The organism is Bacteroidota bacterium, assembly GCA_035506275.1.
Lineage (GTDB): Bacteria > Bacteroidota > Ignavibacteria > UBA10030 > UBA8401 > JAGVPT01.
This window is the reverse complement of record DATJPT010000006.1, coordinates 1-57,671: the sequence shown is the minus strand read 5'-3', so window position 1 is coordinate 57,671 and position 57,671 is coordinate 1. Positions and strand designations below refer to the sequence as shown.

Below are 57,671 nucleotides of genomic sequence, written 5' to 3'. Positions count from 1 at the left end.
CATTCTATTGTTCGGCCTGGTGACGGTGTGCGCGGAAATTCTTGGCGGCGCCGTCGTGTTGATGCGGCGCGGCTGGCCGCAAAGGATACAAGAATATTTCCTGGCGTTGGGGGCGGGATTTATTCTTGCCCTTGTTATTTTGGACCTGATTCCCGTTAGCATCACGAGCATCGGTCAGGCAGCGCCGCTGCTCATTCTTGCGGGGTTCAGCGTCATGCATTTTGCCGAGCACACGATTGTCGGCCACCTGCATTTTGGCGAAGAAGTGCATGCCGATGTCATGCTCTCGAAGGTTGCAAGCTATTCTGCATTTTGGGGGTTGTTTACACATGCCTTCTTTGATGGAGTATCGATTTCTGCCGGGATGCAGTACAATGTTTCGCTGGGAATCATGATCTTCGTCGCGATCCTGCTTCACAAATTTCCCGAAGGGTTGACGATCGCTTCCGTCATGCTGGCAGCAGACCATCCGCGCAAAAATGCATTCTGGGCATCGGCGGGAGCCGGGGCGGGAACGATGCTTGGGATTATCGCGATGTTCTTTTTGAAGGATATCGGCAGCGGAGTCGTTGGCTATGCATTCGCCTTTTCCGCAGGAGCCGGGATGTATGTGGGTGCGAGCGACCTGATCCCTGAGATCAATCGGTCGGAGAACCGCTCCGTGCCGATCGCCGTGTTTGGGGGGATGATATTATTTTATTGCAGTTCCAGAATTGTTTCGAGCATTCTCGGGGGATGAGCACGCATCGCCCCCGGACGCTCAGAGATTCATGCCGACAGTAATGCTGTTCAAACTGCCGATCTTGCCGAGGGACGTGAACGCATAATCGAAATGAAGCTTTTCCAGCGCGATCCCGCCGCCGAATGAAAATCCCGCCAGGCCCGGCGACGCCCCGAGCGATAGATCCCTCCGCCGTTCGTTATCAAACCCGAAACGGAAGCGAAGTTCTTTGCTCAGGGTGAATTCTCCCCCGATCGAATACATGCTGAAATGGGATGCAAGATTGTTTTGCGTTTCTGTGAGCCGGTGAAAATCGAGATTCAGGAGAAGAGGAAGATGCTGCGGCTTGATCGTCCCGCCGATCGTCAGATCAAGCGGAAGATTCTCGCGCGTCGTGAGATACGGATTGAGCTGAGTCCCGACATTTTGAAGACTCGCTCCGAGCGATACCGGATTCGCCCCGGGAATATAGTAGAGAATTCCGAAATCGGCTGCGATCGCCGACGATGCCGCATCGGCAATTGAGGAATAGATAAATTTACCGGCGACGCCGTAATAAAAGTTCTCCTCGAACTCTCCGGCATATCCGACTGAGACGGCGAGATCGCCGGCGCTGAACGTTCCTATTTTGTTCGCCAATTCGTCCGTTTCGTCGAACGTTCCATAATTGACATAATTGACGCCGAAGCCGATCTTTCCGATGCCTGAAAAATCCTGCGCATATGAGGCATACCCTGAATTGATGTCAAGCAGGTTTTTGAGGTAACCGAAAGAAGCTTCTGCCTGTGTGACCGTAGCAAGTCCTGCCGGGTTGTAGAATATCGTATTGACGTCGTTCTGCATCGAAACAAAACTGCCTGCCATTCCCGCCGACCGGGCGCTGACGTCGCTGAGGAGGAATGAATATGTCGCATCCTGGGGATAGACCGATCCCTGCGCAAGCAGGAACAAGCCCAGCGCGAGGAACAGCCGCAGACTGTTTCGCTTTGAAAGCAACCGAATATTCATAGGATTCTCACGATGACGTGAACGAATTGACGGAGAGCTGAAATTACACTGCGGTAAACGAACGTTCAAACTTGATTCTTCACGTTGTTGGTGATGGCAGGGTTGTGCATGCAAAGTAAGAAAACTGCAATGTAAAGGCAAGTGTTATGCCGACCCGCTCTTTCTGCCTTTCATCTGAGGTAAAAAATTTCTATTTTTCCCCATCCAAGCGATGACGACATTCTTCTCCGCGGCTATCTGCCGTAACGTATTTGCGACCAAGAGCATCTTGGGATCTGTCCTCGTTGCAGCTCTTGTGGCGGTGGCCGGGTGCGCGGGGGAGCGTCCCCCCGGTGGAGGTCCGATCGACACAACGCCTCCTGAGATCATCGCGGTGGACCCGCCCCCGAACACCACGGAATATTCTTCCAAACATATTTCAATGGAATTCAGTAAGTATGTCGAGCGCCGCTCCGTTGAAGAGTCGATCTTCATTTCGCCGTACATCAAGGATATTGAGTTCGATTGGAGCGGAAGGGAGGTCGAGCTGGATTTCAAAGACTCGCTGAAAAAGAATACCACCTACGTCGTGACGATCGGCACCGATGTCGTCGACGTGAACAACCGGAACAGGATGGCGCATGCGTTTACATTTGCGTTCTCCACAGGCCAACAGATCGATCGGGGTGAAATTCGCGGAAGAGTCGTTGATGATAAACCGGTCGGTGTGATGATTTTCGCTTACCGGCTCGACGGCCTGAAGCCCGATACCCTCAACCCGATGACGACGAAGCCGGATTACATATCGCAAACGGGGAACAACGGTGACTATGCATTGATGCATCTTTCGTTCGGCAATTTTAGAGTCCTGGCGGTCCGGGATGAGTTCCGCAATCTGCTGTACGACCCTGAGACCGATGCGATGAGCACTGCCCCGGAAGACATTCGGTTGACCGAAGACGATTCCCTCCGTACCGAAATGAACTTCCAGCTCTCGTTGGAAGATACGACACCGCCCCGCCTCGTATCGGCGACGGCGAAGGATTCCCGCCATGTTGAGCTCGAGTTCAGCGAGAATATCGATTTGTCATCCCTGAATAGAAGTGCGTTTTCAATATCGGATACGACGCAGACGCGGAGCGTCAGCATTGTCGATTTCTTTTCCCCCGCTCAGAACCCTTCGCGTGTGATGTTGATCGTTGAGCCGAGGCGTGAAGACAGTCTCTATAGAGTCGCTGTCACTGGAGTGAAAGATCTGGCCGGCCATTTGATCAATCCGCTGGCGTCGTCCAAACAGTTTACCCCCTCGGCTGGAGCAGATACGACCCCGCCCGGACTTATCTTTGCAACGGTGATGGATTCCACAACGCGCGTTTCGGTCGGCCAGCGATTTCAGTTTGATTTTGACGACGCCCTTCAGCGGCCGTCCGCGGAGCACGCCATAACGCTGCGGAGAAAGGATTCCACCGATGTCCCCGTCTCGTTCGCATGGAATTCTCCGGCGAGCTTCACGGTGATACCGCGCGAAGCGCTGCGCGAGGACACCCCTTACTTTTTTTTGCTCCGTTTTGATTCGCTCCGCGATGGATCAGGAAATCACTGGAAAGACAGCACCCGGAAGATCACCATTCGCACGATCGACCCGGAACAGTTGAGCAGCATCGAGGGAGTTCTGCTCGACCCCGATTCTTCCCATATCGACAACTATGTTGTCGTCGCTGAGAATACCGCAAAAAAAATGAAGAAGGTGATTCGCGCGCGAGCGGAACGCGGAAAGAAATTCCTGTTTCCGCAGCTTGACCCGGGGGAGTATCGATTGAAAGCTTTTCAGGATGACGACCGCAGCGGTGTATACTTCTCGGGGAAACCGTACCCATTTATTCCCGCCGAACGATTTGCCCTCTATCCGGATTCAATAAAGGTTCGCGCACGCTGGCCTGTCGACGGTGTGAAAATAAAATTCAGATAGCGTCCGTCGTTTGATGAACATGCTCTGGTGCGGTATGACTGTTGATCGGTCAGCGGTTAGTTTTTATCCGTCGATGTGCTGTCGGCTTGGGATGGCGGTTTTGCACGGGGGTTTGCGAGTACGCGGTCGGGAACAACCCAGGCTCCTTTGTACCCTTTCTCGATAAAACCGTCCACGGCAAGGTTGGCGTCTGCGCGGTTCGTATAGTCTCCGACGCGCACTTTGTACGTCGGCGCATCGTAGACCATATAGACCCATTGGGCAGGAAGGTCGATATTGAGCGCGTTGCGGACCGAAACGGCCTCGTCGTAATTGTTCGATGCGAATACCTGGATCCGGTAACCCTGGACGGTCTCCGGTTCCGCGACGGTGAACGTCTCGACGGGAACATCGACGATCGGCCGGGGCTGATTTTCTTTTTTGTGCACAAGCACGATGTCGGAATCGTATTCGGACGGCTTGAACGATCTTTCGAACGTGCTCAGCTTTTCTTTACGGGGAGGCGCTGCCGTGTCGGGGCCCGATTGAGCGAAAGCGACCCCCGGACTAAAAGCGGCGACGATCGTGGCTGCGCAGAACAGAAAAACTCCCCGGGTCATCGCCTCATCTCCGCAACCCACGCGTCCTTGTATTCTTTCGGGCGGTCCTTTTGAATGGATTTCAAGAATTTCAGCGCTTCGTTGAGTCTCGCAAAATTTCCGATCGTGACCCGGTACATTTTTATCGGCTTGTCAAAGAACTGATAGACGGGCTTTTTGTACCGCTGCTGAGCGGATTTTTTTGATCTGTCGGCATTGCTTAAGACCTTGAACGCGCCGACCTGCACACTGTAGTATTTCTTTTTCGTCGAACCGCGCGACGGCGGCTTCGTATGATTCGCGCTCTGCCCGTGGGTAACGACTTCTGCTTCGATCGTATCTTCCTGAGTGACAAACCCTTGCTGGTTTCCCGCCGAGGATGACCTTTGATTGCGCCCTGATTTCTGCGATGGAGTCAGCTGGCTTTGATAAGAAGTGCTATCGGGGAGAGCAGTCGCGCCGCCTTGCGATGAGCTGGACGAGGAACATCCCTCCGTGCCCCAGAATACGACCATTCCTGCAAGCACCGACGCGAGGAGAAATTTGAGCGGCAATTGAGCGACCTTATTCAATAGCCCCCTCCCGCGGTCGTAGCTCCGCCGGCAATTGCAACGCTGGCGCTTGCTCCGATTCTATCCGCGCCGCTGGCAACGAGCTTCAAAGCATCCTCCCGGCTTCTGACTCCCCCCGAAGCTTTCACCCCCATCGCACTTCCGACAACAAAACGCATTAACGCGATATCCCCCGTCGTGGCGCCTCCTTTTGAAAAGCCGGTCGATGTTTTCACGAAATCGGCTCCCGCTCGCTTCGCCAGCATGCATGCTTTAATTTTTTCCTCGTCCGTCAATAACCCTGTTTCGATGATCACCTTCGTCAGCACCCGGTACCGCCGTGCGGTGCTCACCACCGCGAAAATGTCGCTTTCTACATATTCATAATCGCCGGATTTTAGTCTTCCGACATTGATCACCATATCAACTTCATTCGCTCCGTCCCGGATCGCGCGTTCTGTCTCGAACGCCTTGCTTTCTGACGACGTCGCCCCAAGGGGGAATCCGATGACGGTGCACACCTTAACATCGGTGTCTTTCAGGAGCTTGGCACAAAGCGGGACGTATGACGGATTGATGCAGACGCTTGCAAAATGAAATTTTTTCGCCTCGGCGGTCAATTTTTCGATCTGCTCGACCGTTGCTTCCGGCTTGAGCAACGTGTGATCGATCATCCGCGCGAGATCGGACTCTACACCTCCCGCAGCATCCACACCGACGCCGGCGGTCACACGCGTTGCGCCGCTTGAGACGATGTTCTTTACGCCATCCTTGTTATGGACAACGCATAAACCGTCGGTGCATATGCCGTCCTTACAGCACATATGCGCAAGGCCTTTGTCCTTCAAAACGTCTTCAACGATCTGAGAGATAAGTTGTTGCCGATTCATGGAATGAGTGGCTTCGTTTCTGGAGATTTCAACGTAGGGCGCGTTGCTTCGAATTCATAGATGCCTAACGTTGCGTCCGACATCCGGAAAGGAATGTCTCTGACTACTGTGCATAGTTCAGGATGAGAACATCGTTGTTAATATAGGAGAAATTGGGAAATTAACAACACCGGAGTGAGACGAAGATCACGGAGAAGATCCGCGGTCATTCGCTCGTGAAAACAGCCTATTTTGCGCGCCCAAAAATAACTCGACCGGAAAGTTCATTGTTGAAGATTGTCCGGAACGGCATGAGGATAGAACGTTTTCAAAAGTATGTCGAGATGGGCACGCCAATTCCCCCAGCTGTGTCCTTGGTGATATTCCGCATATGAAACAGCATACCCCTTCTGGAGAAGCAGGCGATGGAAATCGCGATTCAGTTCCAGAAGTCGAAATTCAGGAGTCGCGATGTCGTATGTACCGACGTCGAGGTAAAATTTGGTCGAAATTCTTTTGCGGTTTTGGATCGGCGAACGAATGAGGTCGGTAATGGTCCCGGATTGACTTCCGGACAGGCCGAAGATTTTTGGATAATTCGTCCCGAGATACAGGGCGATATGCCCTCCATCTGATGCTCCCATCGTTCCTCGTTCGGACGGGCGGGGATCCGTGCTATACACGGAATCGATGTATGGGACCAATTCCTTCACCATCAAGTTTGCAAATTGCGATATTTTTCCCAGCCGGTATTCGCCTTCCCGGTCTTTTCCCGACGGAACGAAGACCGCGATTATCGGCCGGATCTGTTGAGCGGCGATCAGATTGTCGAGGACGTTTGCCATTGACGCGCGGGATAGATAATCAGGGCCGTCGTGGACATAGAGCGTTGGATATCGTCGAGGGGATGCATTGTAACCGGCCGGTAGGTATACGGTGATCTTCCGGGTATCCCCAGTGGATCTGCTTGCGAAGGAAGTCGTTGAGAGCATCCCGTGGGGGATCGCGGCGTTATAAATGATCGATGCGGGCTGATGGAAGGAAGGCATCGCCAGCTCTGAATTCTCCCCGAATCCGCTGCCGACGATGTTCGAATTCAATGGGTCAAGAATCCACATTCCATCTTTGATGAACTTGTAATCGATGCGGGCGTCGGGTTCAAATTTCTTTCCGAGATAGTACAGATCCGTTGAGGGGATATGGATCATTGGCTCGCCGTGTGCCGACCACTGCAGATGATCTCCCGTTACGGTGATCGCCGAATCCACCGTCCCATAGTACACAAAGTACGCCATTGAATCGGCGGTGACGGGGAAGCCTTTCGATTTTTGAGCGATCACAAAGCTGTCGACAATGGAAGTGCGGTTGGGAGGGACTTCAGTCTCGATACGACGAATGAGCGCAGCAAACTCACCGGCTGGCCGTGAGTTCACGCTGGAAACTAAGGCCAAGTGAAAGCAAAAAACCAATGCTGCTGTTGTAATGAGACGCACGCAGCCGTCCTTGTCAATTCTTTAATTGATCCAGGTTCGCTTTGAGTTTTACAAGTGTCCGCTCGAAATTTTCCTGCTTGTCTTTTTCCTTTTGAATGACATCGCCGGGAGCCTTGCCGGCAAAATTTGGGTTGTCTAATTTTGCCAGAACGGTTTTTAGCTGCCCCTCCAATCGGGCAATTTCCTTTTCTAACCGGGACCGTTCGACGGCAATGTCGATCAGTCCTTCCAGGGGAACGAAGACGTCCTGTCCCTGAACGACGGAACTCGCGGAATAACCGGGCTTTGAGAGGTTGGTGCCGAGAGTCAGCGATCTGACCTTTGCCATCCGTTCGAGCGACGGGCGGTTCGATTCCAAGACGCCGAGCTTGGCCGTATCGCCGCAATTCACGACAAGGGGAACTTCCTTCGTGGGGGGCAGGTTCATCTCGCTTCGAATTGTTCGAACGGCGCTGATGACATTCTGGAGGAATTCCATTTCACCATCGATGCCCGGATTGATAAGGGCTTCGTCCGCCGCCGGCCATGCTGCTTGCATAATACTCTCGCCGCCTTTGCGTTCGGCGAGATGTTGCCAGATCTCCTCCGTCACGAAGGGCATGAAGGGGTGAAGGAGCTTCAGCGTTTCTTCGTACAAGCGGATGGCGCGGTTGACGATCGCCCGTTTCATGTTGACGTCGCTCGTCTCGGCGATCCTGTTTTTCGCGAACTCGACGTACCAGTCGCAGAAGTCATGCCACATAAAGTCGTAGAGCAATTTTGCCGCTTCGTTCACGCGAAGATTTTCCAGCGCAGCCGTCGTCTCTTTGACTGTCGCATTGAATCGCGAGACGATCCACGCATCCGACAAATCGCTGGAAGGCGTTGCGCCGACGATCGGAATCTCGGCGGCCGCTTCCGCGGCGACGGCGTCCCGGTTCATGAGCAGAAATCTTCCCGCATTCCAGATCTTGTTGGCAAAATTTCTCCCCATCTCGCACTTCTCGTTCGAATAGAGAACATCCTGTCCGATCGGCGCAAGATAGAGGACGGTAAACCGGAGTGCGTCGGCTCCGTAGGTCGCGATCACGTCGAGCGGATCGGGGGAATTGCCGAGGGACTTGCTCATCTTCCGTCCCTGCATGTCCCTGATGATGCTCGTGAAGTAAACATGCTTGAACGGAATTGTTCCCCTGAATTCCAACCCCGCCATGATCATCCTGGCGACCCAGAAGAAGATGATATCTGGAGCCGTGACGAGGGTGTCGGTCGGATAGAAATATTTTACATCCTCGTTCTCATTCGGCCAGTCAAAAACAGAGAAGGGCCAGAGCCACGACGAAAACCACGTGTCGAGAACATCATCGTCCTGCTTTAAGTGCTCGATTCCATACGGTGAATTTTCGGCCTTAAGTTTTTGTCCCGCCTCTTCAGCATTCCGCGCCACGATCATCGTTCCGTCGGGAAGATAATAAACGGGAATTCTATGGCCCCACCAGAGCTGGCGTGAGATGCACCAATCGCGGATGTTCGTCATCCAGTGCTCGTAGACCTTTGTCCAGCGATCCGGATAGAATTTTATTTCTCCGTTCATGACCACCTCTAGCGCTTTTTGGGCTAACGGCGCCATGCGCACAAACCACTGGTCGGAGAGGTACGGTTCAATGACCGTATCGCAGCGGTAGCAGTGTCCGACACTGTGGGTGTGGTTCTCAATTTTTTCCAACAACCCCCTCTTTTCCAGCTCGCGGACGAGTTCTTTCCGGCATTCGTACCGGTCCAGTCCGCGGTACTTGTTCGGGACGCGTTCGTTCATCTTCCCCGACGTATCCATGACGATCAATTTTTCGAGCCCGTGCCGTTCGCCGATCTGGTAATCATTCGGGTCGTGTGCCGGAGTCACTTTCACGGCTCCCGTGCCGAACGCCGCATCGACAAAATCGTCGGCGATGATCGGGATCAAACGCTCTGCGATCGGCAGCAGGACTTTTTTCCCGATAAGAATTTTGTAGCGGTCGTCTTTTGGGTTGACGGCCACGGCGGTGTCGCCGAGCATCGTTTCGGGGCGCGTGGTCGCCACCGTGATGAATTCCTTTGAGCCCTCGATCGGGTATTTAATGTGCCAAAGATGTCCGTTGCTTTCGGAGAAGTTCACCTCGTCGTCGCTCAGTGCGGTATGGTCTTTTGGACACCAATTGACGATATATTTTCCTTTATAGATCAATCCTTTTTCGTACAACCTGACAAAGACCTCCTGGACGGCGTTCGACAGGCCCGGATCCATAGTGAAGCGCTCTCGTTCCCAGTCACAGGATGTCCCGAGCTTTCGGAGCTGTTTAATGATCATGCCGCCGTAGAGCTCTTTCCATTGCCAGACACGCTGGACAAATTGTTCGCGGCCCAATTCACGGCGGGAGATTCCTTCTTTCAGAAGAGATCGTTCCACGACGTGCTGTGTTGCGATGCCGGCATGGTCGGTGCCCGGAACCCAGCATGCCTCATATCCTTCCATGCGCCGCCATCGGATGAAGACATCCTGCAGCGCATTGTTGAGCACATGTCCCATGGTCAGCATGCCCGTGACGTTGGGCGGCGGAATGACGATCGTGTACGGCTTCTTGCCGCTCTTGGGAACGGCATGGAAAAAGCCGTTCGATTCCCAGTACTGATACCATTTGTCTTCGACTTCTTGCGGAGTATACGATTTCGGAAGTTCTTGCATTGTCGCTCTGGTCGTGAGAAAAATTATTGAATGACAGACGCGGGAACCAAGGGCGGTACGCGCGGATAAGGAAGTTATCGTTCCAGGGCCAGGCTCAAAGCCGTCGTCAGTTTGAGGACATCTTTCGTCGTTTTATCGAGCCTGTTGCTGATGATTGTCACGATGTTCTTGAGGACGTAATATCCGATTTCATGGTCGGATTCCGTGAGCCTGAAAAAATCGGCCTGGGCAATTTCAGCAATGGTGCATTTTGTCCTTGCGATGACGCTCGCCGAGCGCTCGGCTGTCGTGTCGAAAAGCGTCATCTCGCCGAAAAAGGCATGATCGTCGCCGGTCAGTTTGATGAGCGATTTGTCCCGCTGGTCCATGCCGCGGCCGGCCACCTTCAACAGGAGCGATTTGGAAACCTCCACTTCGCCCTCCAGAAGGATGAACATTTCGGTCCCTTGCGTTCCTTCCTTGATGATGATGGTCCCGGCCTCGACGGTTTTCTCTTTAATGACCTGCTTCACCCGCTCCAGCTTGTCGTCGGAAAGGCCGACAAAAATCGGAATTTTCTTCAGGTAGCCAATGTCGATCTTTTTCATTCGGTCGTCGTTTCTACGTCTTGTCGATGTCGAGGGTGCCGATGATGACGGCCAGGTCCTTCCGCTGGATCTGATAATCGAGCGGAGGGTTCACTTCGACTTTCATTCCCATCCGTTCGGCAACGCTGATTCCCGCCTCCTTGAATTTCCGTTCGATGAACGTATCCACGGCGGACATGTCGTGCGAAAGGATGTCGCGGAGGCTGACGGTTTCTTCCTCGGTGACAATGCCGATGAGCGTCCAATTTTTTGTCCGTTTGAAGTGGAGGAGCAGCTCCTCAAATGTTTTCTCGACAAAGGCCTCCGGGATTCTCACCCGATGAATATCGTTGCCGTGCTCATAATCGAGGAGCTCCGCGGCGACCTGGGACGCGCCGGGAGAGAGGATCTGATTCGCCAGGAAGAATCCGACATGCTGGTCGCTGACGATCACATCGTCGGCGTTCGCCCGCTTGATGTGCTGGTAATTCTCGCGGTTGGCGATATGGGCGAATACTTTCAACTTTGGATTGATCGATTTCATCGTCAGGAGCGAAAGGAGCGTTTTCTCGTCGGACATCTGTCCCGACTGCGACGTCACGTCCGGCACGATGATCGCCGACTCGGCTCCTTTGATATTTGCCCTGTGCAGGACAGGCTCGCGCGAATAATCTCCGCGCACGAATTTGATGTCGAGGTTCGGGTATGCTTCACCGACGACCTCCATCAGCTCGGGCTGCGCTTCGTTCGCCAGAACGATTTTCATTGCCGCAGCAGTTTTGCTGTAGCGGTTGAGAATGCGGAGGATTTCCTCGACGTGAGGGTTCCACCCGCAGATCAACGTGTGGCCGGAAAAATCAATGTCCTGCAATCCTTGGCTCTCCTTAATCTTTCGCGCGACGAACACGGACGACACCGTCGCGGTGAATAGTGAAATGAGTATCAGACCGCTTACGATGGTGATGGCCCCGATAATCCTGCCGGCCGTCGTGACCGGTACTTTATCGCCGTAGCCGACCGTGGAGATCGTAACGATCGACCACCAGAGAGCATCGCCGTAGGTCTGGAATTGGCGGGCGTTCGCAGCGCGCTCCGCCAGCAGAACAAAGAGCGATGTCGAGAGAACCGCGGCAACGATCACGACGATCAGCTGGGCAAGCTGATTTTTTCTCAATAGCTTGACGGCTTGAGCGGCCGCCAGCGAAAGCTCCCTTGTCATCGGTATACGGTCAGCGTTTTTGCAAGATGAGCAGCGTTGCCGGCGCGGTCTTTGACTTCGATGTCCACCGTGTACTGTCCCCGCGGAAGCGGATCGAAGGGAATATAGTACACGATTCTTTTTTCCGGGTCATACTCCGGAATGATCCGGTCGCCGTTCAGGAATGCATTGATTCCACCGTCGTCAATTCCTGAAAGATTGTCCCGCACGTGGAACGAAAAGATCGGCCGCCCCTTGGCGTTGAAGGAAGATGTCCGCCACCGGCTGATCACAGGCGGCCGGTCGTCCCGCAGCACCGCGAAGGTCCCGAGCGTATGCGCCTCGTGCAGCTCCAGCGTGTGCGCGAGACGGTTCCGTTCCGCAGTCAAGAACCTCCAGCCTCCGCCGTCGCTGACATAGAGGCCGGCCTTTTCGTCTGATTCGTACTCCTCCGGATATTTCATTGTCGCTTTGATCGAACCGTGCAGCATAACGTCGCCGGGCTGGACGTCGTACTGCGTCTCGCTCAGTTTTTCAATCGTGGGATGAAGAGGAGCGAAGACAGCCCCTTTTTCAAAGGTTACGCTAAAATTGCCGTCGCCCGACCGTATGGTCCCTTCGCGGTCTGACGAGATCGTGTTCAGCACAAAAGAATCAAACGCTTCGGCCCGTTTTCCGGCAGATTCGTAGAACGCTTTCAGGTAGACGATCCCCTGCAGTGTCGACGAAAGTCTATAGACCCCGGTGTATTCATTACAGTCCACGGCACGGAGGGGAATTGATGAGACGGAGTTCTCCTGCTGCACCTGCAGCGAGGGCGTTTCGCTGAACGGCCCCTGAGATTGAAGATCGACCTTCAGGAATGACCCGTCGACGTCAGCGGAAATCTCAGCGGATTCCGAAACGGACGGTCGTGTAAGAAAGAAGTAAGCGGGGAACGATCGCGTCCCCCAAATATTTTTCGCAACCATCCTGACAATATCCGCCCCTTGAAGGCGGGCGGGGAGCGTTAAGGAATCGTTCTTCCAATCCAGACCGTAAGCATCGTAATCCTCGACGGTCCATCGCCTCGATGAAAATGTTTTGGTGCCTATCTCAACCGTCGAGACATTTCTTCTGTTCGGAATCAACGCTGTCACCGCCGTCGCCGTCGCTCTGAAGTTCTCCACGTCGGGGGGATGATTCAGAACAAACGTGCCGGTAAGTTCGGAGGAATTCCCGGAGTAATCTGAAGCGATCACTTTGAAGTCGTGCCGCCCCTCGGAGAAGTTTTTTAACGCAACGACGCCGTCGAACTTATTCCTGCGGTTATAGAACGGAAGCGTGTTCCCTTCATCGACGTATAATTTTTGGAATCGTCCTCTTCCTTCTTTTAAAAGAGCCCAGTCAAAATCGATTCCTATTTGGCGGGTTTCGTCCTCGGGAAAACGATTCCTCTGCGACGTGAAGATCGTCGTCCCGTCGACCTGGAATTCAAACTCGTACACGCTCGAATGGTACCGCGTATTGTTGACCCTGTCCACGGCATCGATGGAAAAGCCGAGCGAACCGGTTCCCCGGATGACTTCGGGAACTGAGAACGAGGACCTTCCGTGAGCTCGGGCGCGGTACACTTTCGGAGAAAATTCATAATCGACGAAAGAATGCTCGTCCATCGGAGTGACGGCGAGCCGGCGTATGATCGGCGGCTCCGTATCGGTGAACCTCCTGATGTTCGGGAAAAGAAGGGGATTGACCGGATTGAAGTCCTCGTCGCGGATCTCGAAGTGCAGATGGGCATCCCCCGTTCCGCTTTCGCCGCTGTATGCGATGACCTCGCCTTTCCGGACCGGATAATCTCCGGGCTGGAATTTCATCTCGACAGAGAATTTCTCCTTTTTCAATTGTTCGTCCCGGACCGCCCGCTCGAGGTCATGCTGAAATGCGCTGAGATGGGCATAGGCCGTGTAAAATCCGTCAGGATGGCGCACGACAAGATACCGTCCGTACCCGTAGGGAGAAACTTCAACACGCGAAACGTATCCGTCCCTCGAAGCGTAGACTTCCAGCCCGATTCTGTTGCCCGTGCCGATGTCGATTCCGGCGTGAAAATGCGAGGAACGAAATTCTGCAAATGACGAAGTAATTTTAGGCCGCGCATCGATCGGCCAGGCGTAATCTTCGATGTCCGTTCTGATGGAATCGAACGGCGCATAGAACGATTCCACCGACGACGCGTTCAATGCTTCGCTGTCAGCCGCCGGCCGGTATGAGAAACTCAGCAGCGACAACGTCACAGCCGTACCAGTGACAGCAAGTGAATATTTTTTGGGCAAATGAATCAACTCACAGGCTCCGTCGAATTCCTAACCTGAAATAACCGCATGCTGAAGCTTTCCAACTCCCGGGATTTCAGCTTCGATGAGATCTCCGGCCACGACCTTTCCCACGCCTTCCGGAGTCCCGGTATAAATAACATCCCCTTCTTCAAGGGTGAAGATCGTCGACAGAAAAGCAATGACGAAATCTATTTTGTAGATCATGTTCGACGTGTTGGAATGCTGCCGCTCTTTCCCGTTGACGCTCAATCTTATCTCCAGATCATCCGGGTTTTCCACGCTTTCCTTCGGGACGAACGGAGAAAGCGCAGCAGATGTGTCAAACCCTTTGGCGACTGACCATGGATTCCCTTCCGCTTTGGCTTCTTTCTGCCGGTCGCGCATCGTCATGTCCAAACCGACGCCGTATCCTGCGACACAGTCAAAAGCTTTTGACTGTGGTATATTTTTCCCCCGGGCACCGAGCAGAATCGTCAGCTCGACTTCATGCTGGACATCGTTCGACATTTTGGGCAAAACGATAGATTCGCCGTTTTCGATGATCGCCGTTGACGGCTTCAGAAAAATAATCGGCGAGGCAGGGGAAGATGAACCCATCTCCTTAGCATGTTTTGCGTAATTCTGGCCGAGGCAAAGAATTTTTCCCACCGCAAGCCTTTTTTGGGCGGGAAGCAATACTACTGATTTCATCAACGGTTGATGGTAATGGTAAGCACCTAAAAATATAGTCAAGAGGTGAGACTTTATCAAGCGAGTGTTGAAGTAAAGCACCATAAGGCGGTGCAAAGACGACAGAGAATTCTTGAAAAATCTGTTTTAATTTTCGGAAAAATTTTCTACATTAGTGTGCTGGAAATACTAAAGGGTACCATTGGCGCAAACGTATAAAAAAGCTGGCGTTAATATCGCGGCGGGTGAAGAGGTTGTTGAGAGGATCAAGCGTAACCTTAGGTCTACATTTAACAAGAATGTCTTGGCCGACATTGGATCATTCGGAGCTTTCTACAGAGCATCTTTTCCAGGCCTAAAGGACCCAGTGCTCGTATCGAGCGTTGACGGCGTTGGGACGAAACTGAAGATCGCGATCGAGATGAAGCGGTTCGACACGGTCGGTCAGGATTTGGTGAATCATTGCGTCAACGACATTGCGGTGTGCGGAGCACGCCCCCTTTATTTCATGGATTATTTTGCCGCCGGGAGACTTTCACCGATCGTCGCTGAAAAAGTGATTTCCGGGTTTGTCAAAGCGTGCAAAGAAAACTCCTGCTCGATCATCGGGGGAGAAACAGCCGAGATGCCGGGAATCTATAAGGAAGCGGATTTTGACATTGCCGGAACGATCGTCGGCGTCGCAGAGAAAAAACGGATAGTCGACGGAAAAAAAATAAAGGCGGGAGACGTATTGATCGGACTTCCATCGACGGGGCTTCACACGAACGGCTTTTCGCTTGCCCGCAAGGTCCTTACGCCAAAGCATTCGCTATATCAATTTCATAAAGAACTGAACGGCTCTCTCGGCGATGCGCTGCTTGCCGTTCACCGCTCATATCTTTCACCGATCAGGTTGCTGCTGGCGAAAGGGGTGGTCAAAGGCATGTCCCATATCACAGGAGGCGGGATTGTCGGTAACACGATGCGGGTGATACCGAAGGGTCTCCAGCTTGCGGTCGATTGGGAGGCATGGAAGCGTCCTGCGATATTCTCGATGATTCAAGCAAGCGGAAACGTGCCCGAAGGCGATATGCGGCGAACGTTCAATCTCGGCATAGGATTGATATTCATCGTAGCACGGCGGAATGCGGAAGAAGCGCTTCACGCGCTGACGGCGCAAAAAGAAAAGCCGGTGTTGATGGGTCAAGTGGTTAAAAAATAAATAACACGGAACAGAAGGGAAGATTGAAGTAAGCGCGATAACTGGGGGCGAAGACGAAGAATGTGAAAGGATAAATGGTTAAAGAAATGGCCTCCGATTGGCAGTCTTCAAATAATTTAGAATTGCCAAAAGAAGAGTTGCGAATCAGGCTTCTTGAAGCCCAAAGTTTCTCGAAGAAGATCAGCACCCTCAATGAAATTTCGTTAAAGATCGATGAGACGACTTCCCGGGAGGGAATTATCGAGGTCCTTCGCGCTGAGCTTTCATGGCTCATCGAAGGCGAATGCATATTTATGTGTCTCCTCAATCGGGCAAAATCGCATTACAGCGTCAACACATTGAGCCGCGTTGCCGATGCGCTCGATATCAATCACGAATTGTTTGCTGTGGATGCGGGGATGCCGGGCTGGACGATCCAGAACAAGGCAGGAATATTTGTTGACATTGAATCGGCCCCCGCCTTCACCCCCGCGCTTGAAGGAAAGTTCGTCGAGGTTGGGATCAAATCACTGCTTATTGTCCCCCTGCGCACAAGCACAGAAGTGATCGGTTCGATCGGATTCGGGTGTGCTAAAGCAGGTGCGTATAACCAGCCCGATATGTGGCTCGCCCAATTGCTCAGCTTCCACGTTGCAATGGCGTTGCGTCATACGGCGATGTTTGACAACGCCCAGAAGCGGCTCGCTCAAATTGAGCTCGTCAACCGCATTGCAGGGCGCCTGACGTCGACGCTCGACCTCGACCGGATGCTGGAATTCGCCGCCGATGCAATACAAAAGAACTTTTCCTACTTCGACGTCACGATCTTTCTGACAGATCAGGAAACGAAGGATCAGGTCCTCGTCGCCCATTCGGGGAATTATGTCGATTTTCTCCCCCATGGCTACCGCCAAAAATCCGGGTACGGCATTGTCGGCTGGGTTGGAATGTACGGCGAAAAGATCCTGGCCAACGACGTCTCCACCGACAACCGGTACCTTTCCTTCGCCTACCATAATACGAATTCGGAGCTCGCGATCCCGATCAAAGTCGGGACGGAAGTGGTCGGCGTCCTGAACATCGAAGATACCAAGCTTCACGCGTTCGATGAAACGGACGTGATGGTCCTGGGGACATTGTGCGACCAGCTGGGAAGCGCGATTCACAACGCAACGCTCTATAATGAGATCAAGGAGTCGAACAGGAAATTGCTGGAGCTCGACAAACTAAAATCGGATTTCGTCGGCATCGTCTCGCACGATTTTCGGACGCCTCTCTCGAGCATCATGCTTGCGGCGAAATCCCTCATCAAAAAAGATTTCGTTGCGGCCAACCAGCACTTCAAGGAGTACCTCGGCATCATCATCGACCAGGCGACGAAGCTGAGCCAGCTCGCCGAAGACACGCTCACCATTACAAAGATGGAATCCGGGCAGCTCAGTTACTATTTCAAGCTGGTGAATATTGAGGCGCTCGTCAAAGAGGCCGTTTCAATGGTGAAGTTTTCAAACAGGCATCAGCTTCAGTACAATATTGAACTCGATGCATCGTTCGTGAAAGGGGATCAAAGCAAACTACGGCAGGTGCTGTTGAATCTGGTGTCGAACGCGGTGAAATATTCTCCCCGAGGCGGCATGATTGAAATTTCGGTGGTGAACCACGGCAGCGAAGAAATCTTGCTGACCGTCAGAGACACCGGCATCGGCATTCCCGAAAATCAAATGGAGCGCCTCTTCCAGAAGTTCTCCCGCGTCGATTCCGCCGAGGTGAGCAACATCAAAGGTTCCGGCTTAGGGCTGTGGATCAGCAGGGAAATTATCAAGGCTCACGGAGGAAAAATCTGGGTTGAAAGCGAGGTCGGGGTGGGGAGCTCGTTCATGTTCACCCTGAAGAAAGGGAACTAAGCGGCAATGCCGACGGTCAATGCTGCTGCACCCGCGCGGCTTTGATGCTGTCGAGAAGGATGAGGGACTTTGTAAGAAATTCTTTCCACGCCAGATCGTCGTGTGAAATGTCGGCGATCTCCTTCTGAAAATCTTCTTCGTGTATTTTTCTCGCTGAAAAGAAATCCGCAACGTCACGCCGGTAGAGCGAATCGGGTGTTGAACCGACGATTTTTTCCTTTTCGTGCAATGCGAGCAGCTCCGCATAGGTGCGCGCCGTCTCGGGAGAAAATTTTTTTGATGCAGGTGTGCCGCATCCGGCGAGGATGATAAGAACGAAGGGAAAAATGGAAAGCAGTCGATCGATTGTGGTACGCACGCCGGGGGTTCCTTCTTGACTTTCGATGCCAATCTGACTATATTTTTGCCGCTAAAATACGGAAACCGCGTCCATTTTACAAATTTTTCAGCTAATTTTCATTTCTTGTTTGAGAAGCTAGGGTAAAGTATGGCAACAACTTCTGATTTGAAGGTAGGCACTTTTTTACGGTTCAACGGCGAGCTTCATGTTCTTGAGGAATATCAGCACCGGACGCCCGGTAATCTGCGGGCATTCTACCAGGCGAAAATGCGCAATGTTCGTAACGGCAGGATCATGGAAAATCGCTTCCGCTCGGGCGAGGAAGTGGAGATTGTCCGCGTCGAACACAAGCAGTACCAATATCTGTTCAACGACGGGCAGAGCTATCACTTTATGGACCAGGAAACCTACGAGCAGATTCCGATCGACGAAAAAATTCTCGGCGGAGGAGCGCGGTTCTTGAAGGAAGGGGTCACGGTTGAAGTGATGTTTGATGGCGCCGATCCTGTAGGAGCGGAGCTCCCGTTCAACGTTGAATTGAAAGTGATTGAAACGGTCCCCGGCGTCCGCGGCGATACCGCCAACCCTGGTACAAAGCCGGCCAAAGTCGAGACCGGGGCGACAGTCAATGTTCCTCTTTTTATCAGCGAAGGTGAAGTGATACGCGTCGACACCCGCACGGGACAGTATCTGGACCGTGTGAAGCAGTAGGTTGCTGTCAACCCATCCATCACGATCACGACGGAGCCATAATGGATCTGGCATTTGTTAAGGAAGTTCTCAAGCTGGTTGAGGAGAGCAGCGTCAACGAAATAGAGCTGGAAGAAGAGGGCATTCGGGTGAGGATCACGAAGAGCGCCGGCAATGTGGGCGTTCTTCAGCAGATGCCTCAGCCGGTTGTTCCACAACAATTTCCGGCACCGGCCGCTCCGCCGCCGCCCCCTGAGCCTGCTCCGGCAGCAGACAAGAAATATCACGAAGTCAAATCTCCGATCGTCGGGACGTTCTACCGCGCGCCGGCTCCCGACGCCTCCAATTACGTCGAAGTGGGGCAGCAAGTACAGGAGGGAACAGTGCTCTGCATCGTCGAGGCTATGAAGCTGATGAACGAGATCGAATCCGACGGCACAGGAAGAATTGCGAAGATTTGCGTCGAGAACGGCAAACCGGTCGAATATAACCAGGTGCTTTTCCTCATCGAAACCGCCTGACGTGTATCCCGCTTGATCCTATTCACGGTGTACAGCTACTTTCTTTCAAAAGCCCTTTGGTGATTTCCGAACATGCGATTGTTTAAAAAAATTCTCATCGCGAACAGGGGCGAAATTGCGCTCCGCGTCATTCGCGCTTGCCGTGAGATGGGCATCTCAACGGTCGCGGTGTTCTCCGAAGCGGATCGGGAATCACTTCACGTGAGATTTGCCGACGAAGCCATCTGCATCGGTCCTCCTCCGAGCAGAGAAAGCTATCTCAACATCCCGCGCATCCTTGCCGCAGCGGAAGTGACCAACGCGGACGCCATCCACCCGGGATACGGGTTCCTCGCGGAGAACGCGCAGTTCTCGGAGATCTGTTTGACCTCGGGTCTGCAGTTCATCGGGCCGAAGCCGGAAATGATCACTGCGATGGGGGATAAATCGCTTGCCAAAGATACAATGAAAAAAGCAGGGGTCCCCGTCGTTCCCGGAAGCGACGGAGTGGTGAAGGACATTGAACAGGCAAAAAAGCTTGCGCATGAGATCGGTATGCCGGTCATTATCAAGGCATCGGCTGGCGGCGGCGGAAGAGGGATGCGTATTGTGCGCACGGAGGCCGACGTTGAAAACGCGTTTCAGACGGCACGCCACGAAGCGGAATCCGCCTTCGGCAACCCCGACGTCTACATGGAAAAATATCTTGAGGAGCCGCGTCATGTCGAAATTCAGGTGCTGGGGGATTCGCACGGCAACGTCATGCATCTCGGCGAACGCGACTGTTCCGTCCAGCGCCGCCACCAAAAGCTCATCGAAGAATCTCCCTCCCCCGCGGTCAATGCCGAGCTGCGCGAGAAAATGGGGGCCGCCGCCGTTAAGGGGGCCAAGAGTGTGAAGTACCTCGGCGCGGGAACGATCGAGTTCCTTCTCGACAAGACGGGAAATTTTTATTTTATGGAAATGAACACGAGGATCCAGGTCGAGCATCCGGTCACGGAATATGTTACGGGAATCGACCTGATCAAAGCCCAGATCGAGGTCGCCGCCGGGAAGAAGCTGAGCAGCAAAAAAGTCAAGTTCCAGGGGCATGCGATCGAATGCCGCATCAACGCTGAGGACCCCGATCATGATTTCCGTCCGTCTCCCGGCAGGATCACCAGCCTCCATTTTGGGGGCGGGCCTGGGATTCGGATCGATTCGCATATTTATGCCGGCTATCAGATCCCCCCTTATTATGATTCGCTCGTTGCCAAGTTGATTGTGCATGCCAATACGCGCGACGAAGCGATTACAAAAATGGAATACGCTCTTGAGGAATGTATCATCGAGGGGATCCATACGACGATACCATTCCAGCAGAAAGTTATGAAGAACGATAAATTCCGCAGCGGCATCTTCGATACAAAATTTATAGAAACGTTCGCAGCATAGGTCGTTCAGCGGAAGTGAGAAAGAAAGGCCGATATGAATTTTCCTGAAAAGCTAAAGTATACGAAAGACCACGAATGGATCCGCGTAGAAGGGGATGCCGGATTCATCGGTATCACCGAATATGCCCAGGGAGAATTGGGCGACATCGTTTTTGTCGAGCTCCCCGCCGTAGGGAAGAAAGTAGAGCACAGCCAGGCATTTGGGACCGTCGAGGCGGTGAAGGCAGTTTCGGATCTTTTCTCACCCGTTACCGGCGAGGTGCTCGAAGTGAACAAGAAGATTCACGATTCTCCCGAATTAGTGAATAAAGACCCGTACGAACAGGGATGGATGATCAAAGTGAAGATTGAGAAACCTGCCGAACTCGACCAATTGCTGGATGTCGAGGCCTACAAGAAATTGATAGCGAAATAATTTTTCGGCAACAACCCGTTGGAAATTTTGCTCGGCAGAGCATGATGTTCCCGGCGTCCCTCTTCTGTCTTCAATCATCTCCAACCCCTGATTCCCCCCGTCGCCGTGAGACTCCTTTCCGTTGAAACTCCCCCCGGTTTTGAGTACATTGTCTTACTGAATGGAATCGACGAAGTACAAAGCAGGATACGTCGCCTTGGTCGGCGAACCGAACGTCGGCAAGTCGACGCTGATGAACTCTCTGCTGGGGCAAAAGATCTCCATTGTCACCAATAAACCCCAGACGACGCGGCATAAGATCCTTGGGATTTTATCCGGCGATCATTATCAGATCGTTTTTCTCGATACGCCGGGGATCATCGCCCCGAAATATCGGCTCCAGGAAGTGATGATGGACTATTCGACCTCGGCGCTCGTGGAGGCCGACGTGGTTCTTCTGCTTGTGGACGCCGAGAAGATCAGAAAAGAGGCATTTTCGAGCGATGAGATTGCGTTCGAGAAGATTCGCGGCGCGAAAAAGAGGACCCTCCTGGCGATCAATAAGATCGACCGCATCGAAAAAGCGGAGCTCCTTCCGATGATCGCCGGTTTGAGCAAGGCGTTTCCGTTTGAAGAAATTCTCCTGATCTCCGCTCTTCGCAATGAAGGGACGGAAGAATTAACAACATCGCTCCTCCGGTACTTGCCCGATCACCCTCCGTTCTATCCGCCGGAGATGGTCAGCGCGGCTCCGGAGAGATTCTTCGTTGCAGAAATCATCCGGGAGAAGATTTTCGAGCTGTTTTCTCAGGAGATCCCGTATTCCACGACCGTTGATATCGTGGCATTCAACGAGCGGGAGAAGAAGAAAGACTTCATCAGCGCGGAAATATTTGTTGAGCGCCAGTCACAGAAGGGCATTCTTATCGGCAAGGGAGGGTCGGCGTTGAAGGCGGTCGGCGAGAAAGCCCGAAAGGATATCGAGGGGTTTTTGGGGCGCCCGGTCTTTCTCGAGCTTCATGTAAAGGTGCGGGAAAATTGGCGGGGAGAAGACGTGTGGCTGAAGCGGCTGGGGTATGAAGGAAAATGAAAAATGAAAAATTAAATATTGAAACAGTATCTCTATTCTAAAAACAAAAGCGTATGCCGATCATTAGACCATTCCGGGGAATCAGATACAATCAATCCGCAGTCAATATCAATACCGTCGTCGCGCCGCCGTACGATGTTATTTCGCCCGAGCAGCAGGATCAATTCTATGACATCGACCCGCATAACGTCGTGCGGTTGATCCTCGGCCGGGAAGAGGACAGGTATTCCTCCTCTGCGAAAGCGTTCGACGAGTGGCAGAGGAATGGCGTCCTCATGCGCGAGCCAGCGCCGGCCCTTTATCCTCTTGTCCAGACTTTTAGGACGGCCGCAGGGGCGGTGATCCAGCGAAAAGGATTTATTGCGCTATGCCATCTGGAAGAATTTGAAAAGGGGATCGTCCTCCCTCATGAAAAAACGCTCTCCAAGGCGAAGGAAGACAGGTTCAAGCTTTTTAAGGCGACGAACTCGAATTTCAGCCAAATCTTCAGCCTGTATTCCGATGCAGCGAAAAAAGTCGACGGCATTCTTGGTCGATCGCAGTCGACGCCGGCCGCTGTCGATGTGACGTTTGAAAATGTCCGGAACCAACTGTGGGTGATCAGCGACGCTGCGGCGATCGAAAACATCGCACGGGAAATGGAACCGAAGCAGGTACTCATCGCCGACGGCCATCATCGTTATGAAACGGCGCTCGCCTACCGCGACCTGATGAAATCCAATAATCCGAGACATAACGGGACAGAATTGTACAATTATGTGATGATGTTCTTCACCAACCTCGATGACGAAGGGCTCGTCATTTACCCGACACACCGGGTGATCCACAGCCTTCCCAAGTTCGATTGGAATGAATTTTCCTCCACGATCCAAGAATATTTTACGATGACTGAGTTTCCTTCCCGCGAGGCGATGGTCAGAACGCTGGGAGATCAGGCAAAATATGCCTACGGAATTATCGCGAAGGGACCGGCAAAGTTCTGGATCGCAACCGTAAAGAATGTTTCGGCTTTGAAGACGTTGATGCCGCCGAACTTGCCCGCTGAAGTGAAAGACCTCGACGTCGTTCTCCTCCATTCGTATTTCCTCGGCGGCGTCCTCGGCATTTCCGTCGAAGCACAGGAAAAGAAACTGAACATCCACTATCTCCAGAACGTTGAGGACTGCGAAAGCGAAGTGATGAAGGGAGTTGCGCAGGTTGCCTTCATCGTGAATCCGACGAAAATCGGACAGGTGCGCGCCGTCGCAAAAGCGGGACACACGATGCCGCAAAAATCGACGTTCTTTTATCCCAAGCTCCTTTCAGGGTTGGTGCTCAATAAGATGGCGGAGTAAATGAGCGAACGGTTCCGCGTTTATCTTGCGTACTTTTTAGTGTGCACCATCTGGGGTTCGACGTGGCTCGTCATTAAGATCGGACTCGAAACGATGACGCCGCTGCTGGCGGCGGGATGCCGTTTTTCCGTTGCTAGCGCACTCCTGTTTACCCTGATCAAAGTTCAAGGCGTCAAAATTCCGTTCGACAGGAGTGAGCAGATTTTTTACGTTGTCGTCGCGCTCACATCGTTCAGCGTGCCGTTTGCTCTGGTCTATTGGGGGGAACAATTCATACCCTCCGGTTTGACATCGATCGTTTTTTCGATCTACCCTTTCATGGTGGCGTTGTTTGCCTATCTCTTCCTTCCGAATGAGAAAATTACGGGGTGGAAGATCTCCGGAATAGTCCTTGGTTTCTTGGGCATCCTCACCATCTTCTCGAACGACGTTCACGTTTCGAATCCGAACGCCTCTTGGGGGATGGCAGCGATCCTTCTGAGCGCAATTCTGCAGGCGTATTCGGTCATCGTCATCAAGAAACACGGCCACGCCATTCACCCGTTCGTGATCACGTTCGTTCCGATGCTCATCGGGGCAGTGCTGCTCCTCGCGGCGAGCGCGGCGCTCGAGGAGTACTCAAAAGTTGCGTTCACGCCGAGTGCCATCCTTACAATTTTTTACCTTGGAATTTTCGGATCGGTGGCGACGTTCGTCAGCTATTTTTGGCTCCTCAAAAGAGTCGAAGCCGTCATCCTTTCGCTCACCTCGTTCATCACCCCTATCATTGCCGTGATCCTTGGCGTTGTGATCCTGGGGGAACCGTTCTCTGGCCGGACGTTTCTCGGCGCATCGTTTGTTCTCGGCGGGCTCGCGGTTTCTAACTACGCCGAGTTCGTGAAATATTTCATCCGGAACCGACAGTCCGCGGCGTGACGGCCGTTACCCGCCTGGTTGACATTCCCTCCATAAATAGCTATAATTTTTCATCGTCCCGTTGCCGGAAGAGGTCGATTCATTCTCCGCTTCTCATTTTGTTCTCAGATTGATAGGAGTTATTCTACGAAAAAGAACATCGCAATTGTTTCCATTCTTGCGGCCGTAGCGGCCTTTCTTTTTATACAGCGAACGGCGACGCATAAAATGTCTCGTGATAACGACGAGCCATTGGAATCTGCCGCCGGCGACCGGGACAATCCTGATGCGGCGTATCAATGGCGGTATGCGATCCTTGCAGGGAACCAGCGGAACGTCGACTTCCAGCAGAAGCGGCGCGAAGCCGTGACGTACACCGCCCAAAAAATGAAGAAGTCCGGCGCATTGCGAAAAACTTCAGCCGCTTCGTGGTCGGCTCTCGGCCCCGGCAATATCGGCGGAAGGGTCCGTTCGATCGTCATCAATCCGCAGAACAGCGCGGAAATCCTTATCGGCTCGGTTTCAGGGGGGATCTGGAAGACCACCGACGACGGAGCGACATGGACGCCCAGGTCGGATTCGCTCGACGTGATGGCGATCGGTTCGATGGTTGTCGATCCAACAAACGGCAATGTGGTCTACGCGGGTACGGGCGAAGGGTGGCTGAACGAAGATGCGGTGTACGGCGGCGGAATTTACAAAACGACCGACTTCGGCGACACATGGACGCTTCTCCCGAGTACGACCGGCGCCTCGGTCGAAGATTTTAGGGACGTCATGAAGATCACCGCAGATCCCGCCGGGAATATTTATGCCGCGACGAAGGATTATACCTATAAATACGGCGGAGGAGAATATACGCTCTCGGGAGGGCTGTTTATGTCGACCGACGGCGGAACTTCATGGGCAAAAATCAGTTCAACCGACCAGTCGACGAATTATTTCACGCCGGATGATGTCGTAGCGGTTTCTTCTTCGACCATTGTCTTTTCCGTGGAGTCCAACGGATTGACGCGGGGAGGCATTTATCGAACGACGAACGGCGGTGCGACCTGGTCGAAGGATACTCTCCATATGCCGTCGTCGAACTACGGAAGAATTGCAATGACGCAGGACCCGACTACCCCGAACACGCTGTATGCCGTATTCGAATCGCTCGACCTGTCCGCTTCCGGCGACGGCGGTCTGAAGGGAATATTCAAATCGACCGATGCCGGCGCAAGCTGGTCTCAGCTCACCTCTCCGCCGAAACTTCAATCAACCGGAGGCCTGTCGTACCTGAAAGACCAGGGGTGGTATGACAATGTCATCGCCGTCGACCCGAACAACTCCGACAATATTTACGTTGGCGGAATCGACCTCATGAAATCGACCAACGGAGGTTCGTCGTGGGCGCAAATCTCATACTGGGATCTATTTTACGGAGCCCCGTATGTTCATTGCGACCATCATGCCATTGTGTTCGATAAGAATAACCCTAACACGATCATAGAAGGGAACGACGGAGGAGTGTACCGAACGACGAACGGAGGTTCGACCTGGACGAACCTGAACAACGGACTCGCCATCACGCAATTTTACAGCGGTGCGGTCTTCGCCAGCGGGCCGACATATTATGGGGGGACGCAGGACAACGGTCATTTGAAATACAGCGGCAATGGGTCTGTCTGGATAGAAGCGGCAAGCGGCGACGGGGGTTACTCTGCACAGGATCAGACCAATAACTCCATCGCGTATGAAGAATACGTCAATCTTGCGATGGCAAAAACCACCGATGGAGGCGTTACATGGAACAACTGCACAACCGGGTTGAGTGATGCCAACGACCAGAATAAATCGCTCTTCATCGCTCCGTTCACCATGAATCCGGAAAATTCCGCCGTCCTTCTCGCCGGTTCCAACCGCGTATGGTTTACGAATAATTCGGCCGGGACGTGGACTGCCGCCAGCGGTGTGCTCTCATCTAACTATCACGTTAGCGCAGTGACGATCGTCAATGGAACCACAAACTATCTGGCCTTTGCCGGAACTACCAGCGGAAAGATCTTTCGATGCACCGATCTTAACCCTGCTGCTGGAGATTCATCGTGGCAGGAGATCACTCCTCCCGGAAACAACGGAGGGTGGGTACGACGGATCACCATCGACCCTGGAAACAAAAGCCGGCTGTTCGCCTGCTATGGCGGCTACAACACCAGCGGAACGCTCGCATCACGTCACATCTGGTATTCAACCGATCAGGGAGGAACTTGGTCGGACGTATCGCTGACGCTTCCCAACGTTCCCGTCCATTCTCTCGTGCTCGACCCGGATAATCCTTCAACCGTCTATTGTGGTACCGAAACGGGTGTCTATACGTCGATGGATAACGGGACCACATGGTCACCGTTCAATTCTGGAATGCCGTTGTATGTACCTACCGACGAGCTGGTCATTCAAAGCGGCACTAAAGCAATTTTTGCGTTTACACACGGACGCGGAGCTTTTTCGACCGCGCCATCATTGAACGTATCGCCCGGTTGGACGGGTCAAAATTCAGGCGTCAACACTGAGCTCTACACGGTGAAAGCCGTGAGCCAGTCGGTTGCCTGGGCAGCCGGGAGCGAGGGACAGGTTCTGGCGACGACCGACGGCGGAACGAACTGGAAACCGGCAGGTGGAGGACCGATCGGCAGCGCCGACATTTACACAGTGAGTGCCCTCGACGCGAACACTGCATTCGTTTCGTCGACACCGGACTCGATCACCTATATCTATAGAACGACAAACGGCGGTTCAACGTGGACGCAGGTCTACAGCCTTGTCGACGGATTTATCGACGGCATCAAAATGATCGATGCGAACAACGGCATCGCTGTCGGCGACCCGGTCGGTGGGAAATGGACGATCCTAAGAACCACGGATGGCGGCGCGACGTGGGGGCGCATCGCAACAGAGCCCGCCCAGGCGGGAGAAGAGGCCGGCTGGAATAACGCAGTGGCGGTCTTTGGAACATCGGATATCTGGTTTGGTACCAACGCGTCGAGTATCTATCATTCTACGGACGGCGGAGCATCGTGGTCGTCGGCTCAGGTCCCGTTCGGAAATTGCGTGAGCGTCAGCTTCAACAGTGCAGCGTATGGAGTTGCCGGTTCTGATTCAAACACCGCCGTCCGGACGACCGATGGGGGAAACACGTGGACGCCTATCTCCATTGGGGGAAGCGGATTTGTCGGGGGTGTGTCGGGGGCTGGAGTCGATTTCTATGCGGCAGAAGGGGGCTCCGTGTATCACAGTTCCGATCGCGGCGCAACATGGACCGCTTCCTTTACCGGATCGATCGGCAGTTTGAATCACTTGGATTTTGCGTCGAACGGTTCAAGCGCGTTCGGCTGGATCGTAAGCTCGAGCGGCGATATCGCGGCGTTCTCGGGGGCTCTCTCCGGAGTTGAAAGGACGGTGAGCACGGTTCCGTCGGAGTTTGTGCTGGGACAGAATTACCCCAATCCGTTCAACCCCTCTACAAAGATTGATTTTCAGATTCCGGCCCAGTCCCGCGTTCTTCTTGTTGTCTATAATTCATTGGGGGAGGAGGTAGCGACTCTGGTGGACAACTTCATGACGGCAGGAACCCATTCCGTCGAATGGAACGGCATGAACCGCTTCAACGCCTCAGCGGCAAGCGGCGTCTATTTCTACCGCCTGACTGCCGGGAAATTTGTCCAGACAAAAAAAATGCTGCTGGTAAAATAACTGTGTTTCACCCCACGGGTCGTCGGAGAAAGCTCCTTATGGACTTATCTTTTTAACCTCGGGTCGGGAACATCTGGAGAAGGCTTCGATCGAACAGCGCAGACGGCGGTTGTTTCATAGTCTGCGCTTTGTTATTTTTCCTGCAGTACCGTCGTCGCCGTCATTTCCCAAAATATGAACCGCTATGATCAAACGAATTGCTCATGTCGCAATAGCCGTGAAAGATCTGGGGCTGTCAAAAGAGCTTTTTTCAAGACTGCTGCAGAACGATCTTCCCCGCACGGAAAGAGTTGAACAGCAGCATGCGACGGTGTCATTTTATCCGATCGGAGAAAGTTCGGTCGAACTGGTCGAGGCCCGTAGTTCATCGGGAGCCGGTTCCGCGATCACTGACTTTATCGAAAAGCGGGGTGAGGGAGTCCATCATATTTGTCTCGAGGTTGACGATATCCAACAGGAGATGGATCGGCTGCAGAAGCTCGGATTTCAGTTTACGAGCACGGCCCCGTTTGCCGGGGGTGCCGGCTGCAGGGTCGCGTTCATGCACCCGAAATCGACCAACGGTGTGCTCATCGAACTGAGTGAACCGGAAAACTCCAAAAAGGAACGAGTTGACCGATAATGTCAGGCGAAGAAAAAATAGTTTCGTTCACGCGGGATGAGATCTCGCTCGACGAGAAATTGAACAATCTCCCGACGTCGCCGGGGGTCTATCAGTTTAAGGACGGCGAGGGGACGGTCCTGTACGTCGGCAAGGCCAAAATACTTCGCAACAGGGTCCGCCAGTATTTTCACAAATCGCGAGCGCTCGACCCGCGCATCGCCCTCATGGTCGAAAAGGTCTCTGACGTTGAAATTATCACGACCGATTCTGAGGTTGAGGCGCTTATCCTCGAGGCCAACCTCATTAAGTCGAAAAAGCCCCGCTACAACGTCAGCCTCAAAGACGACAAGAGTTATCCGTACATTGTCATTACCAACGAGCCGTATCCCCGCGTTTTTGTAACGCGGCGGGTGTCCCGCGACGGGTCGCACTATTTCGGGCCGTACACCGACGTTCACACGATGCGGTCCGCGCTCAAGACCGTGCGCGATATTTTTATGATCAGAAGCTGCAACTACCATATCGACCAGGACTTCATCGCGAAGAAGAAGACCCGCGTCTGTCTCGATTACCATATTAAAAAATGCGAAGGACCCTGCGAAGGGCTGGTGTCGGAAGAACGCTATAATCAGATGATCGACCAGGTTGCTCGGGTGCTGCTCGGCAAAAGCAACAGTGTCATTGAATCGCTCGGCGCGCAGATGAGGTCGGCGGCGGCGGAGTTGAAGTTCGAGGACGCGGCAATACTCCGGAACCGGTTGCGGGAACTGGAGGTCTATTCCTCGACTCAGAAGATCGTCGACATCGAACTGCATGACCGGGATATCATTGCGGTCGCCGCCGAAGGAGATGACGCATGCGGGGTGGTATTCAAGATCCGCGAAGGAAAAATTCTTGGCCGGCAGCACTACTACATTAATAGGGTGGAAGGGAAAAACGAGGCGGAAATCATCGAGGCGCTGGTCCAGCGGTATTACCTCGAGTCAAACGACATTCCCTCGGAAGTTGTTCTCTCCTCTCCGATCGAATCTGCCGGCGCGGCAAAGGAATGGCTGAGCGGCCAGCGAAGGAAACCGGTGGAGGTGACTTCGCCGGCCGAAGGAGAGCTTGCAAAGCTCGTCTCCATGTGCCGCAAGAATGCGCAGTATCTCCTGGACGAGCTGAAACTCCAAAAAATGAAGCGCGATGATTTCATTCCTTACGCCGTTCAATCGTTGCAAAAGGACCTTCGCTTGAAGAATCCCCCGCGGCGCATCGAATGCTTCGACATCTCTCATCTTCAGGGGACTGAGACGGTCGCGTCGATGGTCGTGTTCGAAGACGGCAAGCCGAAGAAAAGTGAATACCGCAAGTTCAAAATCCGGACCGCGGCCGAGACCAATATGGTCGACGATTTTGCCAGCATGAAGGAGGTCGTCCGCCGCCGGTATTCGCGCGTGCTGGAAGAGCAGCAAGCGCTTCCGGATTTGATCATGGTGGACGGAGGCAAGGGGCAGCTCTCGAGCGCATGTGAAGTGCTGGACGAACTGCAGCTTCAGGAACAGCCGATCATCAGTCTCGCAAAGCGCTTGGAAGAAGTGTTTGTGCCCGAACAAAGCGACCCGGTACCGATCCCGAAATCATCGTCCGCCCTCCGACTGCTGCAGCAAGTTCGCGATGAAGCGCACAGATTTGCGATCACGTTCCACCGGTCGTTGCGGGACAAGCGGACCCTTCAGACCGAGCTCGACCTGATCGAAGGGATCGGCAAGAAGCGGGCAAAAGAACTGCTGGAGGCGTTCGGTTCGGTGCAGGGAGTCAAATTCGCAACGGAGGCCCAGTTGTCGGAAATTGTCGGAGACAAAGTCGCGGCGAAAATACGGGAATATTTTGAGGAGCCCGCTAAGGCAGAAGGGTGATCAGCGGTCCTATTTGATTTCATCGCGGGAAGTTCATGATACCACATTTCAGCTTTCTTCTCCCCGTGTGTTTGCTCCTCGTAGGATTCTCGATCCTGCTCTGGAGTTCGCTTCTCCGTCAGCGTCGTCAGGACATGGAGTTGCGCCAGAGCGAAGCGCGGTATCACAGCTTTTTTGAGAACTCCCCCCTTTCATTATGGGAAGAGGATTTTTCGGAAGTCAAAGCCTACGTTGAGCGGCTTCGAAAATCGGGGGTTCAGGATTTTAAGCGGTACTTTTTGAATCACCCCGGCGAGGTCACGGCCTGTGCCGGCATGGTCAAGATCCTCGACGTCAACAAAGCGACGATGAAGATGTACAACGTCGATGGCAAAAAGGACTTCTTTGCCGGGTTGAGCGCTGTGTTGGGCGAGGAAGTTCATGAAGCGTTCGTCGACGAGATGGTGGCGATCGCTTCCAACAAGTCCACGTTTGAAGCGGAAGATTTCAACCGGACGCTGACAGGCGAACGGAAAGACATTCTGTTGCAATGGTCCGTCGTGCCGGGACATGAGCTGGACTATTCGAAAGTCCTTGTGTCGATCATCGACATCACCGAACGAAAGCAAGCCGACCAGGCGCTGAGAGAAAGCGAAAAACGATACCGTGATCTTGTCGAGAACATCAGCGAGGTCTATTTTCTCTGCGACCAGAACGGCAGCATTACCTACAGCAGTCCCAATTTCTTCTCGGAAACCGGCTACCTGCCCGAAGAAATCCTCGGCAGAACCTTCTTAAATCTCATCGTACCGCAGGACCGGCCGCGCGTGCTGAGATTTTACCGGGAGAGGACGGCCGACGGCACCGTCGATACGACGTGCGAATTCAGGGGGAAACGAAAAGACGGAAGCTCCGCATGGGTGGAACAGTCGACGAGGATTATTCGCGGTCCCGCGGGCAACGTCGTCGAGTACCGGAATGTTGTACGGGACATCAGCGAGCGTGTTCACGTCCGCGATGAACTCGCATCGAGAGAGAAGCGGTTCCGCGCGCTCATCGAAGAGAGTTCGGATGTGATCGCTCTTGTCGACAGCGAAGGAGCTTTTTCATACGTGAGCTCGTCGATCACGAGAGTGCTGGGATATGCGCCGGATGAACTCATCGGGCGGAGCGCCCTTATGCTGATTCATCCCGGCGACCTCGAGGCCACAGAACGGCTTCTTGGCGAAGTTCTTCGGGAGCCCTCAAAGATCATGTCGGCGGAAATCCGCTACAAAGAGAAGAACGGTTCATGGCGGTGGATCGAGGGAGTGGGGAAGAACATGCTCGACGACCCGGCGATCGGCGCGATCGTTGTCAATTTCCGCGATATTACGGACCGCAAAATTGCGGATGAAATGCTTCGCGAGCTCCCCATCCGCATCATTAACGCCCAGGAGTCGGAACGCCGCCGTGTTGCGCGCGAGCTCCACGACAGCGTGAATCAGATCCTCTCTTCGGTCAAATTCAGGATCGAAGGAGTTGAAGAACGGACGCCGCGCAAAAATAAGGCGCTGCTGAACGTCGTCGCAAGCGCCAAAAGTTCTCTCGAGAAGGCGATGCAGGAAGTCCGTCGCATATCTCAGAATCTGCGACCGAGCGAGCTGGACGACCTCGGCGTGATCCCCGCCGTGCGGAGCATGTGCGAGGAGTTTGAAGAGGTGACGAAGGTGGACGTGGACCTGAAGTTCCTCCGTTTTCCCAAAAAGCTCTCGCCTGAAATTGAGGTGACAATGTACCGCATCATCCAGGAAGCCCTTAGCAACGTGGCCAAGCATTCTGAGGCTACACACCTCGCCGTACGGTGCGAAAAGAAACGTTCGCGTTTGCAGCTGACCATTAAGGACGACGGAAAAGGAGCTGATGAGCGCGACCTCGTTGTTCATCCGTCGAAGAAATCAGGGATGGGGTTATTGAATATGAAAGAGCGCGCCGCATACGTCGGGGGAACAGTGCTTGTTCACTCTTCTCAAAGAGGGGGGATTGAAATTGAAGTCCAACTCCCTCTTTAAATCGGACAAAGGAACTCGAACAATGAAAAAATCAAAAATCACGCTGCTTCTTGTGGACGACCATCCCCTTGTCCGCGAGGGGTTGCGCTCGTACCTTGCTCAGGAAAAGGCGTTCGAGATCGTCGGTGAAGCGGTCGACGGTGCGGAAGCTCTCCGGATCGCGAAAGATCTCCTTCCCCAGATCATTCTGCTCGACATAAATATGCCCGGCATGAACGGCTTAGAGACCGCCCGCCTTCTGAAGAAGACGGTCCCCAAGAGTAAAATTCTCATCCTCACAATGCACGACACGAAGGAATATGTGAGCAGAATGATCTCCACCGGCGTGCAGGGCTACGTCCTCAAGGACTCGTCGCCGTCGGAACTCATCGCTGCAATCGAGACGGTCCAGCGGGGGGAGACGTACTTCAGCCCGAAAGTCTCTCAAACGGTGTTGAACGATTTGGTAAAGAGCACGCGGACGAAGGGGAAGAAAGGGGGAGCCGAACTCTCGCGGCGCGAATCGGAGGTTCTGACGTTGATCGCGGAAGGTTTCGGAAACAAAGAAATTGCCGCGAAACTTTTTGTCAGTGTGCGCACGGTCGAGACCCACAGGGAGCGGATTATTCGGAAACTCGACATCCATACCGTTGCCGGCCTGACGCGGTATGCGTTGACGAAAGGGATTGTCAAACTCGGATAATATCCGTACATTACCCGACAGAAAATATCCGTAGTTTCACTGATAACCCAGATTTGATTGTTTTCGTATTTTAAGACGAACTTTATCAGGTCCGATTCCCAAACGTGGAAGCGCTTTTCGCAACGCGCGTGTCGATGATCATCCGGCGCGGTGATGCCGTGCCGGGGTAAACACTCACAACATTCTTGAGCGAATAGGTCTTGGCTGAAACGTCATCATATCAGATTGTCGCACGGGATGCCGCGGGCAAACCGGTTCAGGGTTTTGTCACAGCGAGTTCTCCTTCCGACGCAAAACGGCGGGCGAAACTTCACCCTCGTTTTCGCGACACGATAGTCGTCTCTGCACGGCGGAAAAAGAATTTTGCGTATCGAGTGCGGCACGGGTCGAAAACGATCGACGGTTTTCAAAGCGCATATACACGACAGGAAGTTGTCGCAGCGCTGGAGCGGATAGGGTTCGACGTCCGCTGGGTACGCCGGCATTACGATTTTCGCTTCAAAGCGGCCTCGAATGAGATCGTATCGTTCGTCGGGACGAGCGCGCGCCTGCTGGAACAGAAGCTGCCGTATACCGAGGTCCTCCAGGTGATGGTGAACAGCGTCAAGGACAAGAATATGAAGGTCGCGCTGCGCGATATTATTCTTGACCTGAAGAACGGACTCGATTCCCGCGAAGCGTTTTTGAAGCAGGGGAAGGTGTTTGGAGAGCATACCGCGCTGATGCTCGGCATTGCATCGAAAAGCGGGGACATGACGACGATCTTTAAGAGCGTTGCGGCGCTGGTGGAACGTCAGGCGGAGTTCAAGAAGGGGCTGACCAGCGCCCTGATCCTTCCGGCGGTGACGTCCTTGACACTTGTCGGGGCGATCGCATTCTACGTTCTTTTTCTTCTCCCAAAAATGATGAAATTGATGGGACCGCTCATCGACGAGGTACCGCCGTTGACGCAGTTCACGCTGAGTTTCAGTGATGGGGTGCAGAACCACCTCGCACTTATCATCGTGCTTTTTGTCCTGATCATCGGCGGATTCTATTCTTACATCATCACGCCGAAAGGCCGCTTGATGATGCATAAGTATATCGTGAAAGTTCCGTACGTCGGAAACATTCTTCGCAACACGAGCACGGAGATCTTCTGCCGTGTTCTCGGGATCATGTATACGTCGGCCGGCGAAAACATCGAAGCGATCCAGCTGGCCGGAGAGTCGAGCGGGAACCGCTGGCTTTCTCTTCAGATAAAAACAGTGGCGATTCCGACGATGTTGAAATACGGAACCGAATTGGCAAAAGCGCTCGAATCGGTGAATTTTTTCCCCGAGATGTTCGTTTCGAGGTTCAAGACCGCGACCGAAACAGGCGCCGTGAAAGACACGGCGAACCAGCTCGCCGATTTTTACCAGATGGAAAATCATTACGCCATGAAGAACCTTGTGAACTTCATCGAAGTGATGATTTCGGTGATCATCATGGGGGCGATGATCTTTCTGACGCTGCTCTCCTCGGAGACGGCGTCGATGAACATTAGAACGATGTAAGCCGTCCAGCGATTTGGGCGGTGAGGTTATTTCCCACAGCAACGGCATGAGCTGACTGCACAATGCAGACACGCAGCGCAAAAAAAGAGCTTGGCGACATCCTGATCGACAAGGGCATCATCCAACCCGATGTCCTTGAGCGGGCGGTGGCCGTCCTGAATAAGGAGGAGAACAAGGGACGCCGCAAGCTTCCGCAGATTCTCGTCGAACAATTCAAGATGGACAGGGATCTTGTCTATCGCGAGGTTGCCGATTACTATGCCTTCCGTACGCTCGATATTTCGATGGAGACGATCGACGACGGCGTGCTCGGGTTCATCCGCAAGGAGTTAAGCTCGCTTCCGGATTCGATCAGAGAGATGGTACAGGAGAATAACGTCCTCCCGTACTCGATCGACCCTGAACGCCCCGGAAGGCTTCTCGTGATCACGCCCGATCCCACGAAGCCCGAAGTCTACAAGATCGCAAGAACGTTCCACTACCAAAAATTCGAGATTTGTTACGTTCCCTTCAGCCAGTGGGACAGCTTGTGGAAGCGGGTGAGCATCGACAAGGCGATGTATAAAGACAAGGAAACGATGCTGCGGGGAGAATCGTTCGTCGATGAAGGGGAAGAGGATTCTGCGAATTATGAGCAGGCGCTTGAAGAGGAGATCAGCAAGAGCGGACTCGTCGACCTCGTCGAAAGTATTTTTGTCGACGCTGTCCGCGTTGGCGCAAGCGACATCCACGTGATCCCCCGCGGGGATAAGGTGACCGAATTCCATTTCCGTGTCGACGGCAAGCTGTCGCGGTGGTACACCAACAGCGAGACGCGCGCCGAGGCGGTCGCTGCCGTCGTCAAAGACCGCGCGAAGAATCTCGACCGGTTCGAACGGAACACTGCGCAGGACGGTTTTGCACAGCTGATGATCGACAAGAGAACCGTCCGTTTCCGCGTCTCGGTCATTCCGTTGATCGGGAAAGAGCTGAAGAACAAATTTGAATCGATCGTCATCCGCGTGCTCATGGAACCGGTGATCGGGGGGAGTATCGAGGACCTTGGGTTTGATCCGTACAGCGAGAGCATGATGCGTAAAGCCATTGCCAAGCCGTTCGGCATCATCATCGTTACCGGCCCGACCGGAAGCGGGAAGAGCACGACGCTGGTTGCGGCGCTCCGGACGGTGATGGATTCTTCCCTCAATATCATCACGGTCGAAGACCCGGTTGAGTACTTTATTGAAGGGGCGCGCCAGGTGAAACTGAATTCCAAGCTTGATTTTGAGGGAGCCCTCCGCGCCATACTTCGTCATGACCCCGACATCGTCATGGTCGGCGAAATTCGCGACAAACTGACGGCTGAAATCGCGGTGAAGCTTGCAAATACCGGTCACCTTACCCTGTCGACGCTTCATACGAACGATGCGCCGAGCGCTGTCTCGCGGTTGTACAAAATGGGCATTGAACCGTTCCTTATTGCCTACAGCATCAACATTATAGTTGCGCAGCGGCTTGTCAGGAAATTATGCGAACGCTGCAAGAGCCCCGTCAGTGACCCCGATGTGCCGCTGCTCAAAAAGCTGGGTCTGTCGGATGAAGAGATCACCTCCACGAAATTTTATCAGCCGATCGGGTGCAGCGAATGCATCAAGGGGTATAAGGGGCGCACGGCGATCCACGAAGCCCTCTATTTTACCAAAGAGATCCGCCAGATGATCCTCGATGCCGGCTCGTCCGTGAATGAGGAAGCTGTCAGGCAGGCCGCCCTCAAGAACGGGATGCGGACGTTGCGCATGAATGCCACCGATCTTCTGAAGAGAGGCATCACTACTATCGAGGAAGTTGCCGGTGTCACTGCGGACGATGATTAAAAGTCTTTCGTGTTTTTGACGGCAAGGCTGTGCCCAGCTGCAACAATCCCCAGCGATGGATCTTTGTGTTCAAGCGCTTCCTGTGCCGGGGGCGCCTTGTGGCGGAGAAGAGGGGAGATCAAATCACCACGTATCAAACTCTGGATGAAATGGTTTCACGGACGCCGAGACAGTCCCAGCTTTCTGTGACAAATCTCACTGCATATTTTGACGGCTGCGCTATATTATTACATTACGAGATAGTGTTTTCCGGCTCTTCTTTTGAAAAGGCTATGGTATGAGCCTGGGGCAGACCATGATATCGGCGGCGTTCTTCGTACTGCTGACCTTTGCAGTGCTGAGTGCCAATACAATGATCCTCGAGAATACGAAATACTATCTTCAGGAAGAAGCGGTTGAGCAGGCATCGAATTTCGCCAACGCCCTGATCGGTGAAATCCTGACAAAGAAGTTCGATTCAAAGGTAACAACTGACGCCTCCGGGAATATTACAGGGCCGTATAATAGCTCCAACTTGCCGTGGCCGACGCGTCCCACCCTTTTCGATGCGCCGGCAAATATGGGTACCTCGGCAGCAACTGAAGACAACGTGATGCCGGGGGGAAATCCTGACGTAGCTCCGTACCGGTCGGTGAGGGGAGACAGCCCCAGCTGGTTTGACGACGTGGATGATTATAAAGGATATGTCAGAACCGCCAATTCTGCCGACATTTCGGGCTACCAATTGACGGTAAGTGTTTATTATGTAAATAAAGTGACGGTGAATGGCACTGTTTCTATTGTCACGTCAGGTTCTCAAACGTATTACAAGAAGATCGACGTTAGTGTCACCCATCCGATCTATCTGACAAAGCCCCTTATTTTTAGCGCGATTGCGACTTACTGATGAGCGTCATGCTGGATATAATCGGTTCGATGGTGATCCGCGGCGCCATCGTTCTTATGACCCTCTACCTGAGTGTCAGCTTGCAAAGTGCCTACACCTACAAGAATACGCTTTATACTGTCAAACAAAAGACCGTTATTCCTGCCGAGGTGCTGACGGACGATATTCGGCTTGCGGGATACGGTCCGACCACTTCAAAGGTGTTTACGACAGCAGCGTCTCAAGAGATGCAATTTTCAGCGGACATCAACAACGACAGTGTTGCTGAGAATGTGCATTATTATTTAGGACCGACGTATACCGGTTCGTCCCATCGTAGCCTTTATAGAGTCGTCAGCTCTATTAATGGCGGCGCGCCGTATGAGTTGGCACGGGATGTCGATTCGCTCTGCTTTACGTATTACGACGTTTACGGGAACAGTCTGAGCGGAACGAATGTTTCAGGGATCAAGTCGATCAAAGTGAGCCTGGTGATGGAGTCGAACGCGCAGGTAGCGGATGAGATTACGACTGCTCCGTCTGGGTCCGGGTTATATTCAAAACAGGTCTCCACTGATACGGTGACAGCCAATTTCGGGACCAAATACGTAAGGGCATTCTGGGAGCGCACTGTTTTTCCGCAAAACCTCTGATATCCCAGGAAGCGGGTATCCTCTGGATACCGTATTTGTCAATATACGTATCTTCCCGTATTGTAATTCCCGGCCGGGATATTATTTTGAATGTAGTTGTACAGCCGCTGTTAGGTTCACAAGAAGCTTATTCACGTCGGAAAGCCACTTTAGCGAGGAACGTATGGGAACATCAAAGGTGATCATTGGTCTCGGCGCTTATGTCATGATTGGCGCCTTTGCGCTGTTGTTCACATCGACAGACCAGAACCTCTATAATGTCGCCCAATCTCAGTCATTTCATGACCAGGCGCGGCAGATTTCAAACGCTGGCGTGAAATTTGCGATCGGCGATGTGGGAGGCAACTCTGCGGCCAACTTTCCTTCGAGCACGGTAAGCGTCAGCGGCGGTACCACTTCCTACGTCGGGGACCGGCCGGCTGGACTAAGCGCGACCCAGATGCGAATCACCTCAACGGGGACCTACAACGGATTCCAGGTGACAATGGTGGCGATTCTGCAATATAACGGAGTAAAGTGGACCCTGCAGCGCGTCTACCAGCAGCCCGATGCCTCCGAATATTCAAGGTTGAGTTGAAAGTTTGGAATTAGAGATTTTTCAAAAAAATGCGATGAATCGCGGTGATGCATCGCATTTTTTATGTACACGCTGAACGCAAGAGCCTCATTTCTCGTTCGTTAGGTCGAGACATGACAGCTCTTCGTTACATTTCTCATTGAGAATGAAACCTGCGGTCAATGCTGCCGTAAAAGGTTTTTATACCCCCGGATATTTTTTCAATAATTCAAGAAAGGCGTTCCTATGCATCCTTTGACCATTGTGGCTGTTTCTCTTTTCGGTTTTTTGGCGGCGGAATCCCAGGCAGCCGTTGCTCAGGAACGGGACAGGGCTAAAATTCCGGACCGGGATAAATGGAATCTCACCGATATTTATCCTTCCGATGACGCATGGAGAGCGGCCAAGGAGAAGCTTGTAAAAGAAATCCCGGGGATAAAAAAATTTCAGGGGACACTCGGTTCGTCCGCAGAGAGCCTGCTCGGGTGTTTGGAGTTCGGAAGCACGCTGACGAAAGAATATTCGCGGCTTGCTTCCTATGCCTCGATGAGCTCGGACCAGGATACCCGGGATTCCAAATACTTGGCGATGAAACAGGAAATGAGCCAGGTTGGTTCGACCATCGGAGCGGCTGCCGCGTTCATCGAGCCTGAGATCCTCAAGATCAGCCGGGCGACCGTTGAGGGATTCATGAAGAAGGAAAAGAAGCTTGGTGTCTATCGTCACTATCTCGACGATATTCTGCGGCGTCAGGCGCACACGGGAAGCGAGGGGGAAGAAAAGATCATCGCCGATGCCGGACTGATGGCCGACGGTCCCGAAAGCATTTTCAATGTTTTTTCGAACGCCGATTTTCCGTATCCGGAATTGGTATTGAGCAACGGCACCACGGTGAAGCTCGACCAGGCCGGGTTCAGCCTTTACAGAACCTCGGCGAACCGTGACGACCGTAAAAAAGTCTTCGCCTCCTTTTTCGGGGCGATGAAAAAATTCCAGACGACGTACGGGGCCGAGCTCGCCGCGAACGTGAACAAGGACATGTTCTACATGAAAGCGCGCGGGTATAGCTCATCCCTGGAAAGCGCGCTGGATGCCAATAATATTCCCGTGCAGGTTTATCACAGCCTGGTCGACAACGTCAACGCCAACCTCGCGACATTCCATCGCTACCTGAAACTGCGCAAGAGAATTCTCGGTGTCGATACCCTTCACTACTACGATCTGTATGCCCCGCTGCTCAAGGGGGTCGAGCTGAAGTATTCACTCGATGAGTCGAAACAGAACGTCCTTGCTTCACTCGCTCCACTCGGCGATGAATATCTTTCGGTGACGAAGAAGGCATTTTCGGAACGATGGATCGACGTGTATCCGACTGACGGGAAGCGGAGCGGGGCATACTCCAACGGCTCGGCATACGACGTCCACCCGTTCATGCTTCTCAACTATAACGGCAAGTACGACGACATGAGCACGCTTGCCCATGAGCTCGGCCATACGATGCAGAGCTACTTTTCGAACAAGACACAACCCTATCCCACGGCCGACTATCCGATCTTCGTGGCAGAAGTGGCGTCGACCTTCAATGAAGCATTGCTCATCGATCATATGTTGAAGACAATTCAGAACGACACGGTGAAGCTGTCGCTGCTTGGGAAGTACCTGGAGGGGATCAAGGGGACGGTCTTCCGGCAGACGCAGTTCGCAGAATTCGAGCTTCGCATTCACGACCTTGCAGAACACGGCACGGCGCTGACGGGCGACAAGCTCAACGAAGTTTATATGGAGATCACAAAAAAATATTACGGGCACGACAAAGGCATCTGCATCGTGGACGACGAAGTTCAGTCCGAGTGGAGCTATATCCCGCACTTTTACTATAACTTCTACGTCTATCAATACGCCACGGCATTCACGGCGTCATGCGCGCTTTCGGAGCAAGTGCTGGCGGGAGATAAAGCGGAGACCAAACGCTATCTTGATTTTCTTTCCGCCGGCGGGTCCGCTTACCCGATAGAGCTGCTGAAAAATGCGGGGGTGGACATGACCACTTCGGTTCCATTCCAGCTGACAATGAAGAAGATGAATCGCGTGATGGACGAAATGGAAGAAATACTTGCCCGTATGGGAAAATAGTCGGATGATAGAAGGCGTACGATAAAGCCCCGCAGTCGGGGCTTTATCGTTAGTGGGGAAGGACCCAAATGTCCTAGACTGCCATCTTCTATTTCGAGTCAATAGCGATCGACGATTCCGTAAGGCCGTCGGATGTTGCTCTTACAGTAATGGTCCCCGCTTTATCTGTCGACTGAAGTACCGCAAGGCAGAGGCCGTTGTACGCTTTTCTCTCGTGAGCCTTGAAGGATTCGTGGCTTGTCTCGAGTCCGTTGTCAACGCCGGCAATTCTCCCTTCCCCCGAGACTGTAAAATGAACAAGGTTGTCCGCGTTTGGGACGAGCACCCCTGCCTGGTCGACAATCTTCACCGTGATGAATGAAAGGTCTTTGCCGTCCGCGGCGATCATCCGGTGATCGGCCTCCAAAACGACCATTGCAGGCGCACCCGCGGTCCTGATCTCCTGCGTGAGCATCTCTTTTCCGCCGGTGCGGCTTACGGCTTTCAACGTCCCGGGCACGAAGGGTACTCTCCATACCAGATGGAGTTCGTCGCCGGCTTTCCGTTTCGCGCCGAGCGACTTCCCGTTCAGGAATAATTCGACCTCATCGCAGTTGCTGTATGCCCACACGTCGACTGTATCCCCCTTTTTCCAATTCCAATGCGGAAAAATATGGAGCATCGGTTTGTTCGTCCATTCGCTCTGATACATATAATAGACGTCTTTCGGAAAACCAGCGAGGTCGATGATGCCGAAATATGAGCTGCGCGACGGCCACCCGTACGGCGTCGGCTCTCCGATATAGTCGAATCCCGTCCAGATAAACTGGCCGGAGAGGAAATCGTACTTTTTGATGACCTTCCACGTCTCTTCCTGGGTCGAGCCCCAGGGAGCGCTGCAGTTGTCGTACGCGGAACAGGTGTTGTCGACGTTTCCGCCGTTGAAAGGAACATCCCACCTGGTCGGCCATCGTCTGATGCTGTCGGACGGCATGTCATAATGGCCGCGCGTTGCCAACGCGGAGACTGTTTCGGTGGCAATGAATTTCTTTCCCGGAAAATTTTTCGGAAAGTCGGGGTACTTGTCGATATTGTAGTTGTTGCCGACCAGATCGAGCGCCCCCGAGCGGTAAAGCGGGTTGGAAGGAACAGGGTTGTTGAGCGCCGAAGTGATAGGCCGGGTCGTGTCGAGCGATCGTACGATCCCTCCGAGTTCGCGCGCGATCGCTATCCCGCTGCTGTCCTGCCTGTCCCATTGCTCCACAATTTCATTTCCGATGCTCCAGATGAAGACGCTCGGATGGTTGCGGTCGCGGAGGATCATATCGGTGAGGTCCTGCTTATGCCACGTATCCCAATCCAGCGAATAATCGAACTCCGTCTTCTTTTCCTTCCACATGTCGAATGCTTCATCCATGACGATGAATCCCATCCTGTCGCAGAGATCGAGGAGCTCAGGCGCCGGGGGATTGTGGGACGTCCTGATGGCGTTGCATCCCATCCCTTTCAAGATCTCAAGCTGGCGTTCGAGCGCTCGTTTGTTGACCGCCGATCCGAGACATCCCAGGTCATGATGGTCGCAGACGCCGTTGATCTTCATCGATTTTCCGTTAAGCGAGAACCCTTTGTCAACGTCGAAGTTGAAGGTCCGGATGCCGAACGGCGTTTCATATTCGTCGCAGATTTTTCCGTTGCATTCGATCGTTGTGACTGCAGTATACATCCGCGGACTGTCGAGCGTCCATACGACGGGATTGGCAACGGTGAGTTCCTCGGAAACTTCAGAAACAGACATCTTTCTGCTCGTCGTCTTCGATTCCGCTTCGCCGGCCTTCTTTCCATCCCCGTCAATGATGACAGTCCTGACCGTCAACGCCTGATCTTGCTCCGAGCTGTTCCGAGTGCGAATCTTGATCGAAACTTTTGCCGATCGGGGCGTCACCTCCGGCGTCGTCACGTATGTCCCCCAATGGTCCACATGCACCGGATCGACGGTCACGAGCCTCACATTCCTGTAAATTCCGGAACCGGAATACCAGCGCGAATTCGGCTGCTGCGAATTATCCACTTTCACCGCAACGACGTTGTGTTCGCCGCCGAATTTTAAGAACGGAGTCATCTCATACTGAAACGTGATGTATCCGTACGGCCGTTTGCCGAGGTAATGCCCGTTGATCCAAACCTCGCTGTTCCGATAAACGCCGTCGAACTCAATGAAAACCAACTTGTCTTTGTCTGCCGCCGGCACTGAAAAAGACTTACGGTACCACCCGATACCCCCCGGGAGCGCCCCTCCTCCCACGGTAGCAGGATTGTCTTTATTGAACTCCCCCTCAATGCTCCAGTCGTGCGGCACATCAAGCGCACGCCATTGCGCATCGTCGAAGAGGATAGCTTGGCCGTTGACAACATCGCCAAGATGAAATTTCCAGTTTTTAGAGAAGTCGTCGGCCCTTCGCGTGTCCGACGCACACGCGGTGCCGGAGATTACGAATGAGGCAAGACCGGTGAAGAGAACGGCCGCAATAAGGCATGAGGCGATCTTGATTAGAATTGTCTTCATAGTAGGGTATCCTTATGGGAAGTGTGTGCTGTTTCCCCCTCGCGATGATGAAAAATCACTGCAAATATAGTATATTGAATTGAATCAAGAAACAAGAAAGAGGAACCTGTTGAAATTTTTGACGGCGTATTTTCCTTTTGTGAGCGGACCTGCAATGCCAATGGAGTAGGCTGGTTAAACCGCTCTGGAACAAGCATTGTCTAAGATGTTCTTGCAATGTATAACTATCGCATGGAAATGAACTAGTGAAATTCAGAACAGGGAAGAAAACGTACCTGAGGCCGGGTTGTGTAAATAAGAGTTATCGATGGGCAAATGAAATTTCTGTCATAAAAGAGCCAAAGAAGAAAGACAGACTCGCAGGGTGGTTTCTCTTATTCGCAGTCATTGTTACCTTCCCGGTCACTTCCTATCCTCAAATCAAAGCCAGAACTGATTCATCCCAGGTATTCACGCTCGACCAGTGCATTCGTTACGCATTGCAGCATCAGCCGCGCCTGAATCAGTCCATCGTCAATACGGCAATAACGAAGGCGACGAACGCTATCAACCTGTCAGGCTGGCTTCCTCAGCTCGACCTTGCGGGGAGCATGGTTCACTATACCCAGCTGCTGACGACACTGGTGCCGAATCCGGTACCCGGCGGGGCACCGATCCCGACACACACGGGGGTTGCCAATACGGCGATTCCGCAACTCACTGCTTCGCAGACAATTTTCGAACCTCAGCTGTACTATGCAGCTGCATCAGCGCCGTTGCTGACGAAAGAATCGGAACAGGTCACCGACAGCGAGAAAATTTTCGTTGTCTCGACCGTCAGCAAATCATTCTACAATCTCTTGCTGACACTCGAGGAGATCAACGTGCTGAAGGAAGATACTGCTCGCCTGGCGCGGACGATTGTCGATACCCACAGCCAATTTGTAGGAGGGATCGTCGATGAAACGGATTACCAGCAGGCCGTCATCACGCTCAACAACTCCAAGGCGCAGTTAAGGCAGGAGGTTGAGAATGTCGTTCCGGAATATGCCGCGCTGAAACAGCTCATGGGATTTCCGCCCGAGAAGAATTTTCACGTGACGTTCGATACGGCGCAAATGATGCGCGAGATCTATTCCGACACGACAAAGCCGTTGGTGTATGAAAACAGGATCGAGTACCAGCAGCTTCAAACGGAGCGGCAGCTTCAGCATCAACAGACCGTGGCAAGCGAGCTTGCGTACCTGCCGACGGTGTCCGTGTTCTACGATTACTACTATGAATACGAAAGCCCGGCAGCGTCGACCCTTTTCAAGGGGGCATACCCGTATTCGTATTTTGGATTGTCGTTCAATTTTCCGATCTTTACGGGACTCTCCCGGATAGAATCTGTGCAGCGGTCGCAATTGGAGGAGGAGAATGTCAACTGGGAAGAGATGAATCTGAAGTCGCAGATCTACTCCGAGTACACTTCTGCCCTGGCAAGCTATAAGAGCAATCTGTACAACCTTCGTCTGCTGAACGATAATAAAGACAGAGCACAAAGCGTTTACCGCGTTGTCTCGCTTCAGTATAATCAAGGCATCGTCGCCTATCTCAATCTTATTGTTGCGGAATCGAACCTCATCTCGGCGGAAATTGGATATATCGATGCGCTTTTCCAGCTTCTGTCGAGCAAGATCGATCTTGAAAAAGCGAGGGGCGAAATTCCGGTGCGCTATTAATCTACCCCATGACCGAGTCTTATGAAGAGAACATTTCTTAATACAGTTTTGATCGGTACTCTTGTCGTTGTCTCGTGCAAACAGGAACAGCCCCCTCCTCCTCCGCCTGTTCCGGTGAATCTGCTTACCGTAAAAGCGCAGCCGGTGACGTATTATGACCGGTACACGGCAACGACGGTGGCACTGAACCAGGTAAACATCCTTCCCGAAGTGCAAGGCTATATTACTGGCATCTACTTTAAGGAAGGAAGCCACGTCAAACGGGGACAAAAGCTGTACGACATCGACCGGCGCATTTACGAAGACAACTACAATACTGCCGCGGCAAACGCGAACGTTGCGGAAGGAAACCTGAAGCAGGCCCAGCAGGACGCCGACCGTTATCAGTATTTAAATAACAATAAAGCCGTGGCGAAGCAATTGTACGACCATGCGATGATCGCCCTGGAAAACTCGCGCAATGCATACAAGTCCGCGCTCGAGGCTCTCAAGATTGCCAAGACGAATTTGGCATACTCCGAGATCACGGCCCCGTTCGATGGGACCGTCGGATTCAGCATGGTGAAACTCGGCGATCTTGTCAGCGTCGGACAAACAGTCCTCATTACGATCTCCACCGACGACCCGATGGCGGTGGATTTTCTGATCAACGAGAAACAGCTCGCATTCTTTAACAACCTTCAAAACGCGAATCACCAAGTAATTGATTCGTTGTTCACGCTTATCCTCCCGAATGGTTCCCTGTATTCCTACACGGGATCTCTTTCTGTGATCGACCGCGCCGTCAATCCCCAGACGGGCGCGATCAGGATCCGGCTGTTGTTTCCCAACCCGCAGCTTTCGCTCCGAGTCGGCATGAGCTGCGTTGTGCGCGTTCACAATCAGGATTCGGTCGCCCAGATGCTGATTCCGAACAGAGCCGTCGTGGAAGAGATGGGCGAATATTTTGTGTATCTCGTCAAGGATAGCGTAATGAGCGGCGGAGATCAAACCGGCGGAAAATCGCCGGGCGCTTCCGACCCGCGGTTCATTGCGCTTCAAAAGAAGGTCCATCTCGGCGCTGTCATCGGGCCCGACGTGATCATCAAGGACGGAATCAAAGAAGGGGACGACATCATCACAGACGGCATCCAATCGTTGCATAATGGCTCTCCGGTCGCTCCTTCCGGCGGGCATTCTGCTCCGCACGGAGGCAAGCCAAACGCACAGTAGGCCCCGCGTTGGACGAATGAATCCATTTTGGTCCTCGAAGTAGAGTATGATTGCCAATACCTTTATTAAAAGGCCGGTCACCGCTATTGTCATTTCGATCATCCTCGTGATCACCGGCATCATTTGCATTTTCAATTCCCCCGTTGAGCAGTACCCTCAGATTACTCCCCCGGTTGTTCAGGTGAACGGCCAGTTTACCGGGGCCGATGCGCTGACCGTCGAACAGACCGTTGCAACGCCGATCGAGCAGCAGGTCAACGGAACTCCCGGCATGGAGTACATGCAGAGCAATAATACGAACAACGGCTTGATGTCGATGAACGTCACCTTCGACATCGGCACCAACATCGATATTGCCACCCTCGACGTACAAAACCGCGTCAGCATTGCTACCCCGTTGCTGCCGGCCGCGGTGAGCCGTCTCGGCCTGACCGTGCGTGCGCTGAATCCGAGTATGCTGATGATGGTGTCGATCTTTGCGCCGCAAGGGACGCACGACATCACCTTCCTGGACAATTACACGAACATTTTTGTGCAGGACGCGCTGCTCCGTGTTCCCGGGGTCGGAAGCATCAGCAGGTTCACGGACGATTTCAGCATGCGGATCTGGATGGATCCGGAAAAAATGGCGGCGTACAACCTGACTCCGACCGACGTCATCTCCGCGTTGAACGCGCAGAATGTCCAGGTCGCGGCCGGCTCCGCCGGCGTTCCGCCGCAGCAAAAAACGCAGACATTTGAACTTGGTATTCTCGTCAACGGGCGTTTGAGCAAAGTGTCGGATTTTGAAAACGTGATCGTGAAGACCAATCCGGCGACGGGGGACCTTGTCTATCTCAGAGACGTGGCCAGAGTCGAGCTTGGGAAATTCACCTTTTCAAGCAACTCTTTTGTTGATGGGAAGAGGGCATCGTGCCTCCTCATCTATCAGGCGCCGGGAAGCAACGCTCTCGAAACGGCGAAAGGGGTCTATAACGTCCTCGCTGAGTTAAAAAAATCGTTCCCGACGGACGTGGATTACAAAGTTCCTTTTGAATCCGTGACCGTCGTACGAGTTTCGATGAGCGAGGTTGTCATTACGCTGCTTCAGGCGCTGGGGCTCGTCGCCATTGTCGTTTTTTTGTTCTTGCAGAACTTCCGGACGACGCTCATCCCGGTACTCGCCATCCCGGTATCGATCCTCGGCACATTCTGCTTTTTTATACCGCTCGGGTTTACGATCAACACGCTGACGATGTTCGGCTTTGTGCTGGCGATCGGCATCGTGGTCGACGACGCCATTATCGTCGTCGAAGCGGTCGAGCATTATATGGATGAGCATAATCTCTCGGCAAAGGAGGCCACGTACCAGGCGATGAAAGATATCTCGGCCCCTGTTGTCGCCATCGCGCTTATCCTGGCGGCGGTGTTCGTTCCGGTCGGATTCATTCCAGGGATCGTCGGACGCTTGTACCAGCAGTTCGCAATTACCATTGCGATCTCCGTCATGCTTTCCGCCTTCATTGCGTTGTCGCTCACCCCGGCTCTCTGCAGCTTGCTCCTCAAACCGACGCAGAAAAATGCGGAAGCCCGCGGTGCCGGCAGATTCTTCAGCGGATTCAACAGGTGGTTCGAGAAACTGACGGACAAATATTCCGACGGCGTGAAGCGGAGCATTACGGTCTCGCGGTACGTGGTCATTCTGCTTCTGTGCATTTGCATTGGCACGCTCCTTCTGTTCAAGAACAAGTCGACCGGATTCATTCCGTCGGAGGATGACGGAAACCTTTACATTACGTTCCAGCTCCCGCCGGCTTCGTCGACTGCACAGTCCGTCGCCGTGATGACGAAGCTGATGTCGGTCGTGGCCTCGACTCCCGGCGTCGGTCATTACGCGGCATTGTCGGGGTTGAATGTCGTCACCAACGCGACCAATTCGAATTGCGGAACCATCTATTGCCAGCTGAAGCCATGGGATGAGCGTTCAACCCGGAGCGAACAGGTTCCCGGAATCATTCATGTGATGCAGCAGAGGATCAACGATGCCGGGCTCACCAACGCAAATGTGCAGGTGATCCAGCCGTCGCCGATTCCGGGCGTCGGCTCGGTCGTCGGATTCAGCTTCCAGATCGAGCAGCGAAACACCAACGACGACATCCATGGGTTCGAAAAGGTCGTGAATGATTTTATCGAAGAAGCGAACAAGAATCCCGCCATCTCGCACGCGTACAGTTTCTATTCCGCGCACACGCCGAACTATAATCTGACGGTGGACAGGGAAAAATGCGAAAAATTGGGAGTGAATGTTGCCGACGTTTTTACGACCATCCAGGCATACATGGGGAGCATCTACGTCAACGATTTCACCACCTACAATCGCACGTTCCATGTGGTGATCCAGGCAGATACGATGTCCCGTGCCTCCGTGTCTGATATCGACAAATATTTCGTACGCAATCAGGCCGGTTCGATGGTCCCGCTCGGGACGCTTGTCAGCTATAAGCCGACAGAAGCGGCGCCGCTCATTTCTCACTTCAATATCTTTCGTTCCGCAGAAATTGAAGGCGAGTCGGCGCCAGGATACAGCAGTACGGAAACACTGAACGCGCTCAAAGATGTGGCGCGAAAAGTCCTGCCGGAAGGGTATGATTACGAGTATTCAGGGTTGAGCTATGAAGAAATAAAAGAAGGCTCGACATCGATCTACATTTTTGTCTTTTCCATCACGTTCGTCTTTCTTTTTCTTGCAGCGCTGTACGAAAGCTGGTCGGTCCCGTTCTCGGTCCTGTTGGCTGTTCCTATCGGAGCGTTCGGCGCGATCCTCACGCTGACGCTGCTGCCGGGCATATCGAACAATGTCTATGCGCAGATCGGATTGATCACGCTTATCGGACTTGCAGCGAAGAATGCGATCCTCATCGTCGAATTTGCGAAAGTGCGCGTTGATCGGGGAGAAGAGCTTATTCAATCGACGATGGAAGCGGTCCGGCTTCGGCTCCGCCCGATCGTCATGACCTCGATGGCATTCATTCTCGGCGTTCTCCCTCTTGTTTTTGCGACGGGAGCCGGAGCGGTCGCGCGGAGGACGATAGGGTTCACTGTGCTCGGGGGAATGCTCGCGGCAACGACGCTGGCGATCTTCATCGTCCCGGTCTTGTTCGTCATCATCACGCGTCTTTCGTACGGCAAGGAGCGGCTCGAATATCTTCAGGACCATCATCAGGAATTGATGGAAAAGGCGAAGAAAGTGGAAGAACAGAACATCGACCCCGAGCTGGAATATGATCTGCACCGGTCCCGCGAGATCTATAACCTAGACCAGGAATGATTGCCAATACCTTTATCAAGCGCCCGGTCACTGCGATCGTCATCTCGCTTGTACTGATGATCTCGGGGATCATCTGTATTGCCAATCTCGCGGTCGATCAATACCCGAATATTACTCCCCCCGCGGTTTCCATCGGCGGACAATATACCGGCGCCGACGCTCAGACAGTCGAACAGACGGTCGCCACGCCGATCGAAGAACAGGTTAACGGAACGCCCGGCATGGAATACATGCAGAGCACCAATACCAACACTGGCTCAATGGGGATCACGGTGACGTTCAACGTCGGCACCAACGTTCACATCGCCGCATTGAACGTTCAGAATCGTGTGGGGATCGCGACGCCGCTTCTTCCTTCCGTCGTCAGCCGCCTCGGGCTCACAGTCCGCGCGCGCAATCCCAGCATGCTGATGCAGGTGGCGGTCTTCTCTCCGAAGGGAACGCACAACATCACCTTCCTTGACAATTACACCAACGTCTTTATCGAGGACGCGCTCCTTCGGGTGCCTGGAGTCGGGGACGTCAATACGCGTACGGACAATTTCAGCATGCGCATCTGGATGAACCCGGAGAAGATGGCGGCGTACGGCCTGGTTCCGCAGGACATCATCGCCGCTTTGAACGGGCAGAATGTCCAGGTTGCCGCGGGTGCTGCGGGCGCTCCTCCCCAGCTGACCGACCAGCCGTTCGAGCTTGGAATTCTCGTCAACGGGCCGCTTGTGAAAGTTCCGGATTTTGAAAACGTCGTCGTCAAGACCATTCCCGCCACCGGCGAGCTCGTGCATCTCAAAGATGTTGCGAGAGTTGAACTCGGCAAGTTTACTTTTTCCAGCAATTCGTTTGTGGATGGAAAAAGGGCGTCAATCCTCTTCATTTATCAGACCCCCGGAAGCAATGCACTTGAAACGGCGAACAACGTATACGCCACGCTGGAGAAATTAAAGAGGTCTTTTCCGGCGGACGTCGACTACGCCGTTCCGTTCGAGTCGATCACGATCATCAAAGTATCGATGCAGGAGGTGCTGGAAACATTGTTGAAGGCGCTCGGACTCGTCGCCATCGTTGTTTTCCTTTTCCTCCAGAACTGGCGGTCCACGATTATTCCGATCCTCGCGATCCCGGTCTCCATCCTCGGCACGTTTTGCTTTTTCCTCCCGCTCGGCTTCACCATCAACACGCTCACGATGTTCGGCTTCGTCCTTGCGATCGGCATCGTCGTCGACGATGCCATCATCGTGGTCGAAGCGGTGCAGCATTACATCGACGAACATCATCTCTCGGCGAAGGAAGCGACGTACCGGGCCATGAAAGACATCTCGGCGCCGGTGGTTACCATCGCGCTCATTCTCGCTGCGGTTTTCGTGCCGGTCGGATTCATTCCCGGAATTGTCGGACGATTGTATCAGCAGTTCGCGATCACGATCGCCATCTCCGTCATGCTGTCGGCGTTCATCGCATTATCGCTGACTCCGGCGCTCTGCACGCTGCTGTTGAAGCCGCATGCAAGCAAACCTCAATGGAGCGACATGTTCTTCAGCCGGTTCAACCATTGGTTTGATGTGATGACGAAGGATTATGTCAACACCGTTCGCCGCGGAATCAGAGGCGCCCGGTATGTCGTGATCCTGCTCCTTTGCATTTGCGTTGGCGCCTATATTCTGTTCAAGAAGAAACCGTCTGGGTTCATTCCAGCCGAAGATGACGGGCGCTTGTATGTTACGTACCAGATGCCCGAGGGAACGTCCACAACGAAATCGGTTGAAGTGATCACGAAGTTGATGGAAATCGTCGGGGCAACCCCCGGCGTGAATCATTATTCTGCCATCTCCGGGCTGAACATACTGAATTTCGGCGCGACGTCGAACGCCGGTAGCATCTTTTGCATGCTCAAGCCGTGGGAACAACGGCAGAAACCGGAGGAGCAAATTCCCGGCATCATGAACGTGCTGAGAAAAAGGATCGCCGCTGCCGGCATCGACAACGCGAACATCGTTGTCATTCCCCCTCCGCCGATCCGCGGTATCGGGCAGGCGGCGGGGTTCAGCATGCAGATCGAACAGGGGAGCACGAGCGACGACGTCCACGCGTTCGAAGGCGTCGTTAAGAAATTTGTCGCGGAGGCGCACAAGAATCCGGCGATCTCGACGGCGTTCAGCTACTACGGCGCCCATACGCCGAGCTACAACCTGACGCTCGACAGGGAAAAATGCGAGAGGCTCGGCGTGAATATCGCGGACGTGTTCACCACGCTGCAGGCGTACATGGGAAGCTTGTTCGTCAATAACTTTACTCTCTACGACCGTACCTACCATGTTGTCGTTCAGGCGGACACGACGTACCGTGCCCTCATCTCCGACCTGAACAAATATTTTGTGCGCAACCAGCGGGGGGAAATGGTGCCGCTGAGCACTCTGGTCAGTTATCAAGCCGCCGAAGCGCCGCCGCTGATAACACATTTTAATATTTTCCGTTCCGCGGAAGTCGACGGCTCGACTCCCCCCGGATACAGCACCGGCGAAGGAATCGATGCCCTCCGCGCGACCGCGGAGAAGGTGCTGCCGCACGGATACACGTACGAATTTTCTGGGCTGAGTTACGAGGAAATCAAAGCGGGGTCGGCGACGGTCTATATCTTTATATTTTCCATTACGTTCGTCTTCCTTTTTCTGGCGGCGCTTTATGAAAGCTGGTCGGTGCCGTTGACCGTGCTTCTCCCCGTTCCCATCAGCGCGTTCGGCGCGATCCTGATGCTCATGTTCATCCCGCGGCTGACGAATAATGTGTATGCGCAGATCGGTCTCATCACGCTGATCGGACTTTCCGCAAAGAATGCGATTTTAATCGTAGAGTTCGCGAAGATCCGCGTCGACCGCGGCGAAGAGCTTATTGCGTCGACGCTCGAAGCGGTGAAACTGCGGCTGCGTCCCATTATCATGACTTCAATGGCGTTCATTTTGGGCGTTCTTCCGCTTGCGCTCGCTACAGGGGCCGGCGCAGTTGCAAGGAATACGATCGGCTTTACCGTCCTTGGCGGAATGCTCGCGGCATCGACCCTTGCGATTCTGATCGTTCCCGTGCTGTTCGTCATCATCACCCGGATGTCGTACGGCAAGAAAGAGCTGGAGTACTTGCAGTCTCATCACGAAGAATTGATGGAGCGGGAAAAGAAAATTGAACAGCAAAAAATCGATCCGGAACTGGAGTACGAAATGACCCATCATTTCGAAAGGCATCATGAAGGGTAGCTGATCCGGGGAAATTGACTCAAAGCCGGCATTGTGGATGATGTCGGCTTTTTCATTTTCAACAAACTCGATCGACCTTTAGCGTCTCCATTGCATTTCATCCAAAACCTCTCTATACTTGCAGCAAGCGCAGAGAACTTAAATCTGCGCCCTTCGTGTATTCTATTCCAGCCGTCCGATGTATACCCGCCTTAGACGGACGGAGAAAGGGGTTCCTATGAAAAAGCATCCTCGGGTTACTGCATTCCTCGTAGTTGCGCTCCTGCTGCACTCGCCAAGAATGTTCGCCGTCAATCAACTCACGGTTCATGACCCGGATGTCTACGGGTCAAAGCTCGGCTACATCGACCAGGCAACCCTCTATGTTGAGCCGCATGGCGCGTATGTCGAGCAAACGCTCATTCTCGATTATGCCGATCATCTTCAATTTGCTGCGGGCACAAAGATAGAAGTGGTCCATGCCTTCGAGATGCCGCAGGGAGCGGTGATCAACGATCTGTGGCTCTGGATTAACAATGTGCCTGTCAGGGGAAAGATGCTTGCGACGTGGCAGGCGCAGCATATTTATGACAGCATCGTCAGCAAACACAGAGACCCTGCGTTTCTTTCGAAGATCGGGACGCAGTACGAATTGCATGTCTATCCCTTGAGCCCCGGAAGTTACCGTCGAGTGAAGATCACTTTTGTCAGCCCCACGCAATGGATCGGCCAAAATGGGGGAGCGGAATTGCCGATCAGAATGCTGCTGGCAAATAATTCTCCCGCGAAGCCGCTTAGGGTCTACTTCAAAACGGCGCAGAATATTTGGGGGGTACCGACGGTGCTTGAGTTGCCTCTTCTCAGTTTCCAGAGTCTGGCCGACAGCGCCGGGTATTCATACAAATATGTCGACGTTGCCGATATCTCGAACCTTCAGAGCCTGAGCCTTCAATTCCAAACCCAGTTCCAGGGGGGCGCTTCGTTCATGAGTGCTGTCGACAGTACCGATACGACAGCGTTCCAGCTGGGATTTGTTCCGCCTCAATTTTTTTCCACGCGATCGGATACGACGGCGAAAAAATTTTTGGTCGGGATCGACTTAAGCGGATTCCAAAACAAAAATTACTCGACCTTGCTCCCGAACTTGAAATCCACGCTCATATCCGCGCTCCGTACAAAAGATCAATTCAAAATTGTTGTGACCGGGGCGGGTGCAATGCAATATCTCGGGAGCAACTGGACATACGGGATACCCGACTCGATCGATAACATCCTGGAGAGGTTCGCGAACAGCGATCTGGGCAAGACGATAGGCCAGTCCACAATTCCTTCCGTAATTTTCGCAGACCCGAATGCGGTGACCTGCTGGCAGTTTCCCGGGATTGATAGCCTTTGCGTGCCGCGGGTTTTTTCGACCCTGGGCGGTGCGATCGATGCTATTACTTCTGTTCCTATTGTCGCCGCATATAATCAGGGGTTTGAAGATGCGAATGAAACGAAGTCGATTCTTTCAAATCTGATCAGCCGGTTTGACTCGTTGTTTCTGAAAGGGGGGAGATTCCTGACGTACTATGACTATAACCGTGTCGGCAGTGAATTGCTTGCATCGCACTATATCAGCGGGCTGACAATGAACCGAAGGACAGACGGGTCAACGACGCTTTATAGAAATCTTTCCGGAAACATCGGCGCGTATTTTCCCCCGTCCTTTGTCCATTACGGTTTTGACGACCTTGTCTATACGGACCCCGATACCAAAGTCGAGGTGCAGGATTCAAGCGGCAACGTGGCGGTCATTTCAAAAAGAATCAATAACGGTCTGCTCGTCGTCAGCAGCATTTGGTCGTTCAGGGATGACGGGGCCACAAAAGAAATCATCGGAGTTCCACTTCTCGGCCTGAACGCTATTTCCCATTCAGAGCAGATGATCGGCCTCCTGAACGAGGTCCAATCCCATCGATTGGCCGACCCGTTCGACAAAGCCCTGATCTTTTCCAACACCGACTCCGCTTTTGCCAAAACCTATGCGCTCAGCTGGGCAACGACATACGTATCAAAATTTTCTGGCTCTGTGCCCGTTTTTTATACCGTGAATCTGCTGGATGGGACCACGTATACTCCTCCTTCGGTCTCCGACGGCGGAGTTGATTATTACGGCGGAGGTTATCTCCTCAAAACTGTCGCAGCGCTGACAAACGGGATTCATTTCGAGACCCATATTGATAATTGGAACTTTATTGCCGGCGCACTTTCGCCTTCTTCGGTTCCCGTTATCGACAGCTTAAACATCATAGCCGCCACGGCCGACTCGGCCGGGAAGGTCCTCGAGATGAGAGAGGTCAACCCTGTGCAAAATGATCCTTCCAAACCCCGATTCTTTATCGGAGCCGCCAAAGGGCATGAACGATTGGATTTCGCGATCAATGCACGATTTGCGGGGGATGACTCGATCGAAACCAAAAAATTAAGCTATTATCCTGTGAACGATACAACGGGGAGCCAGTCGCTCATTCCGGCGCTCCTGGCGAACGAGGACATCAAAAACCTGCTCATGACGCCTCCCTTCGATACAGCAACGATCGTTGCACGGGCGATGCGTTACAACCTCCTTTGTGACTTCACTGCGCTGCTGGTGCTTGATACCACAATTGAAAATAACCCGAACAATTCCAACGGAACGCCGGTCAATCCCCAACACGCTTTTCCGGAAACGGACACCTTGGGGTTAGGCGCATATCCGAATCCATTCAATAATCAGGTTGCAATTCAGATCGATGTCAGGCCGGCGTCAAAGGTTTATCTCGTCATCTACAACATCCTTGGCCAGCGTGTAAAGGTCTTGCTGAACAACGAGGTTGTCAGCGAGAGAAGAACGGTTTTTTGGAACGGGACGGACGAGCAGAATAGAACGGTCAGCAGCGGAGTTTATTTTGTCCGGATGATAGCCACAAATCTTGTCGGCGGAGGGGTCAAGTCGCGTCTGACGCGAATTTTGTTCCTGAAGTAAGTCCAGCCGAGAGGACGAATGAGAGTGTCCGGGAGGACAAAACGGAAGCAGCATAAGCATTGAACGCCGGCCGTCGGAACAATAAAAGGAAAGAACGAGTCTTTCCTTTTTTTGCGGGCGCTGCTGGGAGTGCATCCGCAAAAGTACAGCTGATGCTCATTCCAGATATGTTCCGACAGCGGACTCCGAGACACGTGTCTGACTGCCCGAATGGCGAGGTCAACTGACAAGCTCTCCCTTCGCCTGCTTGATCGTCGGGTAGAAGTAGACGGTGTTCCGGCCTGCCCGCTGCGCCTCGAAGAGAGCTTCCTTGACCATGAGGAGCAGGTCGGAGGTCGTTCGGCCGTTGACCGGATAGGCCGAGACCCCGATACTCACCGCCGACTCAATCTTCTGTTCAGTGAAGAGCGTGTGAGCGATGTCGACCGAAAATTCCTTCGCCCTGACGATCGCCTCCTGCAAGTTCGTGTTGGCGAGAAGTATGACGAACTCGTCGAACCCGTAGCGCCCGCAGGCGTCGATGGGGCGTAACTTCGATTTCACAAGGCACCCCATTTCCCTCAAGAGCTTCTTCGAAGCGTCATACCCGTACGTGTGGACGACATCCTTGAAGTTGTCGACGTCCAGAAGAACGAGCGAAAAGCTCTCGCTTAACTCCTTCGCGTGCTCCATTTCGGCGTCGAGCTTCTTGATGAAGGAGACGTACTTTTCCAGCCCAGTCTCGCGGTCGATGACTTCAAGCTGCATGTTTTCCTCATGGAGCTGAGCCTTGACGAGCGCGAGTCCGGCGATGTCCGCAAAGCCCTGGATCATCCCGAGGTCCTCTTCGGTGAACTTGCCCTTCTCCGTGCTGTCGACGTGCAGGTAGCCGAACGTACGGTGGTCAACCTCGATCTGGACACAGACCGCAGAGCCGAATGCATACTCAAGGGCGATCTCTGCCGCTTGCAGGGGGTCGGACGCGCTGTCGGAAATGAGGATGGGGTGCCCTGTCCACAGGAGCTTGCCGATGGCGCCGGTAGCGAGCCGCGTCCGGAATGATTTGCAGAAGGTCAGCGACAGACCGTAGTCGTTCTCGATATGAAGGTATTCTGTCTTCGGGTCGATGATGACGACAGCCGCCGTTTGGCACCTGTAGATCTGGAACAGCTGGTTGACGATGTGATGAAGAACTTTCTGATGCTGGTTCGTAGACTTCAAAATGGCGAGCGTGTTGAGGATGCTCCTGAGCGATCGTGTCGAGTTCTCATTAAGCATGGCTATTAACCTCCTCTCGTGGGGCTCCGGCCTAGAAACGAAAAATCCTCTGGCCTCCCCGCTCAGGGGGACACAGAGGTTTTCTTGTGCGAATTATTGACCGACATATCTCCTCCCAAGCGGAGATGGCCGGAGCCGATGATCAGCAGATCGGAGCTGAATCTCGATCTGCCCGTACGATAGTATCGATATTGGGATTGAAAGTCAAGAGGCGGGAGCGAGTGATGCGGGAATCGAATCCGCTTAAGAACGGCGGATTTTCATTTTGTATCTAGCCATCTTGTGGGCGCTGCGGGGATCGAACCTGCGACCTTACGCGTGTGAGGCGTACGCTCTGAACCAGCTGAGCTAAGCGCCCGCTTTAAACTTAGACAGGGCTTTTAGCGAAGTCCTCCGTTTTCAGGAGGACTGGCTAAGCGCCCGCTTTAAACTTAGACAGGGTTTTTAGCGAAGTCCTCCGTTTTCAGGAGGACTGGCTAAGCGCCCGCTTTAA

The 57,671-nt window shown here is 53.3% G+C and carries 40 protein-coding genes and 1 tRNA gene (1 of these 41 running past the window's edge); 27 read left to right on the top strand and 14 right to left on the bottom strand.

Annotation, left to right across the window (positions count from 1 at the left end; all coding sequences use genetic code 11):
* Window positions 1–739 carry the 3' portion of a ZIP family metal transporter gene (locus VMF88_03365; GenBank protein HTY10091.1) on the top strand. 17 nt of this gene lie to the left of the window's left edge, so only the last 739 of its 756 coding nucleotides appear in the window; its start codon lies beyond the left edge, outside the window; it ends in the stop codon at window positions 737–739.
* Window positions 740–760: 21 nt separating this feature from the next.
* On the opposite strand, the gene porQ is transcribed toward VMF88_03365, so the two are convergent.
* Window positions 761–1,729, bottom strand: a complete 969-nt coding sequence (porQ, locus tag VMF88_03360; GenBank protein HTY10090.1) for a type IX secretion system protein PorQ — start codon at window positions 1,727–1,729, stop codon at window positions 761–763.
* Between the two features lie 268 nt (window positions 1,730–1,997).
* Between porQ and VMF88_03355 the strand changes: the two genes are divergently transcribed.
* On the top strand, window positions 1,998–3,677 hold the full coding sequence (locus VMF88_03355) for an Ig-like domain-containing protein (protein ID HTY10089.1): 1,680 nt from the start codon (window positions 1,998–2,000) through the stop codon (window positions 3,675–3,677).
* Between the two features lie 56 nt (window positions 3,678–3,733).
* Here VMF88_03355 and VMF88_03350 read toward each other — a convergent pair whose 3' ends face one another.
* The 9 genes from VMF88_03350 to VMF88_03310 form a co-directional block, all read right to left on the bottom strand.
* Complete coding sequence (locus tag VMF88_03350; GenBank protein ID HTY10088.1) at window positions 3,734–4,276, bottom strand: SPOR domain-containing protein; 543 nt, start codon at window positions 4,274–4,276, stop codon at window positions 3,734–3,736.
* Complete coding sequence (locus tag VMF88_03345) at window positions 4,273–4,827, bottom strand: SPOR domain-containing protein (protein ID HTY10087.1); 555 nt, start codon at window positions 4,825–4,827, stop codon at window positions 4,273–4,275. Before VMF88_03345 ends, VMF88_03350 begins: the two co-directional genes overlap by 4 nt.
* Window positions 4,824–5,480: a deoxyribose-phosphate aldolase gene (gene deoC, locus VMF88_03340; GenBank protein ID HTY10086.1), complete on the bottom strand. Its 657-nt coding sequence runs from the start codon at window positions 5,478–5,480 to the stop codon at window positions 4,824–4,826. The genes VMF88_03345 and deoC overlap by 4 nt, the downstream gene beginning before the upstream one ends.
* 479 nt (window positions 5,481–5,959) lie before the next feature.
* Complete coding sequence (locus VMF88_03335) at window positions 5,960–7,108, bottom strand: alpha/beta hydrolase-fold protein (protein HTY10085.1); 1,149 nt, start codon at window positions 7,106–7,108, stop codon at window positions 5,960–5,962.
* A 73-nt stretch (window positions 7,109–7,181) separates the two neighbouring features.
* The gene (locus VMF88_03330) at window positions 7,182–9,869 is read right to left on the bottom strand and encodes a valine--tRNA ligase (protein ID HTY10084.1); all 2,688 of its coding nucleotides are present in this window, start codon (window positions 9,867–9,869) and stop codon (window positions 7,182–7,184) included.
* A gap of 74 nt (window positions 9,870–9,943) precedes the next feature.
* Complete coding sequence (locus VMF88_03325) at window positions 9,944–10,456, bottom strand: cyclic nucleotide-binding domain-containing protein (protein ID HTY10083.1); 513 nt, start codon at window positions 10,454–10,456, stop codon at window positions 9,944–9,946.
* A 13-nt stretch (window positions 10,457–10,469) separates the two neighbouring features.
* A complete protein-coding gene (locus VMF88_03320; protein ID HTY10082.1) occupies window positions 10,470–11,654 on the bottom strand; it encodes an ion channel in 1,185 nt (394 codons plus the stop codon).
* Window positions 11,651–13,957: a peptidoglycan DD-metalloendopeptidase family protein gene (locus VMF88_03315; GenBank protein ID HTY10081.1), complete on the bottom strand. Its 2,307-nt coding sequence runs from the start codon at window positions 13,955–13,957 to the stop codon at window positions 11,651–11,653. The genes VMF88_03320 and VMF88_03315 overlap by 4 nt, the downstream gene beginning before the upstream one ends.
* 21 nt (window positions 13,958–13,978) lie before the next feature.
* Window positions 13,979–14,641: a fumarylacetoacetate hydrolase family protein gene (locus VMF88_03310; GenBank protein HTY10080.1), complete on the bottom strand. Its 663-nt coding sequence runs from the start codon at window positions 14,639–14,641 to the stop codon at window positions 13,979–13,981.
* A 181-nt stretch (window positions 14,642–14,822) separates the two neighbouring features.
* Between VMF88_03310 and purM the strand changes: the two genes are divergently transcribed.
* Window positions 14,823–15,824, top strand: a complete 1,002-nt coding sequence (gene purM / locus VMF88_03305; protein HTY10079.1) for a phosphoribosylformylglycinamidine cyclo-ligase — start codon at window positions 14,823–14,825, stop codon at window positions 15,822–15,824.
* A gap of 74 nt (window positions 15,825–15,898) precedes the next feature.
* Window positions 15,899–17,707, top strand: coding sequence for a GAF domain-containing sensor histidine kinase (locus VMF88_03300; protein HTY10078.1), 1,809 nt, complete (start codon window positions 15,899–15,901; stop codon window positions 17,705–17,707).
* A 16-nt stretch (window positions 17,708–17,723) separates the two neighbouring features.
* Here VMF88_03300 and VMF88_03295 read toward each other — a convergent pair whose 3' ends face one another.
* Window positions 17,724–18,065 carry a hypothetical protein gene (locus tag VMF88_03295; GenBank protein HTY10077.1) on the bottom strand — a complete coding sequence of 114 codons (342 nt, stop codon included), beginning with the start codon at window positions 18,063–18,065 and terminating at the stop codon, window positions 17,724–17,726.
* Between the two features lie 129 nt (window positions 18,066–18,194).
* Here VMF88_03295 and efp point away from each other — a divergent pair, with 129 nt between their 5' ends.
* From efp to pepF, 18 genes are all read left to right on the top strand, one after another.
* Window positions 18,195–18,758, top strand: a complete 564-nt coding sequence (efp, locus tag VMF88_03290) for an elongation factor P (protein ID HTY10076.1) — start codon at window positions 18,195–18,197, stop codon at window positions 18,756–18,758.
* 41 nt (window positions 18,759–18,799) lie between these two features.
* Complete coding sequence (gene accB / locus VMF88_03285; GenBank protein HTY10075.1) at window positions 18,800–19,258, top strand: acetyl-CoA carboxylase biotin carboxyl carrier protein; 459 nt, start codon at window positions 18,800–18,802, stop codon at window positions 19,256–19,258.
* A 78-nt stretch (window positions 19,259–19,336) separates the two neighbouring features.
* Window positions 19,337–20,671, top strand: coding sequence for an acetyl-CoA carboxylase biotin carboxylase subunit (gene accC, locus VMF88_03280; protein ID HTY10074.1), 1,335 nt, complete (start codon window positions 19,337–19,339; stop codon window positions 20,669–20,671).
* A gap of 33 nt (window positions 20,672–20,704) precedes the next feature.
* Entirely contained in the window at window positions 20,705–21,085 is a 381-nt protein-coding gene (gcvH, locus tag VMF88_03275; protein ID HTY10073.1) for a glycine cleavage system protein GcvH, read from the top strand.
* Between the two features lie 160 nt (window positions 21,086–21,245).
* Window positions 21,246–22,154 (top strand): GTPase Era, encoded by a 909-nt coding sequence (era, locus tag VMF88_03270; protein HTY10072.1) that lies wholly within the window; start codon window positions 21,246–21,248, stop codon window positions 22,152–22,154.
* A 53-nt stretch (window positions 22,155–22,207) separates the two neighbouring features.
* On the top strand, window positions 22,208–23,488 hold the full coding sequence (locus tag VMF88_03265; GenBank protein ID HTY10071.1) for a DUF1015 domain-containing protein: 1,281 nt from the start codon (window positions 22,208–22,210) through the stop codon (window positions 23,486–23,488).
* Window positions 23,489–24,403, top strand: a complete 915-nt coding sequence (locus VMF88_03260; GenBank protein ID HTY10070.1) for an EamA family transporter — start codon at window positions 23,489–23,491, stop codon at window positions 24,401–24,403.
* A 207-nt stretch (window positions 24,404–24,610) separates the two neighbouring features.
* Window positions 24,611–28,114, top strand: coding sequence for a T9SS type A sorting domain-containing protein (locus tag VMF88_03255; protein ID HTY10069.1), 3,504 nt, complete (start codon window positions 24,611–24,613; stop codon window positions 28,112–28,114).
* A 184-nt stretch (window positions 28,115–28,298) separates the two neighbouring features.
* Window positions 28,299–28,736 carry a VOC family protein gene (locus tag VMF88_03250; GenBank protein HTY10068.1) on the top strand — a complete coding sequence of 146 codons (438 nt, stop codon included), beginning with the start codon at window positions 28,299–28,301 and terminating at the stop codon, window positions 28,734–28,736.
* A complete protein-coding gene (gene uvrC / locus VMF88_03245; GenBank protein ID HTY10067.1) occupies window positions 28,736–30,616 on the top strand; it encodes an excinuclease ABC subunit UvrC in 1,881 nt (626 codons plus the stop codon). Before VMF88_03250 ends, uvrC begins: the two co-directional genes overlap by 1 nt.
* 35 nt (window positions 30,617–30,651) lie before the next feature.
* The gene (locus VMF88_03240; protein HTY10066.1) at window positions 30,652–32,646 is read left to right on the top strand and encodes a PAS domain S-box protein; all 1,995 of its coding nucleotides are present in this window, start codon (window positions 30,652–30,654) and stop codon (window positions 32,644–32,646) included.
* 22 nt (window positions 32,647–32,668) lie between these two features.
* Complete coding sequence (locus tag VMF88_03235) at window positions 32,669–33,328, top strand: response regulator transcription factor (protein HTY10065.1); 660 nt, start codon at window positions 32,669–32,671, stop codon at window positions 33,326–33,328.
* 200 nt (window positions 33,329–33,528) lie between these two features.
* The gene (locus VMF88_03230; protein ID HTY10064.1) at window positions 33,529–34,866 is read left to right on the top strand and encodes a type II secretion system F family protein; all 1,338 of its coding nucleotides are present in this window, start codon (window positions 33,529–33,531) and stop codon (window positions 34,864–34,866) included.
* Between the two features lie 62 nt (window positions 34,867–34,928).
* On the top strand, window positions 34,929–36,719 hold the full coding sequence (locus tag VMF88_03225) for a GspE/PulE family protein (GenBank protein ID HTY10063.1): 1,791 nt from the start codon (window positions 34,929–34,931) through the stop codon (window positions 36,717–36,719).
* Window positions 36,720–36,996: 277 nt separating this feature from the next.
* Window positions 36,997–37,605 carry a hypothetical protein gene (locus tag VMF88_03220; protein HTY10062.1) on the top strand — a complete coding sequence of 203 codons (609 nt, stop codon included), beginning with the start codon at window positions 36,997–36,999 and terminating at the stop codon, window positions 37,603–37,605.
* Window positions 37,606–37,613: 8 nt separating this feature from the next.
* Window positions 37,614–38,237 carry a hypothetical protein gene (locus VMF88_03215; GenBank protein HTY10061.1) on the top strand — a complete coding sequence of 208 codons (624 nt, stop codon included), beginning with the start codon at window positions 37,614–37,616 and terminating at the stop codon, window positions 38,235–38,237.
* A gap of 163 nt (window positions 38,238–38,400) precedes the next feature.
* The gene (locus VMF88_03210) at window positions 38,401–38,814 is read left to right on the top strand and encodes a hypothetical protein (protein HTY10060.1); all 414 of its coding nucleotides are present in this window, start codon (window positions 38,401–38,403) and stop codon (window positions 38,812–38,814) included.
* Between the two features lie 225 nt (window positions 38,815–39,039).
* Window positions 39,040–40,926, top strand: coding sequence for an oligoendopeptidase F (gene pepF, locus VMF88_03205; protein ID HTY10059.1), 1,887 nt, complete (start codon window positions 39,040–39,042; stop codon window positions 40,924–40,926).
* 88 nt (window positions 40,927–41,014) lie between these two features.
* Here the strand turns inward: pepF and galB are convergent, their stop codons facing one another.
* Window positions 41,015–43,468, bottom strand: coding sequence for a beta-galactosidase GalB (galB, locus tag VMF88_03200; protein ID HTY10058.1), 2,454 nt, complete (start codon window positions 43,466–43,468; stop codon window positions 41,015–41,017).
* A 245-nt stretch (window positions 43,469–43,713) separates the two neighbouring features.
* On the opposite strand from galB, the gene VMF88_03195 reads away from it, so the two are divergent.
* From VMF88_03195 to VMF88_03175, 5 genes are all read left to right on the top strand, one after another.
* Window positions 43,714–45,171, top strand: a complete 1,458-nt coding sequence (locus VMF88_03195) for a TolC family protein (GenBank protein HTY10057.1) — start codon at window positions 43,714–43,716, stop codon at window positions 45,169–45,171.
* 21 nt (window positions 45,172–45,192) lie between these two features.
* Window positions 45,193–46,383: an efflux RND transporter periplasmic adaptor subunit gene (locus VMF88_03190; GenBank protein ID HTY10056.1), complete on the top strand. Its 1,191-nt coding sequence runs from the start codon at window positions 45,193–45,195 to the stop codon at window positions 46,381–46,383.
* Between the two features lie 46 nt (window positions 46,384–46,429).
* Window positions 46,430–49,690, top strand: a complete 3,261-nt coding sequence (locus tag VMF88_03185) for an efflux RND transporter permease subunit (protein ID HTY10055.1) — start codon at window positions 46,430–46,432, stop codon at window positions 49,688–49,690.
* Window positions 49,687–52,935, top strand: a complete 3,249-nt coding sequence (locus VMF88_03180; protein ID HTY10054.1) for an efflux RND transporter permease subunit — start codon at window positions 49,687–49,689, stop codon at window positions 52,933–52,935. Before VMF88_03185 ends, VMF88_03180 begins: the two co-directional genes overlap by 4 nt.
* A 217-nt stretch (window positions 52,936–53,152) precedes the next feature.
* On the top strand, window positions 53,153–55,921 hold the full coding sequence (locus VMF88_03175) for a VIT domain-containing protein (GenBank protein HTY10053.1): 2,769 nt from the start codon (window positions 53,153–53,155) through the stop codon (window positions 55,919–55,921).
* A gap of 219 nt (window positions 55,922–56,140) precedes the next feature.
* On the opposite strand, the gene VMF88_03170 is transcribed toward VMF88_03175, so the two are convergent.
* Together VMF88_03170 and VMF88_03165 are read right to left on the bottom strand one after the other, a co-directional pair.
* Complete coding sequence (locus VMF88_03170; protein HTY10052.1) at window positions 56,141–57,178, bottom strand: diguanylate cyclase; 1,038 nt, start codon at window positions 57,176–57,178, stop codon at window positions 56,141–56,143.
* Between the two features lie 283 nt (window positions 57,179–57,461).
* A tRNA-Val gene (locus tag VMF88_03165) sits at window positions 57,462–57,536 on the bottom strand.
* Window positions 57,537–57,671 lie beyond the last annotated feature (135 nt).

Coding starts and splice junctions, on each gene's coding strand:
- VMF88_03260 (HTY10070.1), top strand. CDS start 23,489: ATGAGCGAACGGTTCCGCGTTTATCTTGCGTACTTTTTAGTGTGCACC.
- VMF88_03330 (HTY10084.1), bottom strand. CDS start 9,869: ATGCAAGAACTTCCGAAATCGTATACTCCGCAAGAAGTCGAAGACAAA.
- VMF88_03220 (HTY10062.1), top strand. CDS start 36,997: ATGAGCCTGGGGCAGACCATGATATCGGCGGCGTTCTTCGTACTGCTG.
- VMF88_03240 (HTY10066.1), top strand. CDS start 30,652: ATGATACCACATTTCAGCTTTCTTCTCCCCGTGTGTTTGCTCCTCGTA.
- VMF88_03185 (HTY10055.1), top strand. CDS start 46,430: ATGATTGCCAATACCTTTATTAAAAGGCCGGTCACCGCTATTGTCATT.
- VMF88_03180 (HTY10054.1), top strand. CDS start 49,687: ATGATTGCCAATACCTTTATCAAGCGCCCGGTCACTGCGATCGTCATC.
- pepF (HTY10059.1), top strand. CDS start 39,040: ATGCATCCTTTGACCATTGTGGCTGTTTCTCTTTTCGGTTTTTTGGCG.
- VMF88_03350 (HTY10088.1), bottom strand. CDS start 4,276: ATGACCCGGGGAGTTTTTCTGTTCTGCGCAGCCACGATCGTCGCCGCT.
- VMF88_03210 (HTY10060.1), top strand. CDS start 38,401: ATGGGAACATCAAAGGTGATCATTGGTCTCGGCGCTTATGTCATGATT.
- galB (HTY10058.1), bottom strand. CDS start 43,468: ATGAAGACAATTCTAATCAAGATCGCCTCATGCCTTATTGCGGCCGTT.
- gcvH (HTY10073.1), top strand. CDS start 20,705: ATGAATTTTCCTGAAAAGCTAAAGTATACGAAAGACCACGAATGGATC.
- VMF88_03300 (HTY10078.1), top strand. CDS start 15,899: ATGGTTAAAGAAATGGCCTCCGATTGGCAGTCTTCAAATAATTTAGAA.
- porQ (HTY10090.1), bottom strand. CDS start 1,729: ATGAATATTCGGTTGCTTTCAAAGCGAAACAGTCTGCGGCTGTTCCTC.
- VMF88_03215 (HTY10061.1), top strand. CDS start 37,614: ATGCTGGATATAATCGGTTCGATGGTGATCCGCGGCGCCATCGTTCTT.
- deoC (HTY10086.1), bottom strand. CDS start 5,480: ATGATCGATCACACGTTGCTCAAGCCGGAAGCAACGGTCGAGCAGATC.
- era (HTY10072.1), top strand. CDS start 21,246: ATGGAATCGACGAAGTACAAAGCAGGATACGTCGCCTTGGTCGGCGAA.
- VMF88_03265 (HTY10071.1), top strand. CDS start 22,208: ATGCCGATCATTAGACCATTCCGGGGAATCAGATACAATCAATCCGCA.
- VMF88_03250 (HTY10068.1), top strand. CDS start 28,299: ATGATCAAACGAATTGCTCATGTCGCAATAGCCGTGAAAGATCTGGGG.
- VMF88_03320 (HTY10082.1), bottom strand. CDS start 11,654: ATGACAAGGGAGCTTTCGCTGGCGGCCGCTCAAGCCGTCAAGCTATTG.
- VMF88_03170 (HTY10052.1), bottom strand. CDS start 57,178: ATGCTTAATGAGAACTCGACACGATCGCTCAGGAGCATCCTCAACACG.
- VMF88_03190 (HTY10056.1), top strand. CDS start 45,193: ATGAAGAGAACATTTCTTAATACAGTTTTGATCGGTACTCTTGTCGTT.
- VMF88_03310 (HTY10080.1), bottom strand. CDS start 14,641: ATGAAATCAGTAGTATTGCTTCCCGCCCAAAAAAGGCTTGCGGTGGGA.
- VMF88_03255 (HTY10069.1), top strand. CDS start 24,611: ATGTCTCGTGATAACGACGAGCCATTGGAATCTGCCGCCGGCGACCGG.
- uvrC (HTY10067.1), top strand. CDS start 28,736: ATGTCAGGCGAAGAAAAAATAGTTTCGTTCACGCGGGATGAGATCTCG.
- VMF88_03325 (HTY10083.1), bottom strand. CDS start 10,456: ATGAAAAAGATCGACATTGGCTACCTGAAGAAAATTCCGATTTTTGTC.
- VMF88_03225 (HTY10063.1), top strand. CDS start 34,929: ATGCAGACACGCAGCGCAAAAAAAGAGCTTGGCGACATCCTGATCGAC.
- VMF88_03175 (HTY10053.1), top strand. CDS start 53,153: ATGAAAAAGCATCCTCGGGTTACTGCATTCCTCGTAGTTGCGCTCCTG.
- efp (HTY10076.1), top strand. CDS start 18,195: ATGGCAACAACTTCTGATTTGAAGGTAGGCACTTTTTTACGGTTCAAC.
- accB (HTY10075.1), top strand. CDS start 18,800: ATGGATCTGGCATTTGTTAAGGAAGTTCTCAAGCTGGTTGAGGAGAGC.
- VMF88_03235 (HTY10065.1), top strand. CDS start 32,669: ATGAAAAAATCAAAAATCACGCTGCTTCTTGTGGACGACCATCCCCTT.